Source organism: Leifsonia sp. 563 (assembly GCF_040545055.1).
In the GTDB taxonomy this organism is placed as follows: domain Bacteria; phylum Actinomycetota; class Actinomycetes; order Actinomycetales; family Microbacteriaceae; genus Leifsonia.
This window is the reverse complement of the sequence record NZ_JBEPLE010000002.1, coordinates 57,309-114,631: the sequence shown is the minus strand read 5'-3', so window position 1 is coordinate 114,631 and position 57,323 is coordinate 57,309. Positions and strand designations below refer to the sequence as shown.

General features: G+C 70.2%; 47 protein-coding genes and 1 pseudogene (2 of these 48 cut by a window edge). 22 read left to right on the top strand and 26 right to left on the bottom strand.

Going from position 1 to position 57,323, the window contains the following annotated elements; translation table 11 throughout:
- A protein-coding gene (locus ABIC47_RS07560; protein WP_354478964.1) for an NAD-dependent epimerase/dehydratase family protein crosses the window boundary here: on the top strand, positions 1-766 show its 3' portion. 152 nt of this gene lie to the left of the window's left edge; only the last 766 of its 918 coding nucleotides appear in the window; its start codon lies off the left edge, out of view; it ends in the stop codon at positions 764-766.
- Between the two features lie 80 nt (positions 767-846).
- The gene (locus ABIC47_RS07555) at positions 847-2,055 is read left to right on the top strand and encodes an MFS transporter (protein WP_018189723.1); all 1,209 of its coding nucleotides are present in this window, start codon (positions 847-849) and stop codon (positions 2,053-2,055) included.
- A gap of 45 nt (positions 2,056-2,100) precedes the next feature.
- On the opposite strand, the gene ABIC47_RS07550 is transcribed toward ABIC47_RS07555, so the two are convergent.
- Genes ABIC47_RS07550 through ABIC47_RS07540 form a run of 3 tightly spaced genes read right to left on the bottom strand, consistent with a single transcriptional unit; the run spans position 2,101 to position 3,811 of the window.
- Entirely contained in the window at positions 2,101-2,409 is a 309-nt protein-coding gene (locus tag ABIC47_RS07550; RefSeq protein ID WP_354478960.1) for a hypothetical protein, read from the bottom strand.
- Positions 2,410-2,454: 45 nt separating this feature from the next.
- A complete protein-coding gene (locus tag ABIC47_RS07545) occupies positions 2,455-3,282 on the bottom strand; it encodes an AraC family transcriptional regulator (RefSeq protein ID WP_354478957.1) in 828 nt (275 codons plus the stop codon).
- Positions 3,283-3,325: 43 nt separating this feature from the next.
- Positions 3,326-3,811: a MarR family winged helix-turn-helix transcriptional regulator gene (locus ABIC47_RS07540; RefSeq protein WP_354478954.1), complete on the bottom strand. Its 486-nt coding sequence runs from the start codon at positions 3,809-3,811 to the stop codon at positions 3,326-3,328.
- A 28-nt stretch (positions 3,812-3,839) separates the two neighbouring features.
- Between ABIC47_RS07540 and ABIC47_RS07535 the strand changes: the two genes are divergently transcribed.
- Positions 3,840-4,721, top strand: coding sequence for an SDR family NAD(P)-dependent oxidoreductase (locus ABIC47_RS07535; RefSeq protein ID WP_354478951.1), 882 nt, complete (start codon positions 3,840-3,842; stop codon positions 4,719-4,721).
- Positions 4,722-4,760: 39 nt separating this feature from the next.
- On the opposite strand, the gene ABIC47_RS07530 is transcribed toward ABIC47_RS07535, so the two are convergent.
- The 3 genes from ABIC47_RS07530 to ABIC47_RS07520 form a co-directional block, all read right to left on the bottom strand.
- Entirely contained in the window at positions 4,761-6,443 is a 1,683-nt protein-coding gene (locus ABIC47_RS07530) for a type 2 periplasmic-binding domain-containing protein (protein ID WP_018189718.1), read from the bottom strand.
- 85 nt (positions 6,444-6,528) lie between these two features.
- Positions 6,529-7,482 carry a carbohydrate ABC transporter permease gene (locus ABIC47_RS07525; protein ID WP_020075679.1) on the bottom strand — a complete coding sequence of 318 codons (954 nt, stop codon included), beginning with the start codon at positions 7,480-7,482 and terminating at the stop codon, positions 6,529-6,531.
- Positions 7,476-8,462 (bottom strand): ABC transporter permease, encoded by a 987-nt coding sequence (locus ABIC47_RS07520; protein WP_354478947.1) that lies wholly within the window; start codon positions 8,460-8,462, stop codon positions 7,476-7,478. The genes ABIC47_RS07525 and ABIC47_RS07520 overlap by 7 nt, the downstream gene beginning before the upstream one ends.
- A gap of 273 nt (positions 8,463-8,735) precedes the next feature.
- Here ABIC47_RS07520 and ABIC47_RS07515 point away from each other — a divergent pair, with 273 nt between their 5' ends.
- Positions 8,736-9,926 (top strand): ROK family protein, encoded by a 1,191-nt coding sequence (locus ABIC47_RS07515; protein WP_354478944.1) that lies wholly within the window; start codon positions 8,736-8,738, stop codon positions 9,924-9,926.
- Positions 9,927-9,932: 6 nt separating this feature from the next.
- Here ABIC47_RS07515 and ABIC47_RS07510 read toward each other — a convergent pair whose 3' ends face one another.
- Positions 9,933-11,099, bottom strand: coding sequence for an ROK family protein (locus ABIC47_RS07510; protein ID WP_354478941.1), 1,167 nt, complete (start codon positions 11,097-11,099; stop codon positions 9,933-9,935).
- A 32-nt stretch (positions 11,100-11,131) separates the two neighbouring features.
- The gene (locus tag ABIC47_RS07505) at positions 11,132-13,534 is read right to left on the bottom strand and encodes a glycosyl hydrolase family 95 catalytic domain-containing protein (RefSeq protein ID WP_354478938.1); all 2,403 of its coding nucleotides are present in this window, start codon (positions 13,532-13,534) and stop codon (positions 11,132-11,134) included.
- An 87-nt stretch (positions 13,535-13,621) separates the two neighbouring features.
- On the opposite strand from ABIC47_RS07505, the gene ABIC47_RS07500 reads away from it, so the two are divergent.
- From ABIC47_RS07500 to ABIC47_RS07490, 3 genes are all read left to right on the top strand, one after another.
- The gene (locus tag ABIC47_RS07500; RefSeq protein WP_354478935.1) at positions 13,622-15,820 is read left to right on the top strand and encodes an alpha-galactosidase; all 2,199 of its coding nucleotides are present in this window, start codon (positions 13,622-13,624) and stop codon (positions 15,818-15,820) included.
- Between the two features lie 92 nt (positions 15,821-15,912).
- Positions 15,913-18,504 (top strand): X2-like carbohydrate binding domain-containing protein, encoded by a 2,592-nt coding sequence (locus ABIC47_RS07495; RefSeq protein WP_354478932.1) that lies wholly within the window; start codon positions 15,913-15,915, stop codon positions 18,502-18,504.
- Positions 18,505-18,560: 56 nt separating this feature from the next.
- Entirely contained in the window at positions 18,561-19,484 is a 924-nt protein-coding gene (locus ABIC47_RS07490; protein ID WP_354478928.1) for an acetylxylan esterase, read from the top strand.
- A 12-nt stretch (positions 19,485-19,496) separates the two neighbouring features.
- On the opposite strand, the gene ABIC47_RS07485 is transcribed toward ABIC47_RS07490, so the two are convergent.
- A complete protein-coding gene (locus ABIC47_RS07485; protein ID WP_354478925.1) occupies positions 19,497-19,829 on the bottom strand; it encodes an L-rhamnose mutarotase in 333 nt (110 codons plus the stop codon).
- A gap of 86 nt (positions 19,830-19,915) precedes the next feature.
- Here ABIC47_RS07485 and ABIC47_RS07480 point away from each other — a divergent pair, with 86 nt between their 5' ends.
- The 3 genes from ABIC47_RS07480 to ABIC47_RS07470 are packed head-to-tail and all read left to right on the top strand — an operon-like array spanning position 19,916 to position 22,831.
- On the top strand, positions 19,916-20,767 hold the full coding sequence (locus ABIC47_RS07480) for a fumarylacetoacetate hydrolase family protein (RefSeq protein ID WP_354478922.1): 852 nt from the start codon (positions 19,916-19,918) through the stop codon (positions 20,765-20,767).
- A 38-nt stretch (positions 20,768-20,805) separates the two neighbouring features.
- Entirely contained in the window at positions 20,806-21,552 is a 747-nt protein-coding gene (locus tag ABIC47_RS07475; RefSeq protein WP_354478919.1) for an SDR family NAD(P)-dependent oxidoreductase, read from the top strand.
- Positions 21,553-21,556: 4 nt separating this feature from the next.
- Positions 21,557-22,831, top strand: a complete 1,275-nt coding sequence (locus ABIC47_RS07470) for an alpha-hydroxy acid oxidase (protein ID WP_354478916.1) — start codon at positions 21,557-21,559, stop codon at positions 22,829-22,831.
- Between the two features lie 353 nt (positions 22,832-23,184).
- Here the strand turns inward: ABIC47_RS07470 and ABIC47_RS07465 are convergent, their stop codons facing one another.
- Positions 23,185-24,018, bottom strand: coding sequence for an amidohydrolase family protein (locus ABIC47_RS07465; RefSeq protein WP_354478913.1), 834 nt, complete (start codon positions 24,016-24,018; stop codon positions 23,185-23,187).
- 3 nt (positions 24,019-24,021) lie between these two features.
- Complete coding sequence (locus ABIC47_RS07460; RefSeq protein ID WP_354480115.1) at positions 24,022-25,380, bottom strand: alpha-L-fucosidase; 1,359 nt, start codon at positions 25,378-25,380, stop codon at positions 24,022-24,024.
- Between the two features lie 131 nt (positions 25,381-25,511).
- Here ABIC47_RS07460 and ABIC47_RS07455 point away from each other — a divergent pair, with 131 nt between their 5' ends.
- The 8 genes from ABIC47_RS07455 to ABIC47_RS07420 all read left to right on the top strand — a co-directional run bounded on the left by ABIC47_RS07455 (position 25,512) and on the right by ABIC47_RS07420 (position 34,507).
- Entirely contained in the window at positions 25,512-26,876 is a 1,365-nt protein-coding gene (locus tag ABIC47_RS07455; RefSeq protein WP_354478910.1) for an alpha-L-fucosidase, read from the top strand.
- Positions 26,877-27,068: 192 nt separating this feature from the next.
- Positions 27,069-28,316 (top strand): ABC transporter substrate-binding protein, encoded by a 1,248-nt coding sequence (locus ABIC47_RS07450; protein WP_354478907.1) that lies wholly within the window; start codon positions 27,069-27,071, stop codon positions 28,314-28,316.
- Between the two features lie 3 nt (positions 28,317-28,319).
- A complete protein-coding gene (locus tag ABIC47_RS07445; protein WP_018189701.1) occupies positions 28,320-29,306 on the top strand; it encodes a carbohydrate ABC transporter permease in 987 nt (328 codons plus the stop codon).
- Entirely contained in the window at positions 29,296-30,192 is an 897-nt protein-coding gene (locus ABIC47_RS07440; RefSeq protein WP_018189700.1) for a carbohydrate ABC transporter permease, read from the top strand. The genes ABIC47_RS07445 and ABIC47_RS07440 overlap by 11 nt, the downstream gene beginning before the upstream one ends.
- A gap of 32 nt (positions 30,193-30,224) precedes the next feature.
- Positions 30,225-31,349: a mandelate racemase/muconate lactonizing enzyme family protein gene (locus ABIC47_RS07435; RefSeq protein WP_018189699.1), complete on the top strand. Its 1,125-nt coding sequence runs from the start codon at positions 30,225-30,227 to the stop codon at positions 31,347-31,349.
- Positions 31,349-32,326 carry an aldo/keto reductase gene (locus ABIC47_RS07430; protein WP_354478902.1) on the top strand — a complete coding sequence of 326 codons (978 nt, stop codon included), beginning with the start codon at positions 31,349-31,351 and terminating at the stop codon, positions 32,324-32,326. The genes ABIC47_RS07435 and ABIC47_RS07430 overlap by 1 nt, the downstream gene beginning before the upstream one ends.
- Positions 32,327-32,381: 55 nt before the next feature.
- A complete protein-coding gene (locus tag ABIC47_RS07425) occupies positions 32,382-33,089 on the top strand; it encodes a GntR family transcriptional regulator (RefSeq protein WP_354478899.1) in 708 nt (235 codons plus the stop codon).
- A gap of 92 nt (positions 33,090-33,181) precedes the next feature.
- Complete coding sequence (locus tag ABIC47_RS07420) at positions 33,182-34,507, top strand: enolase C-terminal domain-like protein (protein WP_354478896.1); 1,326 nt, start codon at positions 33,182-33,184, stop codon at positions 34,505-34,507.
- A 37-nt stretch (positions 34,508-34,544) separates the two neighbouring features.
- Here the strand turns inward: ABIC47_RS07420 and ABIC47_RS07415 are convergent, their stop codons facing one another.
- The 5 genes from ABIC47_RS07415 to ABIC47_RS07395 all read right to left on the bottom strand — a co-directional run bounded on the left by ABIC47_RS07415 (position 34,545) and on the right by ABIC47_RS07395 (position 39,872).
- Positions 34,545-35,702: a serine hydrolase domain-containing protein gene (locus tag ABIC47_RS07415; protein ID WP_354478893.1), complete on the bottom strand. Its 1,158-nt coding sequence runs from the start codon at positions 35,700-35,702 to the stop codon at positions 34,545-34,547.
- Positions 35,699-36,691 (bottom strand): glycoside hydrolase family protein, encoded by a 993-nt coding sequence (locus ABIC47_RS07410; protein WP_354478890.1) that lies wholly within the window; start codon positions 36,689-36,691, stop codon positions 35,699-35,701. Before ABIC47_RS07410 ends, ABIC47_RS07415 begins: the two co-directional genes overlap by 4 nt.
- Before the next feature lie 3 nt (positions 36,692-36,694).
- Positions 36,695-37,519 carry a carbohydrate ABC transporter permease gene (locus ABIC47_RS07405; RefSeq protein WP_354478887.1) on the bottom strand — a complete coding sequence of 275 codons (825 nt, stop codon included), beginning with the start codon at positions 37,517-37,519 and terminating at the stop codon, positions 36,695-36,697.
- Positions 37,516-38,388: a carbohydrate ABC transporter permease gene (locus ABIC47_RS07400; RefSeq protein ID WP_020075697.1), complete on the bottom strand. Its 873-nt coding sequence runs from the start codon at positions 38,386-38,388 to the stop codon at positions 37,516-37,518. The genes ABIC47_RS07405 and ABIC47_RS07400 overlap by 4 nt, the downstream gene beginning before the upstream one ends.
- A 131-nt stretch (positions 38,389-38,519) precedes the next feature.
- Complete coding sequence (locus tag ABIC47_RS07395) at positions 38,520-39,872, bottom strand: ABC transporter substrate-binding protein (protein ID WP_231371105.1); 1,353 nt, start codon at positions 39,870-39,872, stop codon at positions 38,520-38,522.
- 157 nt (positions 39,873-40,029) lie between these two features.
- Between ABIC47_RS07395 and ABIC47_RS07390 the strand changes: the two genes are divergently transcribed.
- Positions 40,030-41,052 carry a LacI family DNA-binding transcriptional regulator gene (locus ABIC47_RS07390; protein WP_020075698.1) on the top strand — a complete coding sequence of 341 codons (1,023 nt, stop codon included), beginning with the start codon at positions 40,030-40,032 and terminating at the stop codon, positions 41,050-41,052.
- A 15-nt stretch (positions 41,053-41,067) separates the two neighbouring features.
- Here ABIC47_RS07390 and ABIC47_RS07385 read toward each other — a convergent pair whose 3' ends face one another.
- The 5 genes from ABIC47_RS07385 to ABIC47_RS07365 form a co-directional block, all read right to left on the bottom strand.
- Positions 41,068-42,165 carry a glycoside hydrolase family 172 protein gene (locus ABIC47_RS07385; protein ID WP_354478882.1) on the bottom strand — a complete coding sequence of 366 codons (1,098 nt, stop codon included), beginning with the start codon at positions 42,163-42,165 and terminating at the stop codon, positions 41,068-41,070.
- A 47-nt stretch (positions 42,166-42,212) separates the two neighbouring features.
- Entirely contained in the window at positions 42,213-43,124 is a 912-nt protein-coding gene (locus ABIC47_RS07380) for a carbohydrate ABC transporter permease (protein ID WP_089880662.1), read from the bottom strand.
- Positions 43,121-43,978, bottom strand: a complete 858-nt coding sequence (locus ABIC47_RS07375; protein WP_089880660.1) for a carbohydrate ABC transporter permease — start codon at positions 43,976-43,978, stop codon at positions 43,121-43,123. The genes ABIC47_RS07380 and ABIC47_RS07375 overlap by 4 nt, the downstream gene beginning before the upstream one ends.
- Before the next feature lie 148 nt (positions 43,979-44,126).
- Positions 44,127-45,461: an ABC transporter substrate-binding protein gene (locus ABIC47_RS07370; RefSeq protein WP_018189684.1), complete on the bottom strand. Its 1,335-nt coding sequence runs from the start codon at positions 45,459-45,461 to the stop codon at positions 44,127-44,129.
- Positions 45,462-45,618: 157 nt separating this feature from the next.
- Positions 45,619-46,656, bottom strand: coding sequence for a LacI family DNA-binding transcriptional regulator (locus ABIC47_RS07365; protein ID WP_018189683.1), 1,038 nt, complete (start codon positions 46,654-46,656; stop codon positions 45,619-45,621).
- Between the two features lie 171 nt (positions 46,657-46,827).
- Between ABIC47_RS07365 and ABIC47_RS07360 the strand changes: the two genes are divergently transcribed.
- A complete protein-coding gene (locus ABIC47_RS07360) occupies positions 46,828-47,529 on the top strand; it encodes a YoaK family protein (protein WP_354478876.1) in 702 nt (233 codons plus the stop codon).
- Here the strand turns inward: ABIC47_RS07360 and ABIC47_RS07355 are convergent.
- The 4 genes and pseudogenes from ABIC47_RS07355 to ABIC47_RS07340 form a co-directional block, all read right to left on the bottom strand.
- Positions 47,431-48,138, bottom strand: a pseudogene (locus ABIC47_RS07355) (ABC transporter ATP-binding protein); the annotation flags it as partial. The gene ABIC47_RS07360 and the pseudogene ABIC47_RS07355 sit on opposite strands and share 99 nt — an antisense overlap.
- A 110-nt stretch (positions 48,139-48,248) precedes the next feature.
- Positions 48,249-49,166 carry an ABC transporter ATP-binding protein gene (locus ABIC47_RS07350; RefSeq protein ID WP_354478870.1) on the bottom strand — a complete coding sequence of 306 codons (918 nt, stop codon included), beginning with the start codon at positions 49,164-49,166 and terminating at the stop codon, positions 48,249-48,251.
- On the bottom strand, positions 49,163-51,862 hold the full coding sequence (locus tag ABIC47_RS07345) for an FtsX-like permease family protein (protein WP_354478867.1): 2,700 nt from the start codon (positions 51,860-51,862) through the stop codon (positions 49,163-49,165). The genes ABIC47_RS07350 and ABIC47_RS07345 overlap by 4 nt, the downstream gene beginning before the upstream one ends.
- Positions 51,859-54,924 (bottom strand): FtsX-like permease family protein, encoded by a 3,066-nt coding sequence (locus ABIC47_RS07340; protein ID WP_354478864.1) that lies wholly within the window; start codon positions 54,922-54,924, stop codon positions 51,859-51,861. The genes ABIC47_RS07345 and ABIC47_RS07340 overlap by 4 nt, the downstream gene beginning before the upstream one ends.
- Before the next feature lie 65 nt (positions 54,925-54,989).
- Here ABIC47_RS07340 and ABIC47_RS07335 point away from each other — a divergent pair, with 65 nt between their 5' ends.
- Positions 54,990-55,985 (top strand): class I mannose-6-phosphate isomerase, encoded by a 996-nt coding sequence (locus tag ABIC47_RS07335; RefSeq protein ID WP_354478862.1) that lies wholly within the window; start codon positions 54,990-54,992, stop codon positions 55,983-55,985.
- A gap of 58 nt (positions 55,986-56,043) precedes the next feature.
- Positions 56,044-56,586 carry a GIY-YIG nuclease family protein gene (locus ABIC47_RS07330; RefSeq protein WP_354478860.1) on the top strand — a complete coding sequence of 181 codons (543 nt, stop codon included), beginning with the start codon at positions 56,044-56,046 and terminating at the stop codon, positions 56,584-56,586.
- A gap of 80 nt (positions 56,587-56,666) precedes the next feature.
- On the opposite strand, the gene ABIC47_RS07325 is transcribed toward ABIC47_RS07330, so the two are convergent.
- Positions 56,667-57,323, bottom strand: partial view of an MFS transporter gene (locus ABIC47_RS07325; protein WP_354478858.1) — the end only. Its footprint extends 930 nt past the window's final position; 657 of the gene's 1,587 nt are visible here — the last part of the coding sequence; the start codon falls outside the window, past its right edge — the gene reads right to left on this strand; it ends in the stop codon at positions 56,667-56,669.

Here is a 57,323-nt window from a genome sequence, read left to right as displayed (position 1 = left end):
GCTGAGCGACACCGCGGCCCTGACGCGCGCCCTCGCCGGCATGGATGTCGTGTTCCACCTCGCAGCGGAGACCGACATCCTCGCCCCCTGGGAGCGCCACGAGCGCGTGACCGTCGAGGGGACGCGCTCCGTCGTCGAGGCGGCGCAAGCTGCAGGCGTTCCACGCTTCGTGCACTGCGGGACCGAAGCGGCGCTGATGGCCGGCGAACCCCTCCGCGATGTGGATGAGAGCGCACCTCTGCGACCGGACTCGCCCGCCGCATACAGCGCGTCGAAGGCGATGGCGGAGCAGATCGTGCTCGACGCCGACGGCCCCGATTTCACCACCGTCGTCATCCGGCCCCGCTTCGTCTGGGGACCGGAAAGCAGCCTGATCGCGAGTTTCGCCGATGCGGCACGCGCCGGGCAGCTGCCCTGGATCGAGGGCGGCCACCACCTCACCGATGTCACGCACGTCGACAACGCGGTCGAGGGACTCCTCCTCGGCTGGACGCGTGGCCGAGCCGGTCAGGCGTACTTCGTGACCGATCAGGAGCGGGTCGACCTGCGCGATTTTGTCAGCCTGCAACTGGAGCTCGTCGGCGCGCCCGTGCCCGACCAGGAGATCGACGCGGCCACCGCCGAGCAGGTCGTGCCCGTCCCCGTGCTCTGGTTCCTCGGTCAGTCCTGCACGCTCCGCACGGCCAAGGCGGTCGAAGAGCTGGGATACGCGCCGGTCGTCTCGCACGACGTCGCGATCGCCGCGCTCCGAGCAGCGGACCGATGACCACCGACACGGGACGCTCGGTCGCCCGACGCCGGACGCAGAGTCAGGTGCCGACGGCTGCGATCCGGCAGAGTCGAAGGGTGACGACAGACACTTCGCCCATCCGGGCCACCTCCCCCGCCGCCCAGCCGCTCACGCACACGCGTTGGGCCGGCCTCATCGTCATGTTCCTGACCAGCTTCGTGCTGGTGACCGCAGAGTTCCTGCCGTCCGGTGTGCTGACCGCGATGGCCGCAGAGCTCGGCGTGACACCGGGGCAGGCCGGACAGACGGTGACCGTGACCGCGTTCGTCGGGTTCCTCGCCGCGCCGACCATCGGCATCCTGATCCCGCGGATGGACCGCCGGACGCTGCTCGTGCTGGTCGCGGCGCTCGCGGCCGTCTCCAACCTCGCCGTGGCGCTCGCACCCTCGCTGTGGGTCCTGCTGATCGCGCGACTGCTCATCGGCGTCGCGATCAGCGGCTTCTGGTCGATGTCGCTGACCGTAGCCGCATCGCTCGCGACCCCCGACCGGCTCGGCCGCGCGCTGACCACGGTGAGCGCCGGAATGACGCTCGCGGTCGTCGCCGGCGTCCCGGTCGGCGTGTACCTCACCGCCCTCGTGGATTGGCGTGGCGTCTTCGTCGGAGCGGCGATCCTCACCGCTCTGGTCGCGGTCGCGCTGCGTCTCGCGCTGCCCCCGGTCGCTCCGGCCGAGGCGTCGAGCCTGCGCATCCTGGGCGACACGCTGCGGCGGCCGGGAGTGCGCCAGGGGCTGGCCGGTCACATCCTGATCGTCCTCGGCCACTTCATGGCGTACACGTTCATCCGTCTCGCCCTCGACCAGGTGCCCGGGCTGGACACGGCGTTCGCGGCCGCGCTGCTCGTTGCCTTCGGCGTCGGCGGAGTGATCGGCAACCTGGTCGTCGGGGCGCTCGCCGATCGGCACCTGGCGCTGCTGCGCTACCTGCAGCCGTCGCTGATCGCCGGCGCCATCCTGCTCGCGATCGTCGGACAGGGGTCGGTCATCGTCGTGGCGGCGGCCGTCGTGGTCTGGGGCTTCGGCTTCGGCGCCTGGCCCGCGGTCATCAACACGTGGGCCGGCCGCTACATCCCGGATCGGCTGGAGGCGGCCGGCGGCCTGGTCGTCGCCGGGTTCCAGCTGGCGATCACGCTCGGCGCAGGCGTGGGAGGCCTCCTCGTCGACACGGTCGACGTGCGGTTCACCTACTTCGTCGCCGTGGCCGTCGTCGCGGTCGGGGTCGTGCTGTTCGGCAGCGCCGGGCGACGCAGCGCGGCTCTGCGGTGAGCGAGTCGAGTGGATGCCGACCGCATCCACTCGGCCCAGGCCCGATCAGCGGACGGATGACCGTCTGATCGCGACGGCCGCGGCCGCCAGGAGCGCTGTGATTCCCAGCCCGGCGATCAGCAGGCCGGTCCAGAGACCGGAGGTGTCGATCGCGGGCAGGTGCTGGGTGTACTGCGCGTAGACGTGCACCGGGAGAGTCGGCAGGGAATTCGACCGTTGCGTACTGTTCGCGACCGCGGCCTTCGCGGTCAGGAACCACCCTTCGCCCACAACCGTCGCGAGAGCGCCGACGAGGAGGAGGACGACGAGCGGAACGTGGAGGCGCCGAGGTGCACCCGGGCGGGGCGTCTGCATGAGGCGACACTAGCGCGGCGGCCCATCCACCGCCACCCGCCGCGTTCAGCTCGCGCGCTGCCGCCACACGGACGGGACCGCCCCGGTGTGGCGGCGGAACGCGCGGCTGAAGCCCGCGTCCGACTCGTAGCCGAGGAGGCGGGCGGTCTCGCTCACGGTGAGGCCGTCCTGCGAGAGGTAGGTCATGGCCGCCTCCATGCGCACCTGCGCGAGGTAGCTCGCCGGCGACTGACCGACCTGCTCCCGGAAGCGCTCGGCGAACGTGGTCCGCGACATCGCGCCGACAGCGGCGAGGTCGCGCAGCGTCCACGGGTGCCCTGGGTTCGTGTGCATGGCGTCGAGCACGCGGCTGAGGAAGGGATCCTCCACGGCGACGGGCCAGTTGTCGGGCGCGCAATCGCCCTCGGCCCAGGCGCGGATCGCGACGGAGATGATCGTGGTCGCCATCCGGCCGCAGATCACGCGGTCGCCGGCGCGACGGACCGCGGTCTGGCAGCCCATCCGGGAGGCGAGCAGCGCGACACCGGGGTCGAGGTCGGCGAGCCGATGGACGCCGAGATGGTCGGGCAGCAGATCGAGGGCGTGGAATCCGGCCGTCGGCCGGAGCGCGGTGACGACGACCTCGCCGCGACCGTCGGCGCTCAGCTCGGAGTCGTGCCGACCGGGCAGGAAGACCACGTCGCCCGCGCCGTAGGCGAACGACATCGCCTGCGGTCCGGTGGAGCGCACACGCACGGATCCGTCGACGACGTAGACGAAGGTCGGGCCCTCCAACCGGATCCGGATCCCGCGGTCGAACGCTTCGCGGCGCGACGCATCCACGTGCCACTCGAGCGTGGAGAGCAGCTCGTCCAGTGTGGCGGGGGCGCGCATCCCGGTGATCGTCACATTCGGCGAAACCGTGGGGCGGGGCGTGCTATTCCGTCGGAGACGATCCGTTCGCGTCGTCGCGCGGCCCTGTCAGCTCGTGCAGGAGGCGCGCGAGCGTGCGGAGGTCGGCGACCGACCAGTCGGCGGTGCGCTCGAAGAAGGCGGTTCCGCGCAGGTCGAGCGCCTCGCGCACCCGCTCGGCGCCGGCGGGCGTCAGCGATACCCGCACGGCCCGGCCGTCGGTCGGGTCGGGGGTGCTCTCGACGAGGCCGGCGGCCTTCAGCTGGCGGATGAGGGCGCTGGTGGAGCTGCGGTCCATCGCGACCGCGTCGGCCACGGCGCTCGGGTTCGCCGGGCCGTAGGCATACAGCCAGCGGGCCACATGGAAGGCGGCCGGCTGGACGCCCGGGTGGAAGACCGCGGCGCTGCGCTCGGTGAGGGCACGGGATGCGCTGAGCAGGGCGTTCAGCTCGACGCCGAGGGCGAGCTCGGCTGCCCGGCGGTCCGCGCCCGTCTGCGAGTTAGTGGACATTTCCCCATCAATTCTTTATGGTGTGGAAATGCCCACTTTATCCGGCTCGTCCGCGCATCCACCGACCATCGTCATCACCGGCGCCACCAGCGGCCTCGGGCGGCTCGCCGCCATCGAGCTGGCCCGCCAGGGCGCCCGACTGGCGATCACCGCTCGGGATGCCCGCCGCGCCGATGCCACGCGCGCCGCGATCGACGAGGTCCACCCGGGCGCGGAGGTCCGCGTGTTCTCGGCCGACCTCACCCGCCTGGACGACGTCCGCCGGGTCGGGCGGGAGATCGCCGCCGCCTACGAGCAGGTCGACGTCCTCGTGAACAACGCCGGCATCCACGCGTTCGAACAGCGGGTGACCGCCGATGGCTTCCCCGAGATGGTCGCCGTGAACTACCTCGCGCCGTGGCTGCTCACGCGGGAGCTGCTGCCCGTGCTCACGCGGACGCCGGGCGCGCGGATCGTGAACGTCGCCTCCGAAGCCTCCCGTCGGCACGGCACGCTCGCGCTGCCCGAGGATCTGACCGACACGACTCCGTTCACCGCGCGGGGATCCTCCGTCGTCTACGGAAAGACGAAGCTCCTCGACATCATGTTCACCCGGGAGCTCGCCCGGCGGATCGAGGACACCGGCGTCACCGCGAACTGCCTCGACCCGGGCTTCAACGTGACCGGTCTGGGACGGGAGCTGCGCTTCGCCGCACCGCTCGAGCGCGTGTTGCGCCTGCTGCGTGTCGGCGACCCCGCCAGAGGCGCGGGATTGATCGTCCGGCTGGCCACCGATCCCGCGTTCGCGGGCACAACCGGCGGGTACTACTCGGTGCGGAGTGCGAAGCCGTTGACGCCGGCGCACCCGGGTGGAGACCCGGAGTGGCAGCGGCGGCTGTGGGACGAGACGGAACGCCTGCTCGGCGTGTGACGGACGCCGGCGGGGACATCCCCGCCGGCGTCCGCGGCACTACTTCTTCGACGCGTCGTACGCCTTCTGCAGCGTGCTGAGGTAGTCCTTCAGCCCGAGCCCGTCGAAGCCCTTCACGTAGGAGTCCCAGTCGCTGTCGAGGCTCTTCGAACCCGTGATGAAGGCCAGGGCGTTCTGAGTCACGTAGTTGTCGATGTTCGTCTGCTGCGTGGCCACCTGCGTCGCCTTCGCGGGATCCGGCCACACCTTCCAGCTCGGGTAGATCTGGCTCTTGTCCTCGTGGCCCTGGTAGAGCTGCGTCGCCTCGAACAGGCGGCGCTCGTACCCGGACGTGTCGTAGATATCCGTCGGCACGGCCTGCGACTCACGGAACGCAGCGTTCTGGTTGTAGGTGGACAGCGCGCCCCACTGGACGGCGTTCGCCTCATCCTGAGGCAGCTGCAGGTTGACGAACTGCGCCTTCACGTCCGGGTTGAGCGCCTCGGAGCCCGCGGGCGCCTTGTCCCAGCCCTTGCCCTCCGGGCCGAAGTTGCCGTCGAGCTGGCCCTTCTCGGTGAACAGGTAGTTCACGAGCTTGATCGCGGCCACCTGGTCGTTCTTCGACGCCTTGTTCGTGAGCATGAACGTCGCACCCGGCGTGCTGCCGAAGGCGTACGTGGCGTAGTCCGCTCCGTCCGGACCGGTGAGCGGCGGGACGGCGTCGTACTGCTTGTCGCGGCCATCCTTCGCGCCGGGGCTGACGAAGATGTACGGGTGCAGCCCGCTCGCACTTCCGAGCAGCACCGGACCCTCGTTGTTGCCCTCCTGGGCGAGCGCCGCGGGGTTCTGCGTGAACGCGCCCTTGTCGATCAGACCCGCATCCCACAGCGACTTGATGTACTTCAGGCCCTCGCGCCAGCCGTCCTTGTTCGCCTGGATGTCGACCTTGCCCTTGTTGAGGACGGTCGTCGACTGGATGCCCTTGTCCGGGTTCTGCGGGTCGTAGATGAACGCGTTCATGAAGAACGGGATCAGGGTGTCGTGCGAGTCGCCGCTGAGCGGGATCTCGTCCTTCTGACCATTGCCGTTCGGGTCGTCGTTCTTGAACGCCTCGAGCACCTTCGTCATCTCGTCGGTGGTCTTGGGCATCTGGAGGCCGAGCTTCTTCAGCCACTCCGTGTTCATCCAGAGCTTCGACGGGTACTGGATGTGCAGCGTCTCGGCCAGCTGCGGCAGGCCGTAGATCTTGCCGTCGGGCGAGGTCGCCATCGCCTTGTAGTCCGGGTTGCTGTCGAGCGCCTTCTGGATGTCGGGGGCGTACTGCTTGATCAGGTCGTTGAGCGGCAGCGCGACGCCCTGCTTCGCCAGCTTCTCGACGTCGACCTGGTTGAACTGGTCCACCCAGGGGATGAGGAGGAACGCGTCGGGGTAGTCGCCGCTCGCCATCAGGATCTGACGCTTCTCCGGCGCCACCGACGAGTCCTGCGTCGTGGTCTGCCAGGAGAACTTGATGTTGAACTTCTTCTCCACCTCCTTGGTGAAGGCGTTGGTGGCCAGATCCTGTCCGGTGCCCTGCTGGGCGAATACGCTCAGGTGCGCCGTCCCACCGATCTTGTCGTCGGCACCCGACCCGCTCGCGGGGGTGCAGGCGGAGAGGGCCAGCAGCGCGGCGGTGCCGCCCACCGCGGCGACGAGCGCCCGCGACCGGACCCGGCGGGGTCGTCGATCAGTCTTCGAGAACATGGTGCGTTCCTCCTTTGGAACTTCGGGTGTGTCAGTGATGTGGATGGTGCCGTGTGTGGTGGGAGATGATGCTCGATCGGCCGGCTCAGCCTTTGACCGAGCCGATGAGCACGCCTTTGTTGAAGTACCGGGCGACGAACGGATAGATGATCAGCACCGGGACGCTCGTGATCACGATGAGGGCGTACTTGAGGAGGTTCACGAGCTCCTGGTTCTGCGCCTGAGCCGCCAGGTCGCTCACGCCTCCGTTGGTCGCGTTGAGGACCAGGATGTTACGCAGGACGAGTTGGAGCGGGAACAGGTCGGAGCTCTTCAGATAGAGGAGCGCGTCGAAGTAGCCGTTCCACTGGCCGATCGCGTACATGAGCGCGATGACGGCGATCAGCGGCTTCGAGAGCGGGAGCACGACGGTCCACAGGAACCGGAAGTCGCTCGCACCGTCGAGGGAGGCGGCCTCGACGAGCTCTTCGGGGATCGCCGAGCGGAAGAACGTCCGCGCGATGATGACCTGCCACACCGCGACCGCCTGCGGCAGCAGGAGCGCCCAACGCGTGTCGAGGAGGCCGAGATTCTGCACGACCATGTAGGTCGGGATCAGTCCGCCGCTGAACAGCATGGTGAACAGCAGCAGCGACATGATCACGTTGCGGCCCATGAACGACGGGCGCGACAGCGGCCACGCGATGCAGACCGTGAGGGTGGTGCTGATCAGGGTGCCTGCGACCATGTAGAACAGCGAGTTGGCGTAGCCCATCAGCACCTGCGGGTCCGCCAGGACCGTCTGGTACCCCTTGAGCGTGAAGTCCACCGGCCAGAGGAAGACCTGGCCCGCCGTCACCGCATGCGGCGAGGAGAAGGAGCTGGCGAGGATGAACAGCAGGGGCAGGAGGACGACGAGGACCGCCAGCGTGAGCCCGAGGTAGATGACGACGAGCAGCGCGCGGTCGCCCGGCGACTCCTTGATGCGGCGGGGCTTCTTGATGCGCTTCGCACGCGCCTTCTGCCGCGCGCGCTCGGCCGGAAGATCGATGGTCACCACAGTCCGCTCCCACTCACTCGGCGTGCCACCCAGTTGACGACCAGCAGGAGCACGAGGTTCACGACGGAATTGAAGAGGCCGACGGCGGTCGCCGTCCCGAAGTCGGCGTTGAGGATGCCCAGCTTGTAGACGTAGGTGGCGATGATCTCCGACTGCCCCAGGTTGAGCGGGTTCTGCAGCAGGTAGACCTTCTCGAAGCCGATCGCCATGATGTTCCCGACGCTCAGGATGAGCACGATCATGGCCGTCGGCATGATCCCGGGGATGTCGACGTGCCAGATCTTTCGCAGCCGGGACGCGCCGTCCATCCGCGCGGCCTCGTAGAGCGACGGGTCGATGCCGGACAGCGCCGCCATGTAGATGACGGCGGAGTAGCCCGCGGTCTGCCACACGTCCGACCAGACGTAGATGTTGCGGAAGTAGTCGGGGTTGCCCAGGAGGTCGGGGGACGGCACGCCGAAGAACCCGAAGACCTGGCTGATGACGCCCAGTCGCGGGGCCATGATCAGGATGAGCATCGACACGACGACCACCGTGGAGATGAAGTACGGGGCGTACGTGACCATCTGTACGGTCTTCTGGAACCACCGGTGACGCACCTCGTTGAGCGCGAGCGCCAGGATGATCGGGATGGGGAAGCTCGCCAGCACCGCGTATCCGGAGAGGATCAGGGTGTTGGAGACGAGGGTGGGGAACTGCGGGTTCTGCAGCATCGCCTGGAAGTTCGCGAAGTCGTTCCAGGGACTCCCCCACACGCCCAGCACCGGGCTGTAGTCCTTGAACGCGATGATCGCGTTGGAGATCGGCACGTACTTGAAGATCGCGAAGTAGGCGAGGGGCAGCACCGTCAGCAGGTACAGCTGCCAGTGCCGTCGGAGCGCGATGCGCCAGCGCTGACGGAGGGTCCTGCGCCGGGTCGTCACGCGGGCTTTCGGCGGCGGAGTGGTCCGAGCCGGTTGCCGGGTGGTGGTGGTCGTCATGGGCGGGGCGCTGGTCATCCGCGCACCGCCGCGTGCCAACGGTGTTGCCGCTTCGTCATCGAAGACTCCTGAACAGATCGAGCCGGATGGACGCTCGGTCCGCCCGGACTGGATACAGCAAAACCTATTTCATTACCGTTGTCAATAATCTATCCTGACAGCAGGCGCACTCCGCTGCGCGAACCCGCGATCCTCCCGTATTCGTGCGAATCGTGGACGCCGCGCATTCGAACACGAAAGAAAGAAAGCGACACGATGGGGTACTCTCTCGACATGCCACTCGATGACGTGGGCACCCGTCGGCGGCCGGAACTGGGGACTCCCCGGTCGGCCGAGATCTTCACGCGCATCATCACGCACGGACCGGTCAGCCGGCTCGATATCGGCCGCCTCACGGGGCTGTCGCAGGCGAAGGTGACGAAGACGGTCAATCCGCTGATCGAAGGCGGCTACGTGACCGTGGGCGAGCACGCCGAGCACTCCTTCCCCGGCCGCCCCGTCCGTCCCCTCAGCGTCGTCTCGCGGTCGATGATCGCGATCGGGGTCAAGGTGAACGCGGACGAGATCTTCGCCGTGACCGTCAGCCTGGGCAACGAGGTGCTCGGCTCCACCCGTCGCCGGCTCAAGAGCCACGACCCGGAGAGCACGGTCGCCGCCATCGTGACATCGGTGACGTCGCTCATCGCGCAGCTCGGCGACACGGCCGCGAACCTCACCGGCGTCGGCGTCTCGGTGTCGGGCGACATCGACAGCACGACCGGGCTCGTCCGCGACTCCCCCCTGCTCGGCTGGAGTCATTTCCCGCTGGGCAGCCGCCTCGCGGAGCAGCTCCCGCTGCCCATCACCGTCGAGAACGACGTGAGGGCCCTCGCGAAGTCCGAGCAGTGGTTCGGAGCGGGAAGGGACGCGGAGTCGTTCGCCATCATCACGATCGGTGCGGGCATCGGATGCGGCATCTACGTGAACGACGACGTGGTCGTCGGCGCTCACGGCGTCGCGGGCGAGATCGGGCACCTCCCGCTCGCATCGTCCGACGCCCTGTGCGTGTGCGGCCGCCGCGGGTGCGTCGAGGCCGTTGCCTCATCCCGGGCCATCCGCGACGCGGTGAGCCTGGAAAGAGGGGAGCCGGACCTCACCCTGGCGGACGTCATCCGTCTCGCACACGAGGGCGACCCCGCAGCCGTCGACGCCTTCGAGCGGGCGGGCACGGCCATCGGCGCCGCGGTGGCCGCCACTGTGAACCTATTCGGGCCCGAAGTGGTGGTGATCGCCGGCGAGGGCGTCATGGACTACGACCTCTACGAGCGCCGGTTCCGCGAGGAGTTCCTTGCGCACGCGTTCGGCGCTGCTGCCAACTGCCGCCTGGTCGTCCGCCGCCACACCTTCACCGATTGGGCCCGCGGCGCTGCGGTGGCCGCGCTCCGCGAATCCATCACCGTCTCGCCCCAGCAGACCGCGGACTGAGGCGCGTCACACGACGAGGGAGCGGATGGCCGAGGCGGCCGCGCCACGCGCCCAGTCCTCGAAAGTGTGCGGTCGCACGACGATGCGGCACTGACCGGCCGACCCGAACACGTGCTCGGCATAGGCAGCGCGAAGACGCTCCTCGAAGAGCCCGAACTCGACGACGCCCTCGCCGCCGATGATGACGAGCTCCGGTCCGACCATGTTGACCAGGCTGGCGATCGCCAGTCCGATGACGGCACCGGCCTCGCCGAACGCTTCGACGGCCGCCCGATCCCCCGCGTGCGCCAGCGCGACGGCCTCCTCGACTGTGACGGGCCGGCCGTGGGCCGCGGAGACCGTCGCGACGATCGCGCTGGTCGCGGCGACCGCCTCGACGCAGCCGCGGCGCCCGCACGCGCAGACCCGGTCGGGCGACGTCAGCGGCAGGTGGCCGATCTCGCCCGCGACCCCGTAAGCGCCCTCCACGACCTCGCCGTTCAGGTGGAGTCCGCTGCCGATGCCGCGGCCGATCGTCACGATGGCGAACGAGCTCGTACCGAGCCCGACGCCGAACCAGTGCTCGCCGATCGTCAGCGCTCGCACGTCGTTGTCGACCACGATCTCGGCGTCGAGGTGCTCGCGCAGCGCGGCGGCGAGCTCCACACCGTGCCAGCCCATGATGGCCGAGTCGCGGACGACGCCGGTCGCCGTGTCCACGTCGCCCGAGACCGAGACGCCGATGGAGGCGACGCTCGACCGGAGGTCGCCGAGCGGCTCCTGCAGGCGGGCGCACATCCGGACGATGGCGTCCACCACCGCGACCGGATCGTGCGACGCCAGCTCCACGCGATCGGAGGCGATGATCCTCGTGGTCAGATCGGTCGCCACGCCGATGAGCTCATCGACGTTCACCTTGATCCCGAGCGCGATGACGGAGTCCGGGACCACCGCGACCGGGTTCGCGGGCCGGCCCGGCAAGCCGGTGGGCGTGACGCCGAGCGAATCGTCGACGAGACCGGCGGCCAGCAGTGGCGTCACCGCCTTGGTGACCGCGGCCTGCGACAGGCCGGTGAGCCGGGCTACGTCGATCCGGCTGATCGGGCTGCGGGTGAGGATGGTGGTGAAGACACGGGTCGCCGCCTCCGATGACGATCCGAGCAGCGCTGTCCGCGCTCGCAGCTCGTCGTTCATGGGGTGCTCTCTCCGGTCGGGGTGCTTCCACCTTACGGAGTGGAGACGGGGAGCCGGGGCTCGCCCTGGAGGACGTGCTCGCCTCCGGCCTCCAGCCGGACGACGACTTCGGTGCCGTCATACCGGAGACGGACGGTGCGCGGCGCGTCGTGGGGGTTGCGGATGACGGCCGTCGTCAGCCGCCCTCCCGTCCACTCGAGGTCGACGCGGAGCGCCCCGCGGGCGCCGAGCCCCGTGACCCGCCCGTCGGGCCACGCGTCGGGCAGCGCTGGCAGCAGATGGATGACTCCCCCGTGACTCTGCAGGAGCAGCTCGACGATGCCCGCCGGGAACCCGAGGTTGCCGTCGATCTGGAACGGGGGATGCGTGCTGAACAGGTTGGGGAGGAGTCCGCCCCATTCCGAGCCGTCGACCGGCCCGTGCCGGCGGGCGTCGCCGTCGTACGGCGTCAGAGCCTGCTGCAGGAGCTCGTGGGCGCCGTCGCCGTCCCCGAGTCGCGCGCGGAGGGCGATCTTCCACGCCCAGGACCACCCCATCGCACCCGGCCCCCGCTCGTCGAGGAACCGGCGAGCCGCGTTCGCGAGCTCCGGGGTGCCCTCGGGCGTGATGAGGTCGAGCGGGTAGAGGCCGACCATCGGAGACATGTGCCGGTGCCCGGGCTCGTGATCGGCCACCTCCTCGGACCATTCCTGCAGCCTCCCGTCGCTGCCGATCGGCGGCTCCGGGATGACGGCGAGCGCCGCCTCCAGCTCCCGCCGGAGTGGGTCGCCTTCGCCGAGCACGTCGAGCGTGTCCAGGCAGCGCTGGAAGAGGGAGCGGATGAGTTCGAGGTCCATCGTCGCCGTGAGGCCCAGGGAGCGCGGGCTCCCGTCGGCGTCCCGGTAGGAGTTCTCCGGCGAGGTCGACGGAGCGAGGTATGCGCGGCCGTCCGGCCCGACCTGGAGCCAGTCGAGGCAGAACTCCGCCGCGCCGCGCAGCAGCGGCCAGATCCGCTCGCGCAGCAGCGCGTCGTCCGCGCTGAACTCGTAGTGATCCCAGAGCGAGTGGGTGAGCCACACGCCGCCCATCATCCAGATCGCCCAGCTCGGCGCGCCATGACCCATGCCGACGGGAAGTGCCCAGCCCCAGAGGTCGCTGTTGTGGTGGGCGACCCAGCCGCGGCAGCCGTAGAGCTCGCGCGCGACGTCACGACCGTTTGCGGCCAGACGCTCGACGAGCGAGATCAGGGGCTCGGCATGGTCGATCACCCCGAGCGGTCCAGCCGCCCAGTAGTTCATCTCGGTGTTGATGTTGATCGTGTAGTTCGACGACCAGGCCGGACGGAGCTCGCCGTTCCAGATGCCTTGGAGGTTCGCCGCCGGTCCGCCTGGACGCGACGACGACGTGAGCAGGTAGCGTCCGTACTCGGCCGCAACCGTCGCCCGCAGCCCGTCGTCGCCGCCCCGCAGGATGTCGGCCTCGACATCCCACCGGCCCTCGCGCCGCCCGCCGATCGCGAACCGCGCCGGCGCAGGACGACGCGATGCGTCGTCCTGCGCGCCCGCGTCCTCGGCGATGGCGCTGAGGGCACGGGCACCGGCGCGGTCCCGGATCGTCTCACGGGAGACGGTCCGCCACTCGTCGTCCGCGCCGGCCCACCACGACTCAGCGCGGGTCGACGACGAGAGGGCGATCGACAGCCGACGGGCATGACGCACGATGAGGTCGCCATCGGCGGACTCCGTCGTGCCGTCGCTCCGCACCGCGAGGGTCGCGGTGGCGAAGCCGTCGTAGTCTGCGTCGTCCTGCTCCGCGTAGCGCAACGGAGGGACGACGGACTGTTCGTGGAGGGGCGCTCCGTCGATCGGAACAGCGAGATCGAGTGTCAGCATCCCGTCCGCCGAGGTGCGCGCGAGCTCGCGGAGCGGCGTGCGAAGCGAGATGCGCACCTCAGGGAGCGGCTCGGTGGAACGGAGGGAGACCAGGAGGGTTCGGGACGCAATGCGCGACACCCGCTCGACGCGCGCTCCCCCGACCTGCAGCGCCTCCTCGACGATCCCGCGGTCGAGATCCAGCACGCGCGCGGGTTCGCCGTCGACCGGCGTTGCGCCCGGCAGTCCGACCGTGAGGTCCACGAAAGGGAGGAACTCCTGGCTGTAGCGCCCCTCGAAGGTGAGCAGCAGTTCCTCCGCGCGATCGAGGTCGCCCGCGGCGAGCGCCTCGCGCACTTCGTGAAGACGCTCCGGCCCCGCGCCTCTTGCGAGAACGCGACGCAGCTCCTCCGCTGCCGTCTCCGGAGTACCGGACCACACGGTCGCGTCGTTGACCTGGTAGCGGCCCTCGGACCCGCCGAAGACCATCGCACCGAGGGAGCCGTCGCCGATGGGGATGGCCTCCTCCCACTGGTCGGCGGGACGGCTCCAGGCGAGCTGGAGAGTATCGGTGGAGATCGTCATCGGTCTTCCTTCTCGGGGTTGCACTCGACACACTAGGCATGGTTAATTGACACTGTCAAGTAACCGGAAACCTCCGAGGAGCCCTTCATGCTCGACGGCTACGGCGCCGTTCTGAGCCTGCGAGCCGCAGGCACGTCACTCGTCATCGATGCGGCGGGTCGAGTGCCTCGCGTGCTGCACTGGGGCGCGGATCTCGGCCCCATCGACGACGCCGGCGCCGAGGCGTTGCGGGCGACCGCCGGACCGGCTCTGCTCAACAACTCACCCGACGTCCCGCGCACCTTCAGCCTGCTGCCGACCGAGTTCGAGGGATGGGCGGGGACACCGGCGCAGGAGGGTCACGCCTCTGGAACCGCCACCACACCGCGCCCGCGGACAGTGGCCGTGCGGTACCGGACGGACGACGACCAGGGCGGGACGATCGAGATCGAGCTGGTCGACGAGATCACCGCCCTGCGGACGACGATGACCCTGGCGCTCGACCGCTTCGGCGTGCTCTCGGTGGACACGACTCTGGTCCGGGATGCCGCCCTGGGCGATGCGGGCATCCCGTACACCCTCGACGCCCTGCGTGTGATGCTTCCCGTCCCGGAGCGCGCGGTGGACATCCTCGACTTCACCGGCAAGTGGTGCCGCGAGCGTGCCCCGCAGCGCGGCCCGCTGTTCTACGGCAGCCACGTGCGCCGCGCACGCAGGGGCAAGCCCGGCCACGATGCGCCGTTCCTGGTCGTCGCCGGCACGGAGGACCTCGGCTTCGGCCGCGGCGAGGCCTGGGCCACGCATCTCGCGTGGAGCGGCGACGGCGAGTACGTCGTCGAGCGGCTGACGGAGGGGGCCGGTGCGTTCTCGTCGGTCCTGGGTGTCGGGGAGGGGCTGCGGCCCGGTGAGATCGTGCTCGCCGACGGCGACCGGTACACCGCTCCCACAGCTCTGTTCGTGTGGTCGGCGAACGGCCTGGACGGCCTGGCAGATCGGCTCCACCGCCGGCTGCGCGCGCGGCCGTCGCATCCACGGTCCCCGCGTCCGCTCACCCTGAACTCGTGGGAGGCCGTCTACTTCGACCACGACCTCGCCCACCTGACCGCTCTGGTGGATCGTGCGGCCCGGGTCGGCGTCGAGCGCGTCGTCCTCGACGACGGCTGGTTCCACGGCCGCCGCGCCGCCGACGCCGGGCTCGGCGACTGGTTCGTCGACCGCACCGTGTGGCCGGACGGCCTCGGGCCGCTCGTCGACCTGGTCCGGTCGCACGGCATGCAGTTCGGGATCTGGTTCGAACCCGAGATGGTGAACCTCGACTCCAACCTCGCGCGGGAGCATCCCGACTGGGTGCTCGGCCCGCGCCAGGGGCTCGGCGCGACCTCCCGAGCGCAGTACGTGCTCGACCTGACCCGCCCCGACGCGTACGCCCATGTCCTCGAGCAGATCAGCGCGATCATCGAGGAGTACGCCGTCGACTACATCAAGTGGGACCACAACCGCGATCTGTCCGAAGCCGTCAGCGGTTCGCCCGGTGTCGACCGGCCGGCCGTCCACGAGCAGACGCTCGCGCTCTACCGGATGCTCGACACCCTCCGTGCCCGCCACCCGCGCCTCGAGATCGAGACCTGCTCGGGAGGCGGCGGCCGGGTCGATCTCGGCATCCTGGAACGGACCGACCGCGTCTGGGCCTCCGACTGCAACGACCCCGTCGAGCGCCTGCAGATCGAGCGCTGGACGCGCATGCTCCTCCCGCCGGAACTCATCGGCTCGCACCTCGGCGCCGAGCGGTCGCACACCACGTCCCGCCGGACGGACCTGTCGTTCCGGCTGATCGTCGCCCTCACCGCCCACGCCGGCATCGAGTGGGACCTTCAGGAGGCGGACGACGACGAGCTGGACCGGATCGCCCGCTGGGCAGAGGTCTATCGCGAGCTCCGGGGACTGATCCACTCCGGCCGAATCGTCAACGCCGACCTGGCGGACGACGCGACCGCGCTCACCGGGATCGTCGCCCAGGACGGGTCGCGAGCGCTCTACACCTGGGCGCGGCTCGTGACCTCGGCTCCCGGCCAGTCCGGCCGGGTCCGATTCCCCGGGCTCGACCCCGATGCCCGCTACACGGTGCGCGTCCGCGACGAGTTCGGTCCGGCAAGCCGGCACCAGGGAGCCGATCCGTCCTGGATCACCGCCGCCCTCGAGCCGGGCGGCGTCGACCTCCCCGGCTCGGTCCTCGCCGATGCCGGCGTCCCCCTGCCCACCCTCAACCCGCAACAGGCGATGCTCTTCGACCTCGTCCGGCTGGCCTGAGCCACCGGACGCCGGTCTGACCCAGACGGCCCACCGCACCGAACACCCCTCGCGCACCGACGCGCGCGGGGCTCTTCAGAGAGGAAGAACGCATGACACGCATGACGCGTGCACGACGGAGCCTGCGTGCTCTGGTCGTGACGGTCGCGGCCCTGGGGATCGTGGCCGCCGCCGCCGCCCCTGCCGGCGCGACGCCGACGCCGGAACCGACGGCGACAGCCACACCATCCACGACACCGACCGGGACGCCGGCGCCCACCGCGTCGCCGACCGCGACGGGCACACCGACCCCCACATCCACTGAGAGTCCGAAGAAGGAGACTCCGACGGGCGCTCCGACGTCGACGACGCCCGGGGTGCCGACCCCCATCCCTCCCGCTACCGCCGCCGTGGACCCGTGGGCGGTCACGCCCTACATGGGGTGGAGCAGCTACAGCATGCAGGTCTACTCGGGCAACGGGAAGTGGATCACCGCCGACCAGCTCATCGCCCAGTCGGATGCCATGCACGCCAAGCTGCAGAAGGCCGGCTACGACTACATCAACGTCGACGCCGGCTGGAGCGACGGCGTCGACGCCAACGGGCGCCCGACTCCCAGCGCGACGCTCTACCCGCAGGGGCTGAAGAAGGTCATCGACCACGTTCACGCGAACGACCAGAAGTTCGGTGTCTACCTGATCCCCGGCATCGGACCGGACGTCTACAACAAGGCGTACCCGATCGCCGGCGCACCGGGATGCACCACGCACGACATCGCGAAGCAGCCGCTGACGCAGGCGGACTACTGGAAGATCGGCTACGCCATCGACTTCTCGAACCCGTGCTCGCAGAAGTACATCGACTCGATCGCAGACCAGCTCGCCGCGTGGGGCGTGAACTTCGTCAAGTTCGACAGCGTCACCCCCGGCTCCGGCATCAGCGACGGCTCGGTGGACGCGCGTGACGACGTCGCCGCCTGGTCGAAGGCCCTCAAGAAGCACAACATCTGGTTCGAGCTGTCCTGGGCGCTCGACATCAACTACGCCGACTACTGGAAGCAGTACGCGAACGGCTGGCGTGTCGAGTGGGACGTCGAGTGCTACTGCGGCAACGAAGCGCTCACCCAGTGGGACAACATCGCACGTCTCTTCCCCCGCGCCGCGGACTGGTGGCGTCACGCCGGCCCGGGCGGCTGGAACGACTTCGACTCGCTCGACGTCGGCAACGGGAAGATGGACGGCCTGACCCCGGACGAGCGCCGCACCGCCACCACGCTGTGGGCGGTCTCCGCCGCGCCGATGTACACCGGCAACGACCTCACCAAGCTCGACCAGCTGGGCGTCGATCTGCTCACCAACCCGGAGGTCGTCGGCGTCGACCAGGCCGGCGTCCCGGCACGTCCGGTCTCGACGACGACGAAGCAGCAGGTCTGGTACGCGTTGAACAAGGACGGCAGCTACACGGTCGCGCTGTTCAACCTGGGCCGGGCCGAGTCCGACATCACCGCGAAGTGGTCCGACATCGGCCTGACCGGGTCGGCGACGGTCCGCGACCTGTGGGCGCGCAAGAACATCGGCCGCGCTGACGGCTCGTTCACAGCGTCGGATGTGCCGATCCACGGCGTCCGGCTGCTCAAGGTCACGCCCGACAAGGGCGCGACGGTCACGGTCAACGACGACGCCCAGGGCTTCTCGTACGGCGGCGACTGGACGCGCAACGGGGGTGCCGAAGTCGCCGCGACCTCGCAGCCGCTGACCGTCAACGTCACCGACACCGGCACGCCGGCGCCGCCGACGTCGACCGGGCCGACCCGCACCACGAGCATCAACGACACCGACCCCGGCATCGCCTACTCCGGTCAGTGGGGGTACAGCAACGGGCGCAACTTCGGCGACTACCAGGACGACGTGCACTATGCGGAGCATCCCGGCAGCGACTCGTTCTCGTACACCTTCACCGGCACCGGGATCTCGTACCTCACCGAGCTCGACTCCTCCGAGGGTGAAGCGGACGTGTACATCGACGGGCAGTTCGTGAAGACGATCAGCGCCAACATCCCGAGCGCCTCCCACACGGCGCAGCAGACGGTGTTCACGACGAACGACCTCACCGACGGGAAGCACACGCTCCGGGTGGTGATGAAGTCGGGGCAGTTCATGCTGCTCGACCGGCTCGACGTCATCCAGCCGAGCCTGATCGACCCGTCCAGCGTGTCGTTCGACACGAAGGCACCGGCGCCGGCGACCTTCTCGGTGCTGCGCGACCCGGACGAGTTCACCGGGATCACGGCGAACGGCACGGTGCTGAAGAAGGGCTCCGACTACACCGTGTCCGGGTCGACCGTCACGCTGCAGCCGTCGTACCTCGCGACGCTGCCCGTCGGGGCGACGACCCTCAACGTGGGCTTCCGCGGCGACTACCTCGATGACGTCCACGCCACGACGGCGACCGGAGCTTCGGTGTCGTACACGTTCACCGGCACCGGGGTCGACTGGCTCGCGCCGACCGGTCCCGACCAGGGCATCGTCGACGTCTACCTGGACGGCAAGCTGGTGAAGCGGGTCGACACCCACAGCGACACCCGCCGCACCCAGCAGAAGGTGTTCAGCGTCTCGGGACTCCGCAACGGGAAGCACACCATCATGGCGGTGAAGGAGTCGGGTGCGGTGATGCGCGCCGACGCCCTCCGCTACTCCGTCCGCTGATCCGTCGGGTGGGCCGGGAGCACCTCCCGGCCCACCCTCTCCGAAAGGCCCTCCGCATGTCCGGCTCCGACTCCGACGCCCTCCTGGGGACCGCCCCGCTCCCCACCCCCGACGACTACGACGCCTATTGGGCGAGCGCTCTCGACGACGCCGCGCGGCATCCGCTCGCCGTCCAGTTGGAGCCGGTGGACACGGGCCTCACCGCGGTCGACGTGTTCGACATCTCGTTCGCGGGGGCGGACGGGCGGCGGGTGAGCGGATGGCTCCGGCTGCCGCGGCATCGCGAGGGACGGCTCCCGGGCGTCGTGCACTTCAACGGCTACGGCGCCGGACGACTCGACCCGATCGACGACCTCACGTGGCCGGTCGCGGGCTTCGCACAGCTGGTCATGAACACGCACAGCCAGGGCGGCGGCAGCACCGGGCACCTGCTCGACGGGATCGAGGACCCGCACCGCTCCTATTACCGTGGGGTGTTCGTGGATGCGGCTCGCGCCGTGGACGCGCTGCGCTCGCTGGACGAGGTGGACGGCGACCGGATCGCGGCGATCGGGAACAGCCAGGGCGGCGGGATCGCCCTCGGCGTCGGAGCCCTCCGGCCCGAGCTCTCCGCCGTTCTGGCGCAGGCGCCCTTCCTCACGGACGCACCGCAGGGCATCCGGCTGGCGCGCAACGGGCCGTGGCTGGAGCTGCGCGCGTACCTGACGGAGCATCCCGACCGGGCCGATGCGGTGGCGCGGACGCTGGCGTACGTGGACGGAGTCACGTCCGCCCGGCACGCGTCGGCACCGGGATGGATCAGCGACGGCCTCGACGACGACATCTGCCCGCCGGAGACCGCCCGCGCGGCAGCAGAGGCCTACGCCGCCCCGGTGACGCTGCGCGAGTGGCCGGGCGCCGGGCACGAGGCGGGGGCCACTGGCGACCGGCGCGGTGCGCTCGCGGTCCTTCGCGATCGTCTGCGGCTCGTGGATGCCTGAAGACGCACGGCCTCAGGCATCGACGCGCTGGGCCGCCAGACTCCACACCTGCGGCAGCACCATCCCCTCGGCGCCGGGGCCCGACGTGGCGAAGTGGTCGACGTGACGGTTGATCGACTCCTGCCAGCGCTGATTGGCGGGGTCGTCGTCCAGCGCGCGCATCGCCGCGGCGAAGTCGTCGCAGTCGACCACGTGGAACAGGTCGCGTCCGCTGCGCCAGATCTGCCAGTCGTGGATTCCGAGCCGTTCGAACGACGCGACGAGGTCGTCCGGGATGGCGGAGTGCGCAACGTCGTAGGCCGTTTCGTGACCGTCGCGGATGATGGAGTGAAGCGCGACGCGCATCCCGGTGCTCCTTTGCGTCCGAAGTTTGAATTCCTATAGGAAATAGTAATAGTCTCGATGCCGGAAGGCGAGCGAAAGGACCCTCGATGCGATTCATGCGACTCGGCGAGCCGGGAGCGGAGATCCCCGTCGTCACCGACGGAACCACCACGTGGGACCTGCGCCCCCTCACCGCCGACATCGACGGCGCCTTCCTCTCCGACGACGGCCTGACGCGGGCCGAGGCCGCCGCAGGCGCGGGGGACCTCCCGGAGCTCGACCCGGCCGGACTCCGCATCGGCGCCCCCATCGCCCGCCCCCAAGCCGTCATCTGCATCGGCATGAACTACGCGGCGCACGCCCGCGAGTCCGGCTCCGAGCCGCCCACCGACATCGTCGTCTTCTACAAGCACCCCAACACCGTCGTCGGGCCGAACGACGACATCCTGCTCCCGCCCGGGTCCACGACCACCGACTGGGAGGTCGAACTCGCCGTGGTCATCGGCAAGCGCGCCCGCTACCTCGACTCCCCCGAGCAGGCCATCGACCACATCGCCGGCTTCGCGGTCGCCAACGATGTGTCCGAGCGCGAGTACCAGCTGCAGCGCTCCCTCGGTCAGTGGAGCAAGGGCAAGAGCTTCGAGACCTTCAACCCGCTGGGCCCGTGGCTTGTCCCCGCCGCCGAGGTCGGCGACGGCAGCGGACTCGGCATCCGTTCGCGCGTCAACGGCGAATCGCGCCAGGACTCGAACACCAGCGACCTCATCTTCAACGTCGCCGAGATCGTCTACCGGCTCAGCCGGTTCACCGTGCTCGAACCGGGCGACCTCATCAACACGGGCACCCCCGAGGGGGTCGGCCTCTCCGGTCGCTTCCCGTACCTCGCCGCCGGCGACGAGGTCGAGGTCGAAGTCGACGGCCTGGGCGCGCAGCGTTCGACCGTGCGGCCGGCGCTCTGACCGCATCCATCACCCACCCTCACTGCAAGGAGACAAGGATGTCGCACTTCGATGGCCTGGTGGCCGCCGTCACCGGCGGTGCGTCCGGGCTCGGCCGGGCGATCGCCGACGAGCTGGCCGCCCAGGGAGCGCGCGTGTTCGCGCTCGACCTCGACCCGGACGCCGTGAGCGCCCCGCACACCGGCATCCGCTGCGACATCGGCGACGACGCCAGCGTGCGGGAGGCCATCGCCGCGGTCGTTGCCGAGGCCGGGCGGCTCGATGTCGTCATCGCGAACGCCGGGATCGGCTCGCAGGGCGACATCGAGGCGAACGACGACGACGAGTGGATGCGCGTGCTCAACGTCAACGTGATCGGCTCGGCCCGCACCATCCGGCACGCGATGCCGCACCTCAAGGAGTCGCCATCGCCCGCCGTCGTGCTCACCAGCTCCATCGCCGCCTGGGCCGGCCTGCCACAGCGGGTCCTGTACTCCGCATCCAAGGGCGCCATCTCGGCCATGACCCTGGCGATCGCCGCCGACTGCCTGCCGCTGGGCATCCGCGTCAACGCCGTCGCCCCCGGAACCGCCGACACCCCGTGGGTCGGCCGCCTGCTCGACTCCGCCACCGACCCGGATGCGGAGCGAGCGGCGCTCGAGGCACGCCAGCCGAGCGGACGCCTGGTGCAGCCGCAGGAGGTCGCGGAGGCGGTCGCGTACCTCGCGTCGCCGACGTCCGGGTCGAGCAACGGCGTCATCCTGCCGGTCGACGGCGGGATGTACTCGCTGCGGCCGCGGAGGTAGCCCGATGGTCGATCGTCAGTTGCCTCGTCCGGCGGAGTTGTTGGAGTTGATGCAGTTCCGCAGGCCGGAGCTGAATGGGAAGAAACGGCGGCTGGAGTCGGCGCTGACCATCGAGGATCTGGCGCGGATCGCGCGTCGGCGGACGCCGAAGGCGGCGTTCGATTACACGGAGGGTGCGGCGGAGGGGGAGCTGTCGTTAGCGCGGGCTCGTCAGGCGTTTCAGGATGTGGAGTTCCATCCCTCGATCCTGCGGGACGTGTCGCAGGTGGATACGTCGTGCCAGATCTGGGGTGGGCCGTCGGCGTTGCCGTTCGGGATCGCGCCGACCGGGTTCACGAGGTTGATGCAGACCGAGGGCGAGACCGCGGGGGCGGGTGCTGCGGGGGCGGCGGGGATCCCGTTCACCCTGTCCACCCTGGGCACCACCTCGATCGAGGGGGTGAAGGCGGCGAACCCGCACGGCCGGAATTGGTTCCAGTTGTATGTGATGCGGCAACGCGAGATCAGTTACGGGTTGGTGGAGCGGGCGGCCGCGGCGGGGTTCGACACCCTGTTCTTCACCGTGGACACCCCGATCGCGGGGGCGCGGTTGCGGGATAAACGCAACGGGTTCTCCATCCCACCCCAGCTCACCCTCGGCACCATCGTGAACGCGATCCCCAGGCCGTGGTGGTGGTACGACTTCCTCACCACCCCCAAGTTGGAGTTCGCGTCGCTGTCCTCCACCGGCGGCACCGTCGGCGACCTACTGAACGCGGCGATGGACCCGTCGATCAACTACGACGACCTGAAGATCATCCGGGACATGTGGCCCGGGAAACTGGTGATCAAAGGCGTGCAAACCCTCGAGGACGCTCGCACCCTGGTCGACCACGGGGTGGATGGGATCGTGCTTTCCAACCACGGCGGCCGCCAACTCGACCGCGCCCCCATCCCCTTCCACCTCCTCCCCACGGTCGCGCGGGAAGTGGGGCAGCACACCGAGATCGCGATCGACACCGGCATCATGAACGGCGCCGACATCATCGCCGCCTACGCCCTCGGCGCGAAGTTCACCCTCATCGGACGCGCCTACCTCTACGGGCTCATGGCCGGCGGGCGGGCGGGCGTCGACCGCACCATCCAGATCCTCACCGACCAACTCGCCCGCACCATGAAACTCCTCCAAGTCCAGTCGCTCGCCGAGCTCGCCCCCCACCACGTCACCCAACTCACCCGCCTGCAACCCCTCCGCAACGCCCTCGCCCCCGCCCCCGCGCGCGAGGACGCCGACACCTGACCGCCCCTCGCGAGATTTGCGCCAAATCGCGGTAATACGGCGCTCAGAACACCGATTTAGCGCAAATCTCACACGCAGCGATGGGGACAGGACGCGCACATTCGTGCCGAATGTGCGCTATGAGCGCCGCATTCCGCACATTCGGCACGAATCGCGGGGCTTGTCAGCGCGCGCCGTGCTCGCAGACGGCGGCGGATCACCCGCACGATTTGCGCCAAATCGCGGTAATACGGCGCTCAGAACCGCGATTTGGCGCAAATCTCACACGCAGCGATGGGGACAGGACGCGCACATTCGTGCCGAATGTGCGCTTTGCGCGCCCCATTCCGCACATTCGGCACGAATCTCGCGGGTCAGGGGAGGCGGTAGGCGCGAGCCGCCGTGCCGGCGAGCACCTCGTCGCGCTCGGCGGGGGTCAGCGGCTCGAGGAGGGCGCGCGCGGTGGCCATGGTCTCGGCGTACGGCGTCGCGAGGGTCGAGACCGGCCAGTCCCCGCCGTAGAGGAGGCGCGACGGGCCGAACGCGGCGAGCGCACGATCGACGTACGGACGCAGGTCGGCGGCCGACGCGCGCCCGGCCGGCCCGAGGGTCGTCAGGCCGGACAGCTTCGCGAAGACATTCGGGCGGCGCGCAAGCGAGTCCATCAGCCTCCCCCAGTCACCGGGCTCCGCGCCGACCGGCGGGGTTCCGAGGTGGTCGATGACGAGCCGCAGCTCCGGCAGCTCGTCGGCGAGCGCGACCGCATGCTCCAGGTGCCGCGGCAGCACCCCGATCACGTCGAACGTCAGCCCGCGGGAGGCGAGCACACCGAGGGACCGGCGCACCGGCTCCTGCGCCAGCCAGTCCGGGTCGGGTTCGTCGTGGATGAGGTGCCGGATGCCCACAAGCGGCCCCGCCTCCGCCCAGTGGTCGAGCTGCTCTCCGACCCGGACGGGGTCGAGCAGATCGACCCACGCGACCACTCCGGTGACCAGTGGCGACTCGGCAGCGACGGCGAACATCGCCGCGGAGTCCTCGATCGTGCTCGCCGCCTGGACGAGCACGACCCCGTCCACCCCGGCCTCCCGCAGCTGCGGTTCCGCCTCGGCGAGCGTGAAGGTCCGGTTGATCGGGGCGACCGCGTCGGACAGCCACGAGTAGGTCCCGTGCTCCAGGTCCCACAGGTGCAGGTGCGCGTCGACCGCCATGGCTCAGACCAGGTCGAACCGGACGAGGGCCGGCCCGGCGACCGCCGGCTCCGGGAGGGTCAGGGCGATCGCGTCGCCGTCCCGCGTCGCGGCGACCGGCGTGCCGTCCGCGAGTCGCGCGCTGTCCGCATCCACCGCGGACGACACACCCTCGAGGCGCACCGAGCCCGTCGCGTCGACGAACGCGTTCGCGACCGAGTCGGACCCGCCGCCCTCGCCGCCGCGCGTCCAGCGCACCCACGGCTCCTCCGACGGACGGGCGATGGATGCGTCCAACACCTGCGAGCCGAACACGGCGTCCCCGTTGACCGCGTTCCACGCGGCCAGGTGCTCCAGCGTCCGGCGCTGCAGATCGGGTACGGTCCCGCGAGCGGTCAGGCCGACGTTGAGCAGCAGGTTCCCGCCGCGCGAGACGATGTCGACGAAGGTCTTCACCGCATCCGGGCCGCTGAGCATGTGCCGTTCGTCTTCGAGCGTGTTGTGGCCGAAGGAGTAGCCGATCCCGCGGCAGTTCTCCCACGCGCCGGCGCCCTCGACGTTGATGCCGTTCTGGTACTCGCTGGTGCGGAAGTCCCAGTGCGTCTCGCCCCAGCGGTCGTTCGAGACGCCGTCGGGGGCGGCGGCGTAGAACTTCTCGAACAGCCGCTCCATGCTGTGCGGACCGCTGGGCTTGCCCGCATCCGGCCACTCGATGTCGCCCCAGAGCACATCCGGACGGTACCGGTCGATGAGGTCGGCGACGTGTTCGTACGCGTACTCGGCGTAGCCGGCGTCGACGGGGCGGCGGAAGGCCTGGCCGTCGTCGGTGATCGGCTCCAGCTCGGAGTAGTGCCAGTCGAGCCCGCCGGAGTAGTAGACGCCGAAGCGCAGGCCGGCCGCACGGGTCGCCTGCTCGAAGGCGCCGACGAGGTCGCGGCGCGGTCCGCGGGCGACGGTGTTGCGGCCCTCGGTGCCGGGCGCATCCCAGAGGGTCACGCCGTCGTGGTGCTTCGTCGTCGGCACGAAGTAGCGGGCGCCGGTGCTCTTCACGAGCGCGATGAACGCCTCCGGGTCGAAGTCGACCGGGTCCCACTGGTCGATGAAGTCGTCGTAGGGCGCCCCGCCGTACACGTCCCGCTGGTGCTCGGCGGCCGGGCTGCCGGGGATGCGGATGGTGTTGTAGTACCACTCGGCGTACGGGTTGTGCGCGAACCAGTACCCCTTCTCGATCGTGCCCAGCTCACCGATCGGCTCGGCCCACGCCGGCACCGAGTAGGGCCCCCAGTGCACGAAGATCCCCAGCTTGGCGTCGGTGAACCACTGCGGCACCTCGCGCTCGAACCGGCGGTAGTTCTCCGGGCGGACGGGATCGTCTGTGAACATTGCCACGGGTGGTCTCCTTCGTCGTCGAATGGATGCGCCGGAGCGATTGTGGGATGCGTCCGGAATCCATATCCTATAGGCAATAGCATCCGTGTTCAACGATGCGATCCCCCACTCGAAGGAGAGTTCCCGTGACCACCGCGCTCGACGCACCCCCCGCCTCGTTCGTCCGGCCCACCGACTTCCGCCTGCCCGGAGGCGAGTGGTTCATCGGTGCGGGCTTCGGCCTGTTCGTGCACTGGGACCACGCCAGCCAGCAGGGGATCGAGATCTCCTGGCCGCTGGTCGGTCGTTCCATCATCCCCGGTTCCGACGGCGTCGAGGACACCGTGACCGTCGACGAGTACCAGTCGACCGCGGCGACCTTCAACCCGGTCGAGTGGGATGCGGTCGCTCTGGCCCGGCTCGCGAAGCGCGCGGGCGCCCGCTACGTCGTCTTCACTGCCCGCCACCACGCGGGCTACGCCATGTTCCACACCGAGCAGTCCGACTTCGGCATCGAGCACTCCCCCTTCGGGCGTGACATCACGCGCGAGTTCGTCGAGGCGATCCGCGCGGAGGGCATCCGGGTCGGGATCTACTACAGCCTCCCGGACTGGAACCACCCGGACTACCCCGCCTTCCGCATGGAGGACCGGCCGTACGCTCTCGAGCACTGGCCGGCCGCCGGCGACCCCGCCAACGCCGGAACACCGGTCGCCGACGACCGGCACCGCCGCGCGACGCCCGAGCAGTGGCAGCGCTACCAGGAGTACCTGCGCGGCCAGCTCACCGAGCTGCTCACCCGTTACGGCACCATCGACCTGCTCTGGTTCGACGGCGAGTGGGAGCGGTCGGAGCAGGAGTGGGACAGCGCGGGCCTGCGCGCTCTGATCAAGTCCCTGCAGCCGGACGTCGTCATCAACGACCGCCTGCTCGGCCAGGGCGACTACAAGACGCCCGAGCAAGGCTTCCCCGTCACCGCCCCCGACGGGCCGTGGGAGCTGTGCATGACCATCGGCCAGATGTGGGCGTGGCGCCCGGGCGACACCAAGAGCAAGAGCACCACCTCCCTGATCACGACGCTGATCGAGGTGGCGTCGCGCGGCGGCAACCTCCTGCTCAACATCGGGCCGAAGGGCGACGGCAGCCTCAACGAGTCGCAGGTGCGCACCCTGGAGGAGATCGGCGAGTGGATGGACGTGCACGCCGAGAGCGTCGTGGACGTCTCCCCCACCGTCGGCGTCGACTTCTACGGTCCGTCCACCGCCCGCCCGGGGACCCTGTACCTGCACCTGGTGATGCGCCCGATCGAGGAGGTCGTCGTGCGCGGCATCCCGGTCGGCCGGGTCACGGGGGTCCGCCTGCTGGCCACCGGCGAGGAGCTTCCGCACGACGTGAACCTGGAGGTGCACGAGCAGCCGGCGCCCGGAGTCGACCCGCTGGGCGAGCTGCACATCCCGGCGCCGGCAGCATCGGGCGCGGTCGTCGATGTCATCGCGATCGATTTCGCGTAGAACCGGCCGACCTCTTGACCGCCGACCGGGTCCGATCTAAGCTCCGCATGAGGCCTATATCGTAGACCCTATAGGATTGTGAACCACCCGACGGGGCGAGGACGCCCCGGACGATCCTCACGAAGACAGTACGACAGGCACCACCAACGCAAGGCGATCACCTGGATGAATCCAATGGAGGAGGCACAGCACGTGACACCACGAAGCAAGCGCAGGGCGGCCAGGATCGGCACCGCCGTCCTGCTGACCGGAGCACTCACCGCACTGGCCGGCTGCGCCGGCGGCAGCGGGGGCGACGCCAAGGGCGGCCCGATCAGCATGTACACCTGGGTCAGCAGTCAGAGCGACCGCGACCAGTGGGAAGGCTTCATCGATCTCGGCAAGAAGGTCGACCCCGACCTCGATGTCACGATCGAAGGCCCGAGCTTCAACGACTACTGGACCAAGGTCAAGACCCGCCTCAGCGGGTCCAACCCGCCCTGCCTGCTCACCACCCAGGCCGCGCGGGCTCAGGAGCTCTCGGGGCTGCTCATGCCGCTGAACGACCTGATCAAGAAGAACAAGCTCGACACCTCGAAGTTCGACGAGTCGATGCTCAAGGGCATGACCGTGGACGGCACGATCCGCGCGATCCCCTACGACGCCGAGCCGATCGTCCTCTACTACAACGCGGACAACTTCGCGAAGGCGGGCCTGCAGCTCCCGAGCACCACCTACACGCGGGAGCAGTTCCTGGCCGACGCGAAGAAGCTGACGACGGGCGACCACAAGGCGCTCGCGATCTCCCCCGGCTTCTTCATCCCGAACGCCTGGGCCATCGCCGACGGCGCGGAGGCCGTGAAGGAATCCAAGCTCGACCTCACCAACTCCAAGCTGGTCGACCAGGTGCAGTCCTACTTCGACCTGGTCGGCAAGGAGGGAATCGCGAAGGCGCCCGAGGCCGCGGACGGCTCCGACGTCTCCCAGTCGGCGTTCACCAGCGGCGCCGTCGACATGCTGATCGAGGGCCCGTGGATGTACGGCACCTTCGCCGACGCCGCCAAGTTCAAGATGGGCGTGACGATCGTTCCGAGCACCTCGGGTGAGGCGCACGGCATGACGGCCGGCTCCGGCTTCGGCATCGCGAAGAACTGCAAGAACCCGGACGCGGCCTTCAAGGCGATCGTCGCGATGACCGACACCAGCGTCCTCAAGGGTCAGGCGGAGAAGCGCGGCATCGTGCCCTCCCGTGCAGACGCGCAGTCGGCCTGGGCCGAGGGCAAGTCGCCGGAGGCGTACGCCGCGGTGCAGGCTCTGCTGAAGAACGCGACGGCGCAGATCACCACCCCCACCTGGAACCAGGTGGAGACCCTGTTCACCCAGTACGGCGTCGAGGGGTACCGGGGTGACAAGACGGCCAAGGACGTGCTGAGCACGATCCAGAAGTCGGTCGGGCAGTAGCGCATGACCTCCCCCCTGGTCACGGGTGCCGTCGTCTCCGAGGAGACGGCGGCACCCGCCGCGCCCCCGACCCGCCCGTTCGGCGTGCCGCATCCCACCCCTCCCCGCCGGGGCGGCCGCAAGCGCCGTGGGGATGGCCTGGTCGCCCTCGCCTACCTGTGGCCGGGACTCGCCGGCTTCACCTTCTTCATCGTCGTCCCGCTGCTCGGGTCGCTCGTCATCAGCCTGTTCGAGTGGCCGCTGTTCGGCTCCCCCACGTTCATCGGGCTGGCGAACTACCAGAAGCTGTTCAGCGACCCGACGTTCTACACGGTGCTGATCAACACGGTGATCTTCGCCTTCGTCTACACGGCCCTGAACCTGGCCGTCGCCCTGGCGGTCTCGCTGTGGCTCAACACCCGCATCAAGTTCGCCGGGTTCTGGCGCGTCATCTTCTTCCTGCCGGCCATCACCCCGATGGTCGCGAACGCCCTGGTCTGGCGGCTGCTCCTCAGCGACGACGGCCTGGTGAACTCGGCGCTCGCCGGCATCGGCATCGACGGTCCCAGCTGGCTCTCCGACTCCCGTTTCGCTTTGGCGTCCGTCATCGCCATGTCGGTCTGGCAGTCGTTCGGCTACAACGTGATCGTGCTCTCGGCCGGTCTCGGCGGCATCCCGAAGGAGATCCTCGAGGCCTCCCGGATGGACGGAACGAACGCCTGGCAGCGGCTGCGGTCGATCATCCTGCCGATGATCTCGCCGTCGCTGTTCTTCACCATGACGATGACGATGATCGGCGCGTTCCAGGTCTTCGTTCAGCCGCAGATCCTGACCCAGGGCGGACCGGGCGAGTCGACGAACACCTTCGTGCTCTACCTGTACCGCAACGGCTTCGTCTTCGACCGGCTCGGCTATGCGTCGGCGCTGGCGTGGATGCTGTTCATCGTCGTCATGATCATCACCGCCCTGCAGTTCGCGGGCCAGAAGAGGTGGGTCAACTATGACAAGTGACACGCTCGAACGCGCCGGCACTCGCACGAACGGCCGCCGGCACGGACTCCGGCCGGCTCAGCGGGTCGTCGTGACGAAGACCTGGCTCAACACGCTGTTGATGGCCATCGTCGCGCTGCTGTTCACCTTCCCCTTCATCTGGATGTTCTTCTCGGCCCTCAAGCCGGAGTCCGAGGTGTTCTCGCCCCACCCGACCTTCATCGGGTCCGAGGTGAAGTGGTCGAACTTCGTGGACGCATGGACCCTGGTGCCGTTCGGCCGGTTCATCTTCAACGGCTTCTTCGTCTCGATCTGCGGCGCCCTGCTCTCCGTCATCGTGGCGGTGCTGTCGGCGTACGCGTTCTCGCGCCTCCGCTTCAAGTACCGCGACCGCATCTTCCTGCTCTACGTGCTCACGCTGGTGCTCCCGCAGGAGGTGCTGGTCGTCCCGCTGTTCATCATGATGAACCAGCTCGGCCTCGTCGACACGTACACGGCCCTGATCATCCCGTTCGCGTTCACCGCCTTCGGCACGTTCCTGCTCCGCCAGTTCTTCCTGACGATCCCGATCGAGTTCGAGGAGGCGGCGCTGATCGACGGCGCCTCGCGCTTCCGCACCCTGTGGTCGGTGCTGCTCCCGCAGCTCACGGCGCCGCTGTCGGTGCTGGGCGTGTTCTCGTTCGTCGGCTACTACAACTCCTACCTGTGGCCGCTGATCATCATCAACAGCCAGGAGCTCGCGACCGTGCCGCTCGGGCTCTCCATGTTCACCGGGGAGCACGGCACCCAGTGGAGCCTGATGATGGCCGCATCCACCATCGCGATCATCCCCTCGCTGATCATCGTCGCGCTGCTGCAGCGCCAGCTGATCAAGGGCGTCGCCCTCGGCGGCTTCGGCGGCCGCTGACCTCCCCGTCCCTCACCAGAAAGCAGACACCCATGAGCCTCGCCCCGCCCGCCGCCCTCACCGCCGTCGACGGCACGATCGTCAGCGCCGAGGCCTGGCTGAGCGACCTGGAGGTGGAGACGGTCCGCACGGATGCGGTGCAGTCGTTCCTGAAGCAGGAGACCATCTTCGTCCGATTGCGCACGGTCGGCGGGGTCGAGGGTATCGGCTACAGCTACACGATCGGGACCGGCGGCGCCGCCGTCCTCAGCCTCCTGCGCGAGACCCTGCTCGACGTGGTGGTCGGGATGGACGTGAACCGTCCGGAGGACGTCTGGCGCGCGCTGTTCTCTTCCACCCGGGCGACGACCGTCGGCCTGATCACCTCGCTCGCGCTCGCCGCCGTCGACACCGCGGTGTGGGATGCGCGCTGCAAGGCAGCAGGCCTGCCGCTCTGGGTGGCGGCGGGAGGAGCGCAGCCGCGCATCCCGCTGTACGACACCGAGGGGGGCTGGCTGCACTTCAGCACGGACGAGCTGGTCGCGCAGGCGGTCGAGTCGCAGCGGCGCGGGCTCGGCGGCGTGAAGATCAAGGTCGGCAAGCCGCGCGCGCACGAGGACTTCGAGCGGTTGAGCGCCGTCCGCGAGGCCGTCGGGGACAGGATGGACATCATGGTGGATGCGAACCAGTCCCTGACCGCTGCCGAGGCCATCCGCCGCGCTGCCCTGTTCGAGAAGCTCGACATCTTCTGGTTCGAGGAGCCCCTCCCCGCGGAGGACGTCGCCGGGCACCGCCGGCTCGCCGAGTCGACCAGTGTCCCGGTCGCGGTCGGCGAGTCGATCTACTCGGTCGGCCACTTCCGCGAGTACCTGCAGTCGGGGGCCGCCTCCATCGTCCAGGTCGATGTCGCCCGCGTCGGTGGCATCACGCCATGGCTGAAGGTCGCGCACCTCGCGGAGGCGTTCAACGTGGCGGTGGCTCCGCACTTCCTGATGGAGCTGCACGTGTCGCTGTGCTGCGCGGTGCCCAACGCGCTCTATCTGGAGCACATCCCCCAGCTGCGCGCTGTGACCCGCACCGAGATGGCGATCCGCGACGGTCACGGTCTCGCGCCGTCACAGCCGGGACTCGGCATCGAGTGGGACCTGGACGCCGTCGACGACCTGCGGGTCGCCTGATGGGCCCGAAGCGCGCGTTCGGGCGCGGTGGCCTGTCGGTCGGTCCGATCGGCTACGGCGCCGCAGCCCTCGGCAACCTCTACAGCGCGCGGCCCGAAGACGAGTGGCCGCGCATCGTCCCCGCCGCCTGGGAGGCCGACGTCCGCTACTACGACACGGCGCCGCACTACGGTCTGGGGCTCGCCGAGGAGCGTCTGGGCGAGAGCCTGCGCGCCTTCCCGCGCGACGAGTACGTGCTCTCGACCAAGGTCGGCCGCGTCCTCGACCCCAACCCGGACTACAGGCCGGGAGACACCGACATCGCGAACCTCTTCGACGTGCCCGCGACCCTGCGGCGCCGCTTCGACTACTCGCGGGACGGCGTGCTCCGCTCGGTGGAGGACTCGCTTCGGCGCCTCGGTGTCGACCGCATCGACGTGCTGTTCGTCCACGACCCGGACGATCACGAGCGCGAGGCACTGGAGGGCGCCTTCCCGGCGCTCGACGAGCTCCGGTCGCAGGGCGTCATCCGCTCCTACGGGGCCGGGATGAATCAGACCGCCATGCTCACCCGTTTCGTCCGCGAGACGGACCTCGACATCGTGATGTGCGCGAACCGGTACACACTGCTCGACCCCTCCGCCGAGGAGGAGCTGCTGCCGGTGGCGCAGGAGCGAGGAGTGTCGGTCGCCGTCGCGGCGGTCTTCAACTCCGGCATCCTCGCCACCGACCGGCCCGCGCCCGACGCGACGTTCGTCTACGGCACGGCGTCGCCTGAGCTGATCGCGCGGGTGAACCGCATCGCCGACGTCGCCGAGCGTCACGGCGTCACGGTGCCGCAGCTGGCGGTGCAGTTCCCGCTGCGGCATCCCGCGGTCTCGACAGTGGTGCTGGGGGCGGATACCCCGGCCCAGATGGAACGGAACGCCCGACTGTCGACTCCCCCGGTGCCCGAGGCGGTATGGGGGGAGCTGCGAGAGGAGGGGCTGTTGCCGTGAAGATCCTGCATCCTCTATCCTCTCGGTTCTTCGGACACCGACCTAGGATGTGCACATGACGATCCAATCGGGGGAACACTTCCTGCCGGCGCGGCGGGCGCTGGCCGATGACGTGTACGACGCCGTCCTCGGCCTGCTGATGGACCAGGTGATCGAGCCGGGCAGCCGCGCCAGCATCGACGGCATCGCCCGCCAGCTCAACGTCTCCCCTACCCCGGTCCGGGAGGCGCTCGCGCGCCTCGAGTCGGAGGGCCTGGTCGTCAAGAAAGCCCTGAAGGGCTACACCGCGGCGCCCCTGCTCGACAGCGACGGACTGCGTCAGCTGTTCGAGATGCGGCGGCTGCTGGAGCCGTACGCGACCCGCAACGCGGCGGGCGAGCTGGATGCGGACACGCTGAAGCAGCTGGAGGAGCTCTGCGACGCCATGCACCGCAGCGGCCAGGCGGCGCAGACCGGCGGCGACCGCTTCAAGGACTACAAGGACTTCGCCAACCAGGACGCCGAGTTCCACCGCATCATCGCCGAGCACTCGGGCAACGCCCTGCTGGCCGACGCGATCGGGCGCCTCCGCTCGCACATGCACCAGTACCGCATCTACTTCAAGCACGGCGTCGTGGACGAGACGTCGGGAGAGCACGAGGCCGTCCTCGAGGCGCTGCGCAGCGGCAAGCCCGCCTCGGCCGAGAAGGCGATGCTCGACCACATCACCAAGTCGTACGCCCGCATCTCCGCGAGCCTCGCCGAAGCCGAGAAGGCCGGCTAGCGCCCCTCCCCCTCCGTCGCTTCCCTTTCTGCTGGCGCTTGAAGGGCTATATCCAATAGGATATTGAGTAGGACGAGCGAGAGGACAACGGAGTGAGCATCGTCACGGGCTTCGAGACCCTGGATGTGCGGTTCGAGACATCCGCCCTGCTGGACGGGTCGGACGCGATGAACCCGGACCCGGACTACTCCGCCGCCTACCTGCGCGTGACCACCGACGCCCCGGACGGCCACGAGGGCCACGCCTTCGTGTTCACCATCGGACGCGGCAACGACGTCCAGGTCGCCGCCATCGAGGCCATCGCCCACCGCGTGGAGGGCAGGAACGTCGAGGCGATCCTGGACGACCTCGGCGGGTTCTGGCGCGAGTTCGTCCACGACTCGCAGCTGCGCTGGCTCGGCCCCGAGAAGGGCGTCATGCACATGGCCATCGGCGCCGTTGTTAACGCGTTCTGGGATCTCAAGGCCAAGCGCGCGGGTCTTCCCCTCTGGCAGCTGCTGTCCCGCATGTCGCCGGAGGAGCTGGTCGCGCTCGTCGACTTCCGGTACCTCACCGACGCCCTCACCCCCGAGCAGGCGCTCGAGCTGCTGCGCGCGGCGGAGCCGGGCCGTGCTGCGCGCGAGGCCGAACTGCTCGCCGACGGCTACCCGGGATATACGACGACACCCGGCTGGCTCGGCTACTCCGACGAGAAGCTGCGGCGTCTGGCGCGCGAGGCCGTCGACGACGGCTTCACGCAGATCAAGCTCAAGGTCGGCGACCGGCTCGATGACGACCTCCGCCGCCTCCGCGTGGCCCGCGACACGGTCGGCCCCGACATCCGGATCGCCATCGACGCCAACCAGCGCTGGGATCGCGACCAGGCCATCGAGTGGATCCGCGCCCTCCAGCCCTTCGACCTCGCCTGGGTCGAGGAGCCCACCAGCCCGGACGACGTCCTCGCCCACGCGGCGATCGCCCGGGCCGTGGCGCCGGTGCCGATCGCGACCGGCGAGCACGGCATGAGCCGGGTGCTGTTCAAGCAGCTGCTGCAGGCGGGCGCCGCATCCATCGTCCAGATCGACTCGACCCGCGTCGCCGGGGTCAACGAGAACATCGCGATCCTGCTGCTCGCGGCGAAATTCGGCGTCCCGGTCTGCCCGCACGCCGGCGGCGTCGGCCTGTGCGAGGCGGTGCAGCACTTCTCGATGTTCGACTTCATCGCCGTCTCGGGCAGCCAGGAGGGCCGGATGATCGAGTACACGACGCACCTGCACGAGCACTTCGTCACCCCGGCCGAGGTGACCCTCGGACGTTACCGCGCGCCGCTGGCCCCGGGCATCGGGATGGAGATGCTCGCCTCGTCCCTCCACGAGCACGAGGTCGGTCGCGAATCGCGCGTCGAAGTGCACGTAGTGGCGGCTATCCCGGCGGAATAACCACCACTACGTGCACTTCGGCGGAGGGTGGGGCTGGCTAACGCGCGAGCGCGCGCTTCAGCGCCGCGACGATGTTCGTCGCCCGCTCGTCGGCTCCCGCCTCCATCCAGTTGGTGACGAACGCGAACCCGACGCGCGCGTCGCGGTCGGCGAAGGCGACCTGACCACCGGCTCCGTCGTGCCCCAGGCTCGACGGACCGAGGTACCGCCGCGCCTCCGAGTCCAGCTGGAAGCCGCGCGCCCACCGAGGCCACGGCCCGGGCGTCGGGAATACCGGCTCACCGCCGCTCATCGGGATGAGACCCGCATCCAGCACATCGTCGTCCAGCACCCGAACGCCGTCGGTCTCGACGACGGTCGACGACCAGAGGGCCGCGAGGGCGTCCGCGGTGGCGATCCCGCCGGCACCGGGGATCTGCGCGGCCCGGACCCGGGGGTCGTTGAAGCCGCCCTCCGGCGTCACGAGCTCCGGCGGGAAGGCGTCCCCGAGCGTCATCGCGAGGGCCGTCCACGGCGACTCGGCCTGCTCCAGCTGCTCTCCCGCCTCGCGCTGGCTCTCCGACGCCTGCAGGTGCGCGACGCGGTCGGCGCGGTCGGCCGGCAGCCCGATCCACAGGTCGTCCGACCAGGGCCCGGCGACCGACGCCAGGTAGGCGCCGGGCATCGTTGAGGTGACGCGGCGGACGAGCTCGCCCGCCAGCCACCCGTGCGTGAGCGCGTGATAGGCGTACCCCGAGCCCGGTGCCCACAGCGGCTCCTGGCCGGCGAGGAGCCCGGTGACCGTCTCCCAGTCGAGCGCCTGATCGAGAGTGAGCCGCTCGCGCAGGGCGGAGAGTCCGGCGCGGTGGGACAGCAGGTCGGCGACCGTCACGTCGCCCTTCCCGGCCGCGGCGAACTCGGGCCAGTAGCGGCTGACGGGCGCCTCGTAGTCGAGCAGGCCGTCCTGCACCAGTCGGGCGACGAGGATGGACATGACGCCCTTGGTGCACGAGAACACGACCGATGCGGTATCCGCCGTCCACGCCTGTCCGCCGCGCTCGTCCTTCACGCCGCCCCACAGCTGCACCACCGGCCGGCCGTCGACGCGGACGGACAGGGCCGCGCCCATTGTCGGCCTCCCGGCGAAGGCGTCGGCGAACGCCGAGCCGACCTCCTCGAAGCCGGTCGCTGCGGTGCCCTCGATCACGTCGGTCATCTGGTCTTCGTCTCCGTTTCGTCGATCGCGGCTCTCGGCCGCATCCCTCCGGAGCCGTCCGGCTCCGTCGTCAGCCTGATCGGGTCGGTGATCCGGCCGCCGAAACCGCCCGCCTCCCCGGTGTTCTCGAACGCCAGGAGGTGCGGCGACCCATCGCGATCGACCACCACGCGCCCTGCGTAGTAACGCTCGTCCAGAAGCAGGTCGGCCGCCTCGAGCTCGAACGGCCCGACCGGCGACGCAGATGGCGCGATCCAGATCCCGCCGGGGCCGCCTGAACGTTCGCCGGCGAGATGCGCCGTGTCGCACGAGAACAGCAGCCAGTCGCGGCCGTCCAGCCGGACGCTCTGCGGCACCTCCAGGTGCGCGAACCCCGCTCCCGGCTCCGTCAGGGGCGACTGCACCCGCCAGTCGACGAGGTCGGGCGAGACCGCGTGGCCCACCACGCCGCGGTCACGGACCGACGCCCCGTCGCGCACGCGGGCCGTGATCAGCATGTGCCAGCCATCGCCGGCGGCATCGCGGAACACCCACGGATCGCGCCACGCCTCCTCATGCCAGGTGCGGTCCGGCAGCACCTCGTACCAGCGCGGGTGGGCCTGCAGCCGCAGCCGATCGTCCTTGCGCCAGTGGAACAGGTCGTCGGACACCGCGACGCCGATGGTCTCGATGTTGGTGATCTCGGCCGCCGAGAGGAACGCCGATCCCGTGTAGAACATCCGCCAGGCGCCGTCGTCGCCGCGGACGACGCTGCCCGTCCAGGTCGCCGAGGCGTCCAGGTCGCCCGGACCGCCGGGGCCCAGCACCGTCCCGTGATCGTCCCAGACGACGAGGTCGGCCGAGGTGGCGTGCCCGATCCGGGCGTTGCGGTGCCGCAGGTCCGGGTCGACCAGCGACACCGGCGCGTGCAGGTAGAACAGGTGGAAGAGGTCGCCGTCGTCGGCGACCCAGAAATCCCAGACCCAGTGACCGTCTCTGCTGAACCCCATCCGTCAGCCCTTGACCGCGCCCTGGATGAGCGCCTTGATGAACTGGCGCTGGAAGATGACGAAGACCAGGATCGTCGGCAGGATGATGATCAGCGCTCCCGCGTTCAGCAGCGGGATGCTGAGGCTGTACTGCCCCTGGAAGAACGTCAGCGCTCCGGCCACCGTGCGCTGCAGCGGGTCGGCGATGAGCACGACGGGCAGTAGGAACTGGTTCCACGTCCACAGGAACAGCAGGATGCCGAGCGCCGACAGGGCTGGACGCGCGAGGGGAAGATGGATGAGCCGGAGCTCCTGCCACATCCCCGCGCCGTCGACCCGCGCCGCCTCGGACAGCTCGGTGGGCACTCCGACGAAGTGGGCGCGCATCCAGAACACGCTGAACGGCATGAACAGCCCGATCAGCGGGAGGATGATCGCCCACTGCGTGTTCAGCACGTTGAGCGACTGCATCTCGTAGTAGAGCGGGATGATCAGCGCCTCGAACGGGATGGTGAGCCCGAGCACGAACAGGATCAGCAGGGCGCGGGACCCCTTCATCCGGAGGCTGCCGAGCGCGTAGCCGGCGAGGCTCGCGATGACGAGGCTGATCGGCACGACGCCGAGCACGATGAGGGCGCTCGACCCGAGGAGCTCCCAGACATGACCGGTGTTGAACGCCTCGACGAAGTTGCCCCACTGCGGGTTCGTCGGCCACGCGAGACCGGTCGGGTTGACGTCGGCCGGCTGCAGCGCCGCCGACACCATGTTCAGCAGCGGGATGACGGTGAGCACGAGCACGAGGACGAGCAGCACGCGGCCGGTCCACTTCTCGACGGGATTGACGATCATTGGTCACGGACTTTCGAGAGGCGCTGGATCGGGAGGACGACCACGAGGACGAGGATCATGAGCACGATGCCGAAGGCGGAGGCCAGCCCCACCTCGCTCTGTGTGAACCCGATCCGGTAGATGGAGATGCCGGGCACCAGGGTGGCGCGGCCGGGACCGCCGAGGGTGGTCGTGTAGATGATGTCGAAGCTGCTGAGCGCGGCGATGATCGTGATGGTGATGAGCACGGCCAGCTCCTGGCGGAGGCCGGGGAGGGTGATCGTGAAGAACTCGCGCCACCAGCCGGCCCCGTCGAGCCGTGCGGCCTCGTAGAGGGAGGCGTCGATCTTGCCGATGCCGGTGAGGAGCAGCACGGTGCACAGGCCGGTCAGCGTCCACGAGCCGATCAGCCCGACGGCCGGGAGGGCGGTCTGGTAGTCGCCGAGCCACGGGCGCGCGAGACCGCCCAGCCCGATCCATCCCAGGATCTGGTTGACGGCGCCGGTCTGGGCGTACATCCACGACCAGGCGATGCCGGCGGCGGCGAGCGGGATGATCTGCGGGAGGAAGAGCACCGTCTGCGAGAGGCTCGAGAAGAACCCGGCCCGGATGGAGCGGATGAGCGTGGCGAGCACGAGCCCCGCCACCACCGGGATGACGGTGAAGAACGCGATGAGGATGAACGCGTTCCGGATCGCGCCGAGGAGGTCGGGATCGGTGAACACCGTCAGGTAGTTCGAGAGCCCGACCCAGGTCGAGGCGCCGATGCCGTTCCAGTCGTAGAACGAGTACTGGACGCCCTGGATGAGCGGCCAGAGCACGAACGCGGCGTAGAAGAACAGGGCGGGAGCGACGAGCAGCCAGCCGATCCGTCCCGTGCGTCCGGCCATCCGCTTCCGGGTGGCCGGGCGCACGGGGGTCCCGGATGCGGCCCCGCGCGAACCGTCGCGAACCGCCCGTCGCGCCGACGGGGTGTGGCGGGTCGTGTCGTCGCCCGCGCGGGGTCGCACCGAGGTCATCGTTACTTCTTCACTTCCTGCTCGTAGAACGCCTGCACCTTGTCGACGAACTCCTGGCCGCTGATCTTGCTGGTCACCAGCAGCTGCGACTCGGGGATAATCGCGCCGGCGTAGATGCCCGCCGTGGTGTTCGCCATGAAGTCGACCTGGCCGTCCTCCTTGGCGATCTGGGCCGCCGCCGCGAGGACCTGCTCCGTGATGGAGCCCTTCTCGACCTTCGGCTGAGCCTGCGCCGGGTCGCCGCCGGGGGCGGCGCCGGTGACGTCGACGACGATCTGGCGCGCCTTGTCGTTGGTGTGCACCCAGTTCAGGAAGTAGGCGACCTCGTTGAGGTGCTTCGACTTGGCTGCGGCCGAGAACGAGTTGGCCGCACCCATCGCGACGTGGTCTCCGCCCTTCTCCGCCGGGGGCACCAGGAAGAACGTCAGGTCCTTACCGAGCTTCTTGGCGTAGTTCGCGGCCTCCCAGTTGCCGTTGAACGTGAAGACGCCCCCGCCGTCCTGGAAGCGGCTGACGAACGTGAAGTAGTCGAGCGCGTTGATGTCCGACGGGAAGTACCCGGCGTCCGCCCACTTCCGGATGAGCTCGGCGCCCTTCACGTTGCCCGCGGTGTTGTAGGTCGCGCCCGGCTTGTTGAACATCCAGTCGAGGAACTCCTGCTTGTCGGCGTACTGGTTCATCGCCGCCTGGACGGTGAAGTTGACCACGCCGTCCTTGTCGCCTTCGACGAGAGGTGCGATGCCGGCCGCCTTGGCCTTGGCGAAGTCGGCCTCGAGCTCGCCGAGGGTCTCCGGCGGAGCGGTGATCCCGGCCTGGGCGGCGAGCTTCGTGTTCATGAAGATGCCCGTGACGCTGTAGCCGAGGCCCAGCTGGTAGAGCGAACCGCTGCCGCGCACGCCGTCCTTGGTCATGCGCAGCGGGGCGAGCTGGGCCGGGGACCACTTGTCCCAGCCGTACGCCGTGAAGAAGGGATCGAGGTTGGCCACCAGGCCGTCCTTCACCGTGTCGCCGAGGGTGGGGAGGCGGATGAGGTCGGGCGGCGTGGAGCTGGCGAGCAGCTTGGGGGCGTTGGCCGTGAGGTTCTGGAACGTGTCGCGGGTGATCTTGAACGTGATGTTCGGGTGCTGCTTGGTGAACTCCTTGGTCAGGTCGTCCGTCAGCGGGAACCCGGTCTCGTCGGCGATCGTCAGCTGGACCTTGTCCGACGTGAGCTTCGTGCTGACGTCGGTCGCGGTGGTCGCGCCGGAGGTGGAGGATCCGGGCGCGCAGCCGGTGAAGACGAGTGCGGTGAGCGAGGCGATGAGGCCGGCGGCTGCTGCGCCGCGCACCCTCCGCCCGCGAGATGTTGTGGACATGCAGGACTCCTTCGTCGACAGGATGGGTCGATACCGATCCCAGTGCTAAATGCTTTCAGCAGGCCCTATACTGAGATACGTCGCGCACATTGTCAACTGCGTTCCGCGAACGGCGCACCCAAGCGGCTACCATCCCGAACAGGAGGAGGACGTCTCGATGCTGAGCAAGCGCGTGACCCTGGCCGACGTCGCCAGGAAGGCGGGCCTCTCCGTCTCCGCGGCATCCATGATCCTCAACGGCCGCCCGGACACGCGCCTCTCGCAGGACGCCCACGACCGCGTCCACGCGGCCGCCGCCGAGCTCGGTTACCGGCCCAACGTCGCGGCCCGCGGGCTGAAGACCGACAAGACGCACACGATCGCGTTCATCTCCGACGTCGTCGCCACCACCCGCTTCGCCTCCGGGCTCATCAAGGGCGCTCTGAACGCGGCCGAGACGGCGGGCCACGTCATGATGGTGCTCGAGACGGACGGCGAACCGAAGCGCGAGACCGAGGCGATCGGCGCAGCGCTCGACCGGCAGGTCGACGGCATCGTCTTCGCCACGATGCGTGCGAGGGAGCTCTTCCTCCCCGACATGCGGATCGAGACGCCGGTGGTCATGCTGAACGCGACGAACGCGCGCTTCCCGCACGCGGTGCTGCCGGACGAGTACGGCGGCGGCCGGTCGGCCGTCCACGTGCTGGCGGACGCCGGCTTCCGCGACGGCATCGCGCTGCTCGGCCAGAGCGACGCGAAGGAGAAGGGGCTGTTCCGCTCCGCGACCGTCGCGCAGCGCGTCGCCGGCATCCGCGACACGATGGCGGAGCTCGACCTCGACTTCGTCTCCGAGACGTCCGTGTGGCTGTGGGAGCCCGACGAGGGCTACGAGGCGACCAGGAAGCTGCTCCGCCGGAAGGACCGCCCGCAGGCCATCGTGGCGATGAACGACCGGCTGGCGTTCGGCGCATACCAGGCCGTGAGCGAAGCGGGCCTGCGCATCCCGGACGACCTCTCCATCGTCTCCTTCGACAACGACGAGCTCGCCGCCTACCTGCGACCCGGCCTGACGACCGTCGCCCTTCCCCACGAGGCGATGGGCGCCCGCTCGGTCGAGCTGCTGCTGCATCCCGGTCCGGCGGGCGAGGAGCTCATCCCGATGCCGGTCATCGAACGGGCGTCGGTCGCCGCCCGGGTCTGAGCTCCCCGCTGCGGATCAGCGCGGGACGCGGGCCGCGGCGTCCGGGAAGGCCGCCGCCTCCGGCCGCGGACCGGTCTGGTACCAGTACGCGACGGAGAAGACGTCGTCGGTGCGCTCGAAGAGTCCCTTGTCCCAGACGCCGATCTGCTGCACGGTCACGCGCAGGTCGCTCTCGAAGAAGATCGGGTCGGGCAGGTGCCACCGGTACACCGCGTGCATCGGCGCCGTGGAGGTGATGAAGGTGCCCCCGCGCGTCTCGTCGCGCGTGCTGAAGAAGGGATAGCCGCAGTACGGCGCACTGAATGTCAGCGGAACGGGCTCCGGGTCGTGACGCAGTTCGTCCTGGAAGGCCCAGGCGCCGCCCGCGTAGTCCTCGAGCCCGGTGCTGCACAGCGTCGGGAGGTCGGTGTCGCCGTCGACGAAGAACTTCACCTCGCCCTCACCCCACCAGTAGCGAGAGAGCGCGGCGATGCCGATGTAGGTGCCGAGGTAGCGGCCGCGTCCGGTGACGCCGTCGAGGATGACGTGGTCCTCCCCCAGTGCCGTGGTCGCGTTGGAGCGCCGCCACTGCGCGTGGAACAGCGGCGTCCCCTCGGGGATGTCGTCGCCGACGGTGTAGTCGACCTGGAAGAAGACGTGGTCGACCGAGGCGGCGTGGTCGCTGTCCAGCACGATACGGGCGCGCCGCCGGAACGGCATCGGGATGTACGAGTTCATCCCGCCGGTCGGCGCCACCACGATCGGCTCGGAGGTGACCAGCGCCCGCGCGGCGAAGCCGTTGCAGAAGAAGTCGCCGAGGGGCGCCTCGACCGCGGGCTGCTCCTCGTCGTCCCAGTACATCCGCAGCACCAGGTCGCGCAGCACGAACGGGCCGCCGTCCGTGCGGTCGGGGACCGTGATCCAGATGTGGCGGATGACGCCGGGCCCCTCGATGTCGGCGAGCGTCAGGCTGCCGCCCGCGGGCAGGGCCGCGTACGCGCTGCCCTTCCGGCCGGGACCGAGGTGCGAACTCGCCGCCGCGGCCGCGCCCGGTGCGCCGGTGGGGTTCTCCGCGTTGATGGAGCGGGAGCGCACGCCGTCGGCGGCGAGCAGGTCGGACAGGGTGGGAAGCACGGTTCTCCTCAGGTCTGATGGGTGGATCGGATGGATGGGTCGAGCGGTTACTTGACCGAGCCGACGGTCACGCCGCGGCTCAGGGTGCGCTGGAAGATGATGAAGAACACGAGGGTGGGCAGCAGCGAGAGCAGCGACCCGGCGTTCAGCGAGGTGATGTCGATGGAGTTCTGACCTTGCAGGGTCGCCAGGGCGATCGGCACGGTCTGCACCGACTGGTCGGAGAGCAGGATGAGCGGGATGTAGAACTCGTTCCACGTCCAGACGAAGAAGAACACCATCAGGACGGAGAGCGTCGGCCGCATCACCGGGTAGACCACCGACCAGAGGATGCGCCAGCGTCCGGCGCCGTCGAGCGCGGCGGCCTCCAGCAGCGACGGCGGCAGCGTCGACATCACACTCGACAGCAGGTAGGTTCCGAAGGCGGCCTGCAGCACGGTGAAGACGATGATGACGCTCCACACGGTGTTGAAGGTGCCGGTCGCCTGCGCCCCGTAGAACAGCGGGTAGATCAGCGCCTCCTGCGGCAGCATCGTCGCCAGCAGGAACACGGCGAGCAGCGCCGTGCTCCCGCGCACCCGGCCGACGCCGATCGCGTAGGCGCTGAGCAGCGAGACGAGCGTGCCCAGCAGAGCCACCAGCGTCGAGATGACCACCGAGTTCCACAGCGCGCGGAGGAAGTCGACGCGGTCGAGGTAGTCCTGGAACGACTGCAGGCTCCAACTGGTCGGAAGCGCGAGCGGGCCGTGCGCCGAGTAGTCGGTGCCGGTCTTGAACGCGTTGAGCACGAGCAGGACGAGGGGCGCGAGCATCACCAGCGCGATCAGCACGGCAGCAGCGAGGATGAGCCACCGGAGGGGCCGTCGCGGGCGGCGTCGGCGGGTGCCCGCGTGGACGGTCCGCTGCGGCGCATCGGCCCGGCGCGGACGGGAGTCGGTGGGTGCGGTCGTCGTGGTCATCCGGCGGCCTCCTCTCGGGCGCCCCGACGCTGGAGCCAGAGCATGACGCCGGCGACGAGGAAGATGACGATGGACATGGCGGTCGCGATGGCGGAGCCGTAGCCGACCTTGGAGAGCTCGAAGAAGTTCCGGTACGAGTAGTAGGACGGCACGACGGTCGAGCCCTCCGGCCCGCCTCCGGTGAGGATGAGGATGGGCGCGAAGACCTTGAGCGCCCCGACGGTCGCGGTGATCACCACGACGAACACTTCCGGCCGGATCTGCGGGACCGTGATGGCGCGGAACCGCCGCCACCAGCCGGCGCCGTCGAGGGAGGCCGCTTCGTACAGCTCCGGGTCCACGCGCTGGAGCGCGGCCATGAAGATCACGACCGGGTAGCCGAGCTGAAGCCAGATGAGCATGAGCATCACGGCGTAGATCGCGATGTTCGGGTCGCCGAGCCAGTCGGGCGGGCTCTTCACCCCGACTGCTTCGATCACGCTGTTCAGCAGGCCGTTCTGGGTGGCGAGCACCCAGCTCCAGATGAAGCCGGCCACCGCGATCGGGAGGATCTGCGGCAGGTAGTAGGTGGCTCGGAGGAACGCGGCCGTCCTGCCGCCGAACTCCCGGCCGATGTAGTCGAAGAGCATGGCCGCCAGCAGCAGCCCGAGCAGGGTGGGGACGATCACGATGCCGACGATCATGAAGATCGTGTTCGTGAACGCCAGCCAGAACTGCGAGTCGTGCAGCAGGTCCACATAGTTCTGCAGGCCGTTCCAGCGCATCGGGGCGATGCCGCCCTTCCAGCGGAACAGGCTGATGAACACGTTCACCGCGAACGGGAGGAGGACGATCACCGCCGTCCCGATGATCATCGGGAGGAGGTACATCCAGTAGCCGGCGCGTCGCGCTGACCGCCGTCGCCGCAGCGGGGGCGCCGCGGCTGGTGTCGCTGTCGTCATGTCATGTTCTCCGGATCCGGAGGGTGGGGCGGAGTCGCGTTCGGCGGCTCCGCCCCGCCGCTCAGCCCTGGTCGGTCGCCTTCTTGCCGTCGTCGTAGAACTTCTGCAGCTTCTGGATGTACTCGTCCGCCGTCTCGTTCTTGTTGGACATCGCGGCCATGTTGGTCTGGATGAAGTCCAGGAACCCCGGAACCGGGTAGTCCGGGTAGAACGTCAGGGTGTCCGCCTTGACGATCTCGTCGAAGCGCTCGGTGTACGCGCGGGTCACCGGGTCGGTGATCTTCGAGGAGTCGCCCGCGAGCGGAAGGCCGCCGAGTTCGCCGATCTTGTTCTGGACCTCCGGGCTCAGCGTGGTGTCGATCCAGTCGTAGGCGAGGTCCTTGTTCTTCGCCTTCGCGGGCACGCCCCACAGGTGGCCGGACGACCCCATCGACATGTTCGCGCCGGGGAGGGTGAAGTAGCCCCAGGCGAAGTCCTTCTGGTCCTTCACCCGCGAGAACACGCCGTTGTTCCAGATGAGCATCCCGGTCTTCCCGCTGAGGAAGTTGACGTTCGCCTGCTCGTAGGTGAGGCCGGCGAGGTCGGTGCCGAGGTAGCCCTTGTCGATCCAGTCCTGGAACTGCTCTGTGCCCTTCTTCCACGGGTCCGCGGAGAAGTCGACCTTGCCCTTCAGGAACATGAAGTCGTCGATCTGCTTCCGGTCGGCGTAGGCGGAGACGAGCGAGTACCAGACCCACATCTGGTTGAAGCCCTGGTTGGTCGACGCAGACGACGACACCGGCGTGATCCCGGCGGCCTGCAGCTTCTGCATCGCCGCGACGAACTCGTCCATGGTCTTCGGCTCGGCGGCGATGCCGGCCTTCGCGAACAGATCCTTGTTGTAGTAGAAGGTGACGTACTCGCCGATGTTGGGGATGCCGTACCAGTCGCCGGAGCCCGCCTTGCCCTGCTCGTCGTACTTGGCGAAGGACTGCATGCCGCCGGTGACCTTCTTGTCCCAGCCGTACTTCTCCACCTGGTCGTTCAGCGGCGTGAGCAGTCCCTGGCTGGCGAGCTGGCCGCCGTCGGCGTTGCCCTTGTTGAACTCGACGACGTCGGGCACCTTGTTGCCGCCGAGGGTGAGCTTGGCGTTCTTGCGGACGGCGTCGAAGCTGGTGGTCTGGAAGTCGACCTTCACGTCGGGATGCTTCTTCTTGAACATCTCGAGGGCGAGCTGCCAGCCCTGGCCCTGCGCCGTCTTCGGGTCCTCGTACTGGAGGATCGTGAACGTCTTGCCGGCGTCTCCGCCGCTGCCGCTGCTGCAGCCGACGAGGCCGGCGGCGGCCACGGCGACCGCCGCTGCTGCGGCGGCGAGGCGGGCGACGGTGCGGCCGCCCGGTTTCCGGGGTGTTGTCATTGCGTTGCTCCTTTGCATCGGGTGTTCGGGGTGCGTGTGTTCTGGTGCGGATGGTGGGCATGGTGAGGAGGACGGTGGGCGCGGGCAGGCTCGCGCCACCGGTGCCTCCGGTCGATGATTCGGGTGTGTACGGCGGGATAAGTGGGCCGGGATGCGGTCAGGTGCCGGAAGGCGGCCCGATCGAGTGCCGGAGGACGGGCGCACAGGGCATGAGGAACCCTTCGCGCTCGGCCCCGTCGAGGGATCCGTCGAGCCGGCCGACCACGCGGCGCACCGCCCACGCGCCCATGTCGCGGTGCGGCAGCTGAACGGTCGTGAGTCCCGGGTCGAGCGCCTCGGCGACGAACTCCTGGTTGTCGAATCCGGCGATCGAGAGGTCGCCGGGGATGTCGAGCCCGAGGTGGCGCGCCACCTGGTAGAAGCCCATCGCGGTCTGATCGCTGAAGCAGAACACGGCGGTCGGCCTGTCCTCCCGGTCGAGCAGCTGCCGGGCCGGCTCGACGGCGAACCGCGTGGCCGCGTCCTCCGCGACCACGGTGAGGCTCTCGTCCCGGCGGAGGCCCGCCTCCGTCAGCGCCCGCTCGTGGCCGCGGGCGCGCAGCCGCGAGGCGATCGGGTAGGCGCGGACGTCGCAGAAGCCGATCCGGGTGTGACCGGCCTCGATGAGCAGGCGCGTCGAGGTGTAGGCCCCCAGCTCCTCGTCGGGCACGACGTAGTCGACCGTGGGATGCGCATCCTCCACGGAGGGACGCCCGTCGAGGATGACGACCGGCATCGTCGGCGGGACGAGCGGCAACTCGACGAGCTTGTGGAAGTTGGTCGCGACGATGAGGCCCTCGATGTTGCGCTGCAGGAGGGACTGGACGGCCGGGGTCTGCACCTCGTCGTTGCCGTAGGTGTCGATGAGCATCAGCATGAAGCCGCTGTCCCAGGCCGCCTGCTGCGCGCCCGCGAGCATGTGACCGGAGAACGGCACCGTGGCGACCTGGTCGGACACCATCCCGATCGTGCGGCTCTGCTTGGTCTTGAGCGACCGGGCCAGCTGATTCGGCACGTAGCCGAGCTCGTCGGCAACCTGCTTGATGCGCTGCGCGACCGAGGCGTTGACGCGGCCCTCGCCGCGACCGCTGAGCACCAGGCTGACGCTCGACACGGAGACGCCGACGTGCGAGGCGATGTCCTTCATCGTCAGCATCGGCGCTCCTTCGCTCTGTGCGTCAATCGGTTGACTTCAATCGATTGACGTCACGCTATGAGCGTCAAACGCGTTGACGCAAACGGCCGTTACGAAGTCGTTATCCGCTCGCCCCGATGCGGGACTCGGTGCGCCCGCATGCGATCCTGTCAGCGGCATGAAGGAGGACCGATGACAGACGGCAGCAAGCGGCAGAGCGAGATGACCCTGGTGCTCATGCTCGCGCTCACCTTCTCGACCGGGATCGTCGACGCGGTCGGCTACCTCGGGCTCGACAAGGTGTTCGCGGGCAACATGACCGGCAACGTGGTGATCCTCGGGATGGCCATCGCGGGCGCCGACGGGTTGCCGTGGGTCGGGCCGCTGGTCGCGCTCATCGCCTTCATGGTGGGAGCCGTCATCGGCGGCCGGACGCTGCGTCGGGAGACGATCGGCTGGAACACGCGGACGAGCTGGTCCTTCACCGCTGTCGCCGCCGCCTTGGCGGTACTCACCGGGGTCACGATCGCGACCGGCGGCGTCCCGCCGAAGCCGTGGGAGCTCGGCATCACCGTCCTGCTCGCCGCGGCGATGGGATTTCAGGCGGCCGTCGCCCGGCACCTGGCCGTCAAGGATGTGACCACGGTCGTCGTCACGTCCACCATCACCGGCCTCGCCGCCGACTCGGTGCTCGCCGGCGGTTCCGGCCAGCCGTGGCGCCGGCGCGCGGGCGCAGTCGTGCTCATCGCGCTGGGTGCACTGGTCGGGGCGCTGCTGCTGAGGTTCGGGATCGCCCTACCGCTCGGACTCGCCACGGTGGTGACCGCGGCTGCCGCCGTCGTCGGCCACTTCGCCGCCCATGAGGGGCGCCGCGTGGCGGCCGCGCGGGCGTGACGACCCGGCGCCCAGCCGCCCGTCGTGCAATTCGAGCACCCGGTCGGCTCGGGCCATCAGCAGTGGATCGTGCGTGGTCACCACCGCGGCGATCCCCTGGCCGTGGACGAGGGCGACCAGCAGGTCCATGATCGCGCGGCCGGTCATGCTGTCCAGCTGCCCGGTCGGCTCGTCGGCGAACAGGATGCGCGGCTCGCCCGCCAACGCCCGAGCGATACCGACGCGCTGCTGCTGACCGCCGGAGAGCTCCGTCGGCCGCTGCCGCGCATGGCCGCCGAGTCCGACACTGTCCAGGAGCGCATCCACCCGGGCATCGCGCTCCGCCGGGGCGACGCCGAGCAGGCGGAGCGGCAGCTCGACGTTCTCCGCCGCGGAGAGCACGGGAACCAGCCCGAACGACTGGAAGACGAACCCGGTGCTGCGGCGTCGCAGGTCCACAAGCTGCGCCTCCGAGGCGGTCGACAGGTCGACGCCGTCGAGAACCACGCGACCAGTGCTCGCCCGGTCGAGGCCGCTCAGCACGTTCAGGAGGGTCGTCTTGCCCGAACCGGACGGGCCCTTCACCACGACCAGCTCACCGGGGCGGACCGTCAGGCTCGCCTCGGCGAGCGCCGTCACTGTTCCCGCCGCCGTTTCAAAGGTGCGGGTCACCCCCTCCGCCACGAGCAGCGGGACGTCCCGCTCGTCGTCCGGTCGGCCCGGCCGGGTCTCTGCGATCGTCACGGGCGGACCTCCTCTTCTGGTGCGCGCGGCTCGTCTGCGGCGTGCGGCCAGACGCCCACATGGTCCTGCTCCAGCGCAAGTCGGACCCGGTCGCGCATCCCGAGGCTGGTGAGGTACTCCTGCGGCAGCTGCAGCCGCCCCACACGGTCGAGCACCGCGAATTCCTCGGCGACCGTGTGCTCGTGACCCTCCTCGTTGACACCCGTGCGCCGCAGCACCTCGGTCGCGGTGCGCCCGTCGCGGATTTGGACGGTGCGCGCCACATGCTCCGAGACGGTGGGGTCGTGCGTGACGATCAGCGTGGTGACGCCCAGCTCGCGGTTGACCCCGCGCATGGCCTCCAGCACCTCGGCGCTGGTGGCCTCATCCAGTTCGCCCGTCGGTTCGTCGGCGAGCAGCACCCGCGGCTCGTTGGCCAGGGCGACCGCGATCGCGACGCGCTGCTGCTCGCCACCGGACATCTCGGTCGGGCGGCGGTCGGCGCAGTGCCCGACCTCGAGCAGCTCCAGCAGCTCGACCGCGCGCCGGTCGCGGTCGCCGGTTCCGGCGACGGACATCGCGAGGGCCAGGTTCTCGCGGGCGGTCAGATAGCCGAGGAGGTTGCGCGAGGTCTGCTGCCAGACGAATCCGACCGTTCGTCGCCGGTAGTCCACGCGCTCCCGGCTGCGCAGCGCGAGCAGGTCGCGCCCGGCCACGGTCACCGACCCGGCCGTCGGTTTGTCGAGCCCCGAGAGGATGCCGAGGAGCGTGGATTTGCCGGATCCGGACGCCCCGACGATGGCGACGAGGCCGCCGCTCTCGACGCGCAGGGTGAGTCCCTGGAGCGCCTGCACCTCGATGCCGTCGGCCGTGAAGATGCGGACCAGGTCGGTGCAGTCGATGGCTGCGTCGGCAGGGACGGTCACGGTGGTCATTCTCCTCCTCCGATCCTCAGCACGGCCGTCGCCGAACGACGACGTGCTGCTGCGAGGGCGACGAGCGTCGCCACGACGGCGACGACGACGAACCCGGCCAATGCCGCGGCGACGAGCAGCGGGTCCTGCACGACAGGCGGCTGGACGGGGCTGCCGGTGAAGCCGCGCAGGTCGAGCGGCTCCAGCACGACGGCGGGCAGCACGAGCCCGACGACGGCTCCGGCGAGGATGCCGACGACCAGCACCGGCCCGAGCTCCCAGGCGAGGACTCCGGCGGTCTGGCGCGAGCTGTATCCGATGGTCCGCAGGGTCGCCACGAGCCGCACCCGTGCCGAGGTGTTGATGACCAGCGTGAGAAGCAACGCGGCCACGCAGAGCAGGACGGTCAGCCCGATGGACAGGACGGCCACCAGCTCGGTGCCCGCGACCAACGGGGACGAACGCAGGGCGTCGCGCTCGGCGATCGCGTCACCGACCACGGCTCCCTCTCCCCCGATCCGGGCGAGCTCGGCGTGGACGCGCGCAGCGTCCGCGCCCGGAGCGAGCTTCACCAGCACAGTCTGCGGGCGGCCCGAGATGTCGCTCGACGCCGGGAGCGCGGTGCCGTCCAGGTAGACCCATTCGGCGTCCCGCACGTAGATGCCGGGTACGAAGTCGAGCTCCTTCACGCCGAGGTGCACGTTGGTGCCGCCGGTGACCACGAGCGCGCTGGTGATCGGGATCTGGCTCGACCAGCCGCCGAGCGCTGCCGCGGTGCGCCCCGGAATCCCGCCTTTCAGGGCGGAGGAGAGCCGCGCCGCAGGCGGCAGGTCGGCCTGCACCGCGTCGAGCCGGCGGGGGTCCACGAGGTACCCGGAGACGTCCGACGACACTCCGCCTGCGGTGAGGCGCAGGCCGCCGGCCCACTCGACCGTGGCCGTGCGCTGGACGCCCGCGAGGTCGCCGACCGCATCCACCTGTCGCTGGCTGAGGGTGGATGCGGCGCTCAGCGACAGATCGGCTCCGACCCGGATGCGCGCACCCTCCGCCACACCGGCGGTCGCCGTCGCCAGCATGCTGACCGAGAAGAGCGCGATGCTCACCCCGGCGACGAGAGTGAACACGGGCCAGAGCAGTCCGGAGCGTGATCGCCCGGCCGCCGAAGCGCCGAGGAACGCCACCGGCCCGCGGCCGCGCCGGAGGGCAGCCGCGATCCAGCCGATCGGGTACCGGGTCAGCCGGACGACGACCACGCAGGCGGCGAGCGCCACGAGGACCGGGGTGGCGGCGGTGAGCGGGTCGACCTCCAGGCCGGCGGCCGGCGACGCGAGCCCGCGCCGGGTGAGCAGCACGACGCTCAGCGCCGCCAGGCCGATGACCACGGTCTCGGCGACCCAGGCCCAGCGCGAGCGTCCGCCGTGCCCGGCCGAGGGAGACAGCGGCCCGGCCGCCACCACCAGTGCGATCGGAGGCAGCACAGCGCAGAAGGCGGCGAGAGCGACTGGCAGCGCCACGGGCACGCCGGCGGGTGTGAGTGCCACCGCCGCAAACAGTCCGAGCGTCGCGGCCGGGACTGACACGAGCAGCCCCTGCGCCGCAAGCTCGGTGCGGAGGCGGACCGGGGATGCGCCGCGCGCGGTCATCAGCGCGAGCGCGGGTCGTCGACGGTCCAGAACAAGACGTGCCCCCTGCGCGAGAACCGTCAACGCGACCACCAGGGGACCGCTGACGAGGATCGCGAACAGGGTCTGGGCCGGCTGCGCGCGGGCCACGAACTCGTCGAGCGGCCCCTGTACCGCCGTGGCGACGGCGAGCGGGATGGTCGCGTCTCCCACCGTGGCCGACAGCGGGGAGGCCAGGAACCCGCCCAGCGCGCTGCGCACAGCGGGCAGCGTCTCTGCGGTGAACCGCCGCGGCTCGACGGGGAACCAGACGGAGGCGAAGGTCGCGCCGACGCGCGGTGCGAGCGCGGTCCACGTTCCGGGATCGACCCACGCGACCCCTCCGAAGTCCTTGCCCGAGTCGCCGCCGTCGACGAAGTGTCCGCGCGCTCTGCTGACGTCGAGATCCCAGAAGTCGGCTGAGCCGTCCCGCGGCGCGATCGTCCCCGTCAAGCGGAACGACAGCTCCTCGCCCGGCGCGACGGAGGATCGACGGTCCTCGCCGACACGCCAGCCCAGCAGCCGAGCGGCATCGGCGGTGAGCACCACCGGGACGGGCGAAGCAGCCGACGCTCCGGCGGAGGTCGGCCAGGTGCCCTCCACGAGCCGTGCCGTCTTCCGCAGGTCCCGGTAGGCCTCGATGGTGACCGAGTAGCGGCTGTTGCTCTCCGCGCCCGCCGGAGCGGTGGTCGGCAGCTCGTCGCTTCGAGCCGCGGTGTCGCCCGGCGCGGTCACCGCACGGAGCGTGGGCGCCATCCGGTCGCGCACCTTCTCGGCGATCCCGGGCAGGCCGGCCCACAGCCGGACCGGATCGACGGCCGGCCCGTTCGACACGCCCCCGGTGCGGATCGCGGTGGTGAGGTCACGGCCACCCGCTCCGGCCTGCTGGAGTTCATGGCGCAGTTCACCGCCGAGGATCTCACTGCTCACCCGCGGCCAGGCGGCCAGCGCCGTCGCGGTCACGAGGGCGACCAGACCGAGCAGGGCGAGGCCGCCTCCGAACGCTCGGAGCGAGCGGAGGAACAGCCGGAGGTCCGAGACCGAACGCGCGTTCACCGGGTCTCCTCCCGGTAGGCCGTGTCGTGCGCCTGACGCCGCACGGACCGCCCGTAGGCCCAGACGGCGACGGCGAGAGCGGCGACCAGCGCGAGGAGGCCGACACCCATCCCGAGCGGATCCACACGCCCCTGCACCGACAGCGTCGACGGCGCTGTCACGACCGAGAGCCGTGCGAGCGTGTTGCCGACGAGCAGCACGACGACCACGCCGCCGGCCAGGCCGAACAGGACTGCGGCCGCAGAGACGCCGATGACCTCGGCCCGCCGGGTCCATGCCTGCTGCTTCGCCGACAGGCCGACCGCGCGGAGCACGATGACCTCGCCGCGGCGGCGGCGCAGCGCGGAGGAGATCGCGGCGGCCACCGCGGCGACCGCCAGCAGCGCGCAGCCGGCCGCGCCCAACCAGGTGCTCAGCACGGCGCCGCTGAGGAAGCGCGACACGAAGTCGCCCTCTGCGGTGGTGACCACCGCATCCCGTCCGGCGACCCGGGCGACGGAGCGCTCAAGGGCTGCCGTGTCGGGGCCGGTGGCCCAGATCGAGCTCGCGCGCGTCACGGAGGGTGTCGTGCGGAGCAGCTGTGCGGTGACCGCGGAGTAGTCGGCGAGGACGGCGCGCTCCGCGGTGGTCCCGGGCAGCGCGGGGACGATGCGGTCGACGGTCGCGGTCAGTCCGCCGACCGGACTGTTCACGTCGATCTGCTGACCCACCCGCAGGGAGTCGTCCGCGGCGAGAGCCGTCGTGACGGCGACCCGCAGCGTCGGCTCGGCGTCCGGCAGGAAGCGGGTGGTCACCCTCCCCTCGAGCAGAGCTGCGGAGGCCCGACCGGTCCCGGCGGCACGGAACGGCGTCTCCGCGCCGAAGGCGGTCGGCGCGAGCGACCACGCCCCAGCGGGCTTCGAGGCGACAGGCAGTCCGGTCACCGCGACGGTCACGTCGGTCGCGCCCGCGGACTCGGTCGTGACATCCACGGCGACGAGCCGACGCCCGACGTGATCCGGCAACGCGATGTCGGTGTCACCGGCGGCTGCCGGCTGCGCGGTGAGGGGGACGGCCTCGCCCGCGGCTGTCGCCATCCACACCGTCACCTGCGTCGGCGTCGCCGCACCGGTGGCCGACGCCGTCGTCGCACGCAGCGCCACCGACCGGGTGTCGGCCGGCAGGTCCGCTCCGGGCAGCCCGACCGGGTCAGGGAGGGAGTCTGCGAGCGCGCCGGTTCCGAGCAGATACCCGCCGACCGGAACCAGTGCGGGGAGCCGGCTGGTGTCCATGACGATCACGGAAGCGTTCGTGTCGCCGATGGTGGCGTCGTCGACGATGGCGGGCGACGCTGTGACCCCCTCCTTCTCGAGACGATCAGCACCGGACAGGTCGCCGCCGTCGTTCGGGCTGCCGCCGACGCCGAGATCGGCGCGGACTGATCCCCCGGTCGTCAGCAGGGTGGAGTCGCGGAGGAAGCCGGAGAACGTGCCCGCATATCCCGCCGCGAACGTCAACGCGCCGACCGTGAGGACGATGAGGGCGACGGGACCCGAGAACAGCGCGATCCCGCGCCCGACCTGACGCGCGGGGAGGACGCCGGCGACGCCGCGGCCGCGGCCGGCGAGCCGCTCGACGGCGCCGGCTGCTGGACCGAAGAGCGACAGCCCGAGAAGCGCGATGGCGCAGAGCACCGCGGCCGGGGCGACGACACCGGCCGGATCGATCCCGCCCCCGTCTCCCGAGGCCGTCGACGAGCTGAAGACGACGAACCGCCACAGGGCAACTGCGGCCGCGATGATCGCCAGCACCGCGAGACCGGCCGAGACGGCGGTTCGGCCCCTGCCCGCCTCGACGACTCCCGGGGCGTCGGTGAGCGACCGCGCCGACAGCACGGTCGTCAGCGTGGCGGCGGCCACGGCGGCGACGAGAGCGGCGAGGGGTGGGAGCAGTACATCCACCGCTCCGGGGAGACCCGCGGAGGGCCCGCCGGTCAGCGATCGGAGCACGAGCTGGGCGGCCGCAGTGCCCACGATCACCGCGACGAGAGCCACCGCGCCGGACTCCAGCGCCGCCGAGCGCGCAAGCCACGGGAGGGTCACGCCGCGCGATCGGAGCAGTCGCGTCTCGACCAGGCGAGCATCGGCGAGCAGACGGCCGAGCAGCGCGAGAGCGATCACCGCGCACACCGCGAGCACGCTCAGCGGGATCGGGATGACGGCGCGCACGGCGACGACCGAGCGTTCCATGGCTGTCGTCGTCGCGAGCGCCTGACCGCTCGACGAGAACGGGCTGGCCGCGGCGGTCGAGTCATCGCTCAGCGCGTCCGCGACGCCGGCGAGCCCCGCCTCCAGCCGCGGAAGCTGTGCTGCGGTGATGCGGTCGGCGTCCGGGGTGAGGACCCACTGCACCGAGGTACCGTCTCCCGCCACACTCGCCAGCGCATCCGAGACGATCGCCCGACCGTCGGTTCCGCCGGCGCCGCTCGCGAGACCCAGCCACGCCGCCGACGCCGGGGCGACCGGGCGCCAGATGCCCACCACCGTGACGGTGACCGGGGCGTCCGGGCCGGACAGGACGGCCGTGTCGCCGAGACCGAGCCGGTGCGCGCGGGCGAAGTCGGTGTCGACCGCCGCTTCGCCCGCGGCCGGCCCGGAGGTGGATGCAGGCCAGCGTCCCGAGGTCAGCCGCGCTCGTTCCTGCAGGGCATCGGAGGCGACCAGTAATGTCGCGCTGCCGCCACCCGCCACGGCGACTGTCGGCACGAAGGTGGTCTGCGCGATGCGCAGCGGGACACCGGGGAACTGGCGCGCCACGACCGACCGGACCGCGGCGTCCTGAACCTCCGGGTCGGATCCCTGCGACGCCTGCAGTGCGAGCGAGGTCGCCGCAGCCGGCTCGTGTTCCAGCGTGGCCCGCACCGCCGTATCCGGAGAGCGGAGCGCCAGGCCGGTCATCACGGACGCGAGGAAGGCGATCACCACGACGACGAGGCCGGTGGACACGAGCGTTCCGCGCTGCGCACGGCTCCGCAGCAGCCAGAACGGGCGGACTCGACCGAGCTGCCCGTCCCCTGCACGCATTGTCCCAACGTAGCGCGAGCGGGGCGCCCGTCCCGGCACTGCGCACGCGGTACTACTGTGTGTCGGTGACCACTGCGACGCCGCTCCTGCTCGGCCCGAACCAGCCTCTCGATCGGCCGTACCGGGGTGGCGCGGGCATCGCGCGCTTCCGCGGAACACCGCAGCCGAGCCCGTTCACGCCGGAGGACTTCGTCGCCTCGACCACCGAGGTCTTCGCGGGTGGCGGTGTCGGTCTCACCGTGCTGCCCGACGGCCGCACCCTGCGCGACGCGGTCGCGGCCGACCCCGTGTCCTTTCTCGGCCAGGAGCATGTCGCCCGTTTCGGCGCGCGCACGATGCTGCTCGTGAAGCTGCTCGACACCGCCGAGCGCCTCTTCGTCCACTACCACCCGGACGACGCGTTCGCCGATCGCCACCTGAACAGCCCGCTCGGCAAGACGGAGGCGTGGGCGGTCATCGAGGCCGAGCCGGGCGCCTCCGCGTTCCTCGGGTTCCGCCGTCCCGTCTCGACCGACGAGGTCCGCGTCTGGTGGGACGGCCAGGACGCCGACGCGATGCTCGATGCGATGAACACCGTCCCGCTGGCCGCCGGTGACACGCTGCTCGTCCCGGCCGGGCTCGCGCACGCGATCGGCCCGGGTGTGACGCTCGTGGAGCTGCAGCAGCCGACCGACCTCTCCGTCCTGTTGGAGCGGCGGATGCTCTCCGAGCACGACGCGCTGCTCGGCCTCGACCTGGAAACCGCGATCGACGGGCTGACCCGCGACGTGACGCCCGAGGAGCGGATAGCCGCCCTGCGCCGGGGACGCAGCGCCGAGGCGCTGTTCCCCGGCGATGCCGATCCGTTCTTCGCGGCGGAACGCATCCGCGTCTCGGGCTCCCGCGAGCTCGACCCCGGGTTCTCGGTGCTCGTCGTGCTCGGCGGAGAGGGACGGCTGGAGACGGAGGGCGGCGCGGTCGTGCCCCTGGGCCGCGGGGCGACCGTGCTCACCGCGTTCGCCGACGGGCCGATCGGGCTGAGCGGGGAGCTGGAGCTGATCCGCTGCCGCCCGCCGCGCTGAGCTGCACCGCGAACTCTCTGAGGCGCCCGCTGTCGGCGGGCGCGGCTAGCCTCACCCCATGGACACCGTCTGCGCACTCTGCGAGAGCCCTGCGTATGCCGGCGCGTCCATCCGGCTGTGCCTGACCCACCTGCTGGAGGCGCACGACCTGGTCGACGCCGAGTTCGGCGTGACGGACGTGCTGCCGTCGCCGTGCGTGTTCTGCGGTTCGCGGCTGGGCGTCCGCTACCCGTCGGGGTGGCTCTGCGCAGTGTGCGAGTGGAGGGTGGGCGAGCCGCCCCCGGAAGGTGCGGTCGCATCCCGGGTGGATGTGGTCTATTACCTGCGCTTCCGTGACCGCATCAAAATCGGCACGACCGCGAATCCCACCCAGCGGTTCGCGGCGCTGCCCCACGACGAGGTGCTCGCGTTCGAACGCGGCGACCGGACCGTCGAGCACCGGCGCCACGAGCAGTTCGCGCATCTGCGCATCCCGGGCACCGAGTGGTTCGAGACCGACCCCGCGCTGCTCGCCCACGTGGAGCTCGTCCGCGCCGGGGCCGACGACCCGTGGGCTCTCCTCGCGCGCTGGCGCAGCGAGGCGGCGGCGCTCCGTGTCTGAGGTGGCCACGCCGACGTTCCCAGAACGACGACGAAGGCCTGGATCCGTGCGGACCCGGGCCTTCGTCGAGAGAGAGACGGTCAGGCGACCTCGAGGCTCTCGCGCCGTCCGTCGCGCATGGTGACGGACAGCTCGCCGTCGACCTTCGCGGCGAGGCGGGCCATCTCGGCCGCCTCTGCCTCCGCCGAGGACAGTGCCGCGATGTCCACCAGCGCTGCGGCCGGCACGGGCTCGACGGTCTCCACCACCGTGGTCGCGACGATCTCCTCGGCCTCGGCCTCGGCGACGCGCCGGGCCGCCCGCATCAGGAACGCGGCCACGACGGTCACGGCCCCCGCCGCGAGCGCCAGCACGCCGGCCGTCGTGAAGCCCTCGGTGTAGCCGGACTCCGCGGGGAGCCCGTCCGGAGCGATCGCGCCGGTCACGAGGGCCGTCATCACGGCCGCTCCGACCGCCGAGCCGACGGTGCGCAGGTTGGCGTTCATCCCGCTCGCGATCCCGGTCTGGGTGGCCGGGACGCTCTGCACCACCACGCTCGTGATGGCCGCGTAGATCAGACCGAGTCCGATGCCGAACACGCCGGAGGCGGCGGCGACGGCCACGAGCGACCCGTGGAGGTAGGCGAGCGAGAGGGCCGCGGCCCCCATCAGCACCGCCGAGACGACGATCTGCGCGCGGAAGCCGACCCAGCGGGCGAGCGGGCCGCTCAGGAAGCCGGTCACGGCCATGGTCACCAG

Excerpts from the sequence above, each read along its gene's own strand:
- ABIC47_RS07550 (WP_354478960.1), bottom strand. The coding sequence starts at position 2,409 with ATGCAGACGCCCCGCCCGGGTGCACCTCGGCGCCTCCACGTTCCGCTC.
- ABIC47_RS07545 (WP_354478957.1), bottom strand. The coding sequence starts at position 3,282 with ATGCGCGCCCCCGCCACACTGGACGAGCTGCTCTCCACGCTCGAGTGG.
- ABIC47_RS07540 (WP_354478954.1), bottom strand. The coding sequence starts at position 3,811 with ATGTCCACTAACTCGCAGACGGGCGCGGACCGCCGGGCAGCCGAGCTC.
- ABIC47_RS07535 (WP_354478951.1), top strand. The coding sequence starts at position 3,840 with ATGCCCACTTTATCCGGCTCGTCCGCGCATCCACCGACCATCGTCATC.
- ABIC47_RS07530 (WP_018189718.1), bottom strand. The coding sequence starts at position 6,443 with ATGTTCTCGAAGACTGATCGACGACCCCGCCGGGTCCGGTCGCGGGCG.
- ABIC47_RS07520 (WP_354478947.1), bottom strand. The coding sequence starts at position 8,462 with ATGACGACCACCACCACCCGGCAACCGGCTCGGACCACTCCGCCGCCG.
- ABIC47_RS07515 (WP_354478944.1), top strand. The coding sequence starts at position 8,736 with ATGCCACTCGATGACGTGGGCACCCGTCGGCGGCCGGAACTGGGGACT.
- ABIC47_RS07510 (WP_354478941.1), bottom strand. The coding sequence starts at position 11,099 with ATGAACGACGAGCTGCGAGCGCGGACAGCGCTGCTCGGATCGTCATCG.
- ABIC47_RS07505 (WP_354478938.1), bottom strand. The coding sequence starts at position 13,534 with ATGACGATCTCCACCGATACTCTCCAGCTCGCCTGGAGCCGTCCCGCC.
- ABIC47_RS07500 (WP_354478935.1), top strand. The coding sequence starts at position 13,622 with ATGCTCGACGGCTACGGCGCCGTTCTGAGCCTGCGAGCCGCAGGCACG.
- ABIC47_RS07495 (WP_354478932.1), top strand. The coding sequence starts at position 15,913 with ATGACACGCATGACGCGTGCACGACGGAGCCTGCGTGCTCTGGTCGTG.
- ABIC47_RS07490 (WP_354478928.1), top strand. The coding sequence starts at position 18,561 with ATGTCCGGCTCCGACTCCGACGCCCTCCTGGGGACCGCCCCGCTCCCC.
- ABIC47_RS07485 (WP_354478925.1), bottom strand. The coding sequence starts at position 19,829 with ATGCGCGTCGCGCTTCACTCCATCATCCGCGACGGTCACGAAACGGCC.
- ABIC47_RS07480 (WP_354478922.1), top strand. The coding sequence starts at position 19,916 with ATGCGATTCATGCGACTCGGCGAGCCGGGAGCGGAGATCCCCGTCGTC.
- ABIC47_RS07475 (WP_354478919.1), top strand. The coding sequence starts at position 20,806 with ATGTCGCACTTCGATGGCCTGGTGGCCGCCGTCACCGGCGGTGCGTCC.
- ABIC47_RS07470 (WP_354478916.1), top strand. The coding sequence starts at position 21,557 with ATGGTCGATCGTCAGTTGCCTCGTCCGGCGGAGTTGTTGGAGTTGATG.
- ABIC47_RS07465 (WP_354478913.1), bottom strand. The coding sequence starts at position 24,018 with ATGGCGGTCGACGCGCACCTGCACCTGTGGGACCTGGAGCACGGGACC.
- ABIC47_RS07460 (WP_354480115.1), bottom strand. The coding sequence starts at position 25,380 with ATGTTCACAGACGATCCCGTCCGCCCGGAGAACTACCGCCGGTTCGAG.
- ABIC47_RS07445 (WP_018189701.1), top strand. The coding sequence starts at position 28,320 with ATGACCTCCCCCCTGGTCACGGGTGCCGTCGTCTCCGAGGAGACGGCG.
- ABIC47_RS07440 (WP_018189700.1), top strand. The coding sequence starts at position 29,296 with ATGACAAGTGACACGCTCGAACGCGCCGGCACTCGCACGAACGGCCGC.
- ABIC47_RS07435 (WP_018189699.1), top strand. The coding sequence starts at position 30,225 with ATGAGCCTCGCCCCGCCCGCCGCCCTCACCGCCGTCGACGGCACGATC.
- ABIC47_RS07430 (WP_354478902.1), top strand. The coding sequence starts at position 31,349 with ATGGGCCCGAAGCGCGCGTTCGGGCGCGGTGGCCTGTCGGTCGGTCCG.
- ABIC47_RS07425 (WP_354478899.1), top strand. The coding sequence starts at position 32,382 with ATGACGATCCAATCGGGGGAACACTTCCTGCCGGCGCGGCGGGCGCTG.
- ABIC47_RS07415 (WP_354478893.1), bottom strand. The coding sequence starts at position 35,702 with ATGACCGACGTGATCGAGGGCACCGCAGCGACCGGCTTCGAGGAGGTC.
- ABIC47_RS07410 (WP_354478890.1), bottom strand. The coding sequence starts at position 36,691 with ATGGGGTTCAGCAGAGACGGTCACTGGGTCTGGGATTTCTGGGTCGCC.
- ABIC47_RS07405 (WP_354478887.1), bottom strand. The coding sequence starts at position 37,519 with ATGATCGTCAATCCCGTCGAGAAGTGGACCGGCCGCGTGCTGCTCGTC.
- ABIC47_RS07400 (WP_020075697.1), bottom strand. The coding sequence starts at position 38,388 with ATGGCCGGACGCACGGGACGGATCGGCTGGCTGCTCGTCGCTCCCGCC.
- ABIC47_RS07395 (WP_231371105.1), bottom strand. The coding sequence starts at position 39,872 with ATGTCCACAACATCTCGCGGGCGGAGGGTGCGCGGCGCAGCAGCCGCC.
- ABIC47_RS07390 (WP_020075698.1), top strand. The coding sequence starts at position 40,030 with ATGCTGAGCAAGCGCGTGACCCTGGCCGACGTCGCCAGGAAGGCGGGC.
- ABIC47_RS07380 (WP_089880662.1), bottom strand. The coding sequence starts at position 43,124 with ATGACCACGACGACCGCACCCACCGACTCCCGTCCGCGCCGGGCCGAT.
- ABIC47_RS07375 (WP_089880660.1), bottom strand. The coding sequence starts at position 43,978 with ATGATCATCGGGACGGCGGTGATCGTCCTCCTCCCGTTCGCGGTGAAC.
- ABIC47_RS07370 (WP_018189684.1), bottom strand. The coding sequence starts at position 45,461 with ATGACAACACCCCGGAAACCGGGCGGCCGCACCGTCGCCCGCCTCGCC.
- ABIC47_RS07365 (WP_018189683.1), bottom strand. The coding sequence starts at position 46,656 with ATGCTGACGATGAAGGACATCGCCTCGCACGTCGGCGTCTCCGTGTCG.
- ABIC47_RS07360 (WP_354478876.1), top strand. The coding sequence starts at position 46,828 with ATGACAGACGGCAGCAAGCGGCAGAGCGAGATGACCCTGGTGCTCATG.
- ABIC47_RS07350 (WP_354478870.1), bottom strand. The coding sequence starts at position 49,166 with ATGACCACCGTGACCGTCCCTGCCGACGCAGCCATCGACTGCACCGAC.
- ABIC47_RS07340 (WP_354478864.1), bottom strand. The coding sequence starts at position 54,924 with ATGCGTGCAGGGGACGGGCAGCTCGGTCGAGTCCGCCCGTTCTGGCTG.
- ABIC47_RS07330 (WP_354478860.1), top strand. The coding sequence starts at position 56,044 with ATGGACACCGTCTGCGCACTCTGCGAGAGCCCTGCGTATGCCGGCGCG.